Below are 57,671 nucleotides of genomic sequence, written 5' to 3' on the forward strand. Positions count from 1 at the left end.
ATGCGCGGTTCCAGAGCGTGATGTTCGACAAGGACACGCTGATCGTTTCCTACGACCCCCGCCGGGGCGAAGTGCGTGGTCCGCGCAAAAAGGGGGTCGACTACAAGGCTCAGGGCCTGGGCGATTGCATCGACTGCACGATGTGCGTGCAGGTATGCCCCACCGGCATCGACATCCGCGACGGCCTGCAGATCGAGTGCATCGGCTGCGCTGCCTGCATCGACGCCTGCGACAACATCATGGACAAGATGGAGTACCCACGCGGCCTGATCAGCTACACCACCGAGCACAATCTGTCCGGACAGAAAACCCATAAGTTGCGCCCGCGCCTGATCGGTTACGCCTTGGTGTTGCTGGCGATGATCAGCCTGCTGGTGGCCGCGTTCTTCATGCGTTCGCTGGTGGGCTTCGACGTGAGCAAGGACCGCGTGCTGTACCGCGAAAACGCCGAAGGGCGCATCGAAAACGTCTACAGCCTGAAGATCATGAACAAGGATCAGCGCGACCACACCTACGTGCTCGACGCCGCCGGCCTGCCCGACCTCAAGCTGCAAGGCCGACGCGAAATCAAAGTGGCCGCCGGCGACATCGTCAGCATGCCGGTAGAATTGTCGAGTGCGCCCGAGCAGTTGCCGTCAAGCACCAACGAGGTGACGTTCATCCTCGAGGACGCCGACGACAACAGCGTCCGCATTGAAGCCAAGAGCCGATTCATCGGCCCACAAGTCCGTTAGACAGGGAACACGAGAATGCCCGTAACCACTGCCGCAAGCCCCTGGTACAAGCACCTCTGGCCCTGGATCATCATCGCGATCCTCGCCTGCTCGGTGACTCTGACCTTGTCCATGGTGACCATCGCGGTGAACCACCCGGACAACCTGGTCAACGACAACTATTACGAGGCCGGCAAAGGCATCAACCGTTCCCTGGACCGCGAACGCCTGGCCCAGACCCTGCAACTGCGCGGCAAGCTGCACCTGGACGCGCTGACCGGTGAAGTCGTTCTGCACCTCACCGGCTACAGTAACCCCAACACCTTGGAGCTGAACCTGATCTCCCCGACCCAGCCGGCGAAGGATCGCAAGATCAACCTGACCCGCAGCGCCAGCGAACCGGGCCGCTATATCGGCCAGGTCACCGACAAGGTCGAAGGGCGCCGCTTCGTGGAACTGCTCGGCGTGGAAGGCGACAAGACCTGGCGCCTGTTCGAAGAAGAAGAGGTCAGCCACGACCAGGATTTGCTGCTCGGCGATGAGCCGTTGCAGGGCGCCGAAGACCTGAAAAAGTAACTGATCATTCCCACGCTCCGCGTGGGAATGCAGCCCGTGGCGCTCAGCGCCATAAAAGCGGACGCAGAGCGTCCAGCGAGGCGTTACCACGCAGAGCGTGGGAACGATCTGAGATCCCGAACGATGATCACCCCCTGCTACCACTGCGCCCTGCCCGTCCCCTCAGGCAGCCGGTTCACCACACAAATCCTCGGCGAGCGCCGCGAACTGTGCTGTCCGGGTTGCCAGGCGGTGGCGGAGGCGATTGTGGCGGGCGGGCTGGAAAGCTATTACCGGCACCGCAGCGAAGCCTCGGCCAACCCCGAAGCGCTGCCGGTGCAACTGGTCGATGAACTGGCGCTGTACGATCGCGCCGATGTGCAAAAGCCTTTCGTACGCCACACCGGCGAATTCGCCGAAGCCACCCTGCTCATGGAAGGCATCAGCTGCGCGGCCTGTGGCTGGTTGATCGAGAAACACCTGCGCAGCCTGCCCGCCGTGGCCGAGGCGCGGCTGAACCTGTCCAACCACCGCCTGCACGTGCGCTGGGCCGACGGGCAGTTACCGTTGAGCCAGGTGCTCAGTGAGCTGCGCCATATCGGCTATGCCGCCCATCCCTATCAAGCGGACCGTGCCGCCGAACAACTGGCCGGCGAGAATCGCCTGGCCCTGCGCCAACTGGGCGTTGCCGGGTTACTGTGGTTCCAGGCCATGATGGCGACCATGGCCACCTGGCCTGAATTCAATATCGACCTCAGCCCCGAGTTGCATGTCATCCTGCGCTGGGTCGCGATGTTTCTGACGACCCCCATCGTGTTCTACAGCTGTGCGCCGTTTTTCAAAGGGGCGCTGCGCGACCTGCGCACGCGCCACCTGACCATGGACGTGTCGGTGTCCCTGGCCATCGGCGGGGCTTATCTGGCGGGCATCTGGACCGCGATCACCGGCGTGGGCGAGTTGTACTTCGATGCGGTCGGCATGTTCGCGCTGTTCCTGCTGGCCGGCCGCTACCTGGAGCGACGTGCCCGCGAACGCACCGCTGCCGCCACCGCGCAGTTGGTCAACCTGCTGCCCGCCTCGTGCCTGCGCCTGACCGCAGATGGGCAGAGCGAACGCATCCTGCTCGGCGAACTGACCTTGGATGATCGGGTGCTGGTCCACCCTGGCGCGGTGCTGCCAGCGGATGGCGTGATTCTCGAAGGCCAATCCAGCGTCGACGAATCCCTGCTTACCGGCGAATACCTGCCGCAGCCCCGGCAGGTCGGCGATGCCGTCACCGCCGGCACGCTCAACGTCGAAGGCGCGCTGACCGTGCAGGTGCGCGCCTTGGGCCACGACACACGCCTGTCGGCCATCGTGCGCCTGCTGGAGCGTGCCCAGGCCGAAAAACCGCGCCTGGCGCAAATCGCCGACCGCGCCGCACAGTGGTTTCTGCTGGGCTCCCTGCTGGCGGCTGCGGTAATCGGCCTGGTGTGGTGGGAGCTCGATGCCTCCAGGGCGTTCTGGATTGTATTGGCCATGTTGGTAGCGACCTGCCCGTGCGCGTTGTCCCTGGCCACCCCCACCGCCCTCACCGCCGCCACCGGCACGCTGCACACCCTTGGCTTGCTGCTGACCCGTGGCCATGTGCTGGAAGGGCTCAACCAGATCGACACGGTGATTTTCGACAAGACCGGCACGCTCACCGAAGGACGCCTGGCGTTGAGAGCCATCCGGCCCCTGGGCGAGCTGGACAGCGAGCAGTGCCTGGGCCTCGCCGCCGCGCTGGAAAACCGCTCCGAACACCCGATTGCCCGCGCCTTCGGCCGTGCCCCCCTGGCTGCCGATGACGTCTTGAGCAGCCCCGGCCTGGGCCTGGAAGGTCGCGTGGGCGAACGCCTGATGCGCATCGGCCAAGCCGCTTTTGTCTGTGAACTCAGTGGCGCCCCCATCCCAACCTCACCAGACGAAGCCGGGCAATGGCTGCTGTTGGGGGATCAACGCGGCGCGCTCGCCTGGTTCGTGCTCGACGACCGCCTGCGCAGCGATGCACCCGCCCTGCTTGCCGCGTGCAAGGCGCGCGGCTGGCGCACGCTGCTGTTGTCGGGGGACAGCTCGCCGATGGTCGCCAGTGTCGCCGCCGAGTTGGGCATTGATGAAGCCCACGGCGGCCTGCGCCCCGACGACAAGCTGCAAGTGCTGCAACGCCTGCACCGGGAAGGCCGCAAGGTGCTGATGCTCGGCGACGGTGTCAACGATGTGCCGGTCCTGGCCGCTGCGGATATCAGCGTGGCGATGGGTTCGGCCACCGACCTGGCAAAAACCAGCGCCGACGCGGTGCTGTTGTCCAACCGCCTGGAGGCGTTGGTGCAGGCTTTTACCTTGGCGCGACGCACACGCCGGGTGATCATCGAAAACCTGCTGTGGGCCGGGCTGTACAATGGCCTGATGCTGCCGTTCGCGGCCCTGGGGTGGATCACTCCCATCTGGGCCGCCATCGGCATGTCCCTCAGCTCGTTGACGGTGGTGCTCAATGCCCTGCGCCTGACGCGCCTGCCCAGCGTGCCGGACACTAGTGCCCCCTTGATAAACCGCCCGCTGCCGGCTTGAGCCGCGCGGGCATGGAGTGCAGATGCCAGCTCTATACGTGATGATTCCGGCGGCGCTGCTGTTAGTGGGCGTGGCCATCTACATCTTCTTCTGGGCCGTGGACAGCGGCCAGTACGAAGACCTCGACGGCCCCGCCCACAGCGTGCTGTTCGACGACCAGGACCCGAATCACCTGGCCGCCGTCGACGAAGCCAACCGTAACGATCAGCCGCCCAAAGAGCCGCCCCATGCTTGAGCTGGCGCCTTTGCTGGTTTCTGCGCTGATCCTCGGCCTGCTCGGCGGAGGCCATTGCCTGGGCATGTGCGGCGGCTTGATGGGGGCGCTGACCCTGGCCATTCCCCCGGAGCAGCGTAGCCGCCGGTTTCGCCTGCTGCTGGCCTACAACCTGGGGCGCATCCTCAGTTATGCCTCGGCGGGGTTGCTGATCGGCCTCGCCGGCTGGGCCGTGGCCAACAGCCCGGGAGCGATGTTGCTGCGCGTGCTCGCAGGCCTGCTGCTGATCAGCATGGGCCTGTACCTGGCCGGTTGGTGGAGCGGCCTGACCCGCATCGAACGCCTCGGTCGCGGCATGTGGCGGCATATCCAGCCAGTTGCCAACCGCTTGCTGCCGGTCTCAAGCCTGCCTCGCGCATTACTGCTGGGCGCGCTGTGGGGCTGGTTGCCGTGCGGGTTGGTCTACAGCACCCTGCTGTGGGCCGCCAGCCAGGGCAATGCGCTGGACAGCGCGCTGCTGATGCTGGCCTTCGGCCTGGGCACCTGGCCGGTGTTGCTGGCGACCGGGCTGGCCGCCGAACGTGTCACTGCGCTATTGCGCAAGCGCAGCGTGCGCATGGCCGGTGGTGTGCTGGTGGTGTTGTTCGGCCTCTGGACCTTGCCTGGGCCGCACCAGCACTGGCTGATGGGGCACTGACACACGCCTGTGGCATAGCGCCGCTCCCCGTTGATGCAAATCAACATGCCCTTCCCACCCTGCCCCTAGACTCGGCCGACTAGCCAATCCGGGGGACCGCGCCCATGCTCGACGCCATTCGTTGGGACACAGATCTGATTCACCGCTACGACCTGGCGGGGCCGCGCTACACGTCCTACCCCACCGCCGTACAATTCGACAGCCAGGTCGGCTCTTTCGACCTGCTCCATGCGCTGCGCGACAGTCGCAAGGCCATACGGCCGTTATCGCTGTATGTGCACGTGCCGTTCTGCGCCAACATTTGCTACTACTGCGCCTGCAACAAGGTGATCACCAAGGACCGTGGTCGCGCCCAGGCCTATCTGCAACGCCTGATGCAAGAGATCCAGCAGGTGGCCTGCCACCTCGACCCGAAACAGCCGGTGGAGCAACTGCATCTGGGCGGCGGCACACCGACCTTTCTCAGCCATGACGAGCTGCGCCAGGTGATGACCCACCTGCGCCAGCACTTCAATCTGCTGGAGGACGATTCGGGCGACTACGGCATCGAGATCGACCCTCGCGAAGCCGATTGGGCAACCATGGGCCTGCTCCGTGAACTGGGCTTCAACCGCGTCAGCGTCGGCCTGCAAGACCTCGACCCCGAGGTGCAACGGGCGGTCAATCGCCTGCAGAGCCTGGAAGAAACCCGCGCGGTGATCGACGCGGCGCGTACCCTGCAATTTCGCTCGATCAATATCGACCTGATCTACGGCTTGCCCAAGCAGTCGCCACTCAATTTTGCGCGCACCGTGGAGGAAGTCATCGGCCTGCAACCGGACCGTCTGTCGGTGTTCAACTACGCGCATTTGCCGGAACGCTTCATGCCGCAGCGGCGGATCCATACCGAAGACCTGCCCTCGCCGGCAGAAAAATTACTGATGCTGCAAACCACCATCGAGCAGTTGACCCAGGCGGGTTATCGCTACATCGGCATGGATCACTTTGCGCTGCCGGATGACGAACTGGCCATCGCCCAGGAAGAAGGCACTCTGCAACGCAATTTCCAGGGCTACACCACGCACGGGCATTGCGATTTGATTGGGTTGGGGGTTTCAGCGATCAGCCAGATCGGCGACCTTTATTGTCAGAACAGCAGCGACCTCAACCAGTACCAGAACGCCTTGGCCGGTGCGCAACTGGCCACCAGTCGCGGCCTGATCTGTACCACCGACGACCGTCTGCGGCGGGACGTGATCCAGCAGTTGATCTGCCATTTCAGCCTGGAATTCGCGGGCATCGAGCAGAGGTTCAATATCGATTTTCGCGGCTATTTCGATGAGCTGTGGCCGCAGTTACAGATAATGGCCGCAGACGGCCTGATCGAGCTGGATGCCCGGGGCATCCGCGTGCTGCCGGCCGGGCGCCTGCTGGTGCGCTCGGTGTGCATGGTGTTCGATGCGTACCTCGAGCATCAGAACCGGCAGCGGTTCTCGCGGGTGATCTGATTACATCGACAGCGAGGCGGCTTTCATCGAGTCTTCGGCACTCATGCCCTTCATCGACTTGGCCAGCGACGTCTGAGCGGACATCAGGCCCGCCTGCAGCGAACTGATCTCGCTCTGCAGCGCGCTGGTACGGGCGCGAGCCTCTTCAGGGGACAGGTTATTGGCGGCGGCTACCGCCGCCAGCTCGGCTTGTTTTTCGGCGATCTGCTGCTTCAACTGGCGGATCATTTTCAGTACCTGCTTGACGTTGTCGTCAAGGCCGCTGTCATCGATGTCCGAATTGCTGCTCTTGGCCGCGCCTGCAGCCTGGAAGGCAGCAGCGGAAATAGTCACGGTCACACCTTCAACCACTTTGGTTTGCGTGGTTTTTTCTTCAATCGCCGGTACCTTTTCGTCGGCCTCGCTCGCCGCCTTTGCATCAGGCACAAACGGGACGCGCACAGCAGGGTTGTAGGCACTGATAACAGACATGATCCAGGTTCCGTCTAATGGATGTGCCCCTGTATCGACCTCACGCGCAGAATCTTTAGACCGCCGGCGGTTTCTCGTTGGCGCTGGCCTCGTTGCCCTCCAGTGCGTTACCCTTACGTCTTATGTGTGTTTTCCCACAAGGATTTAAGAAATGTCCGAGCCAGTCAAACAGCGCGCTCACGGCCAGGCCCACTGCAAGGATTGCAGCCTGGCCCCCCTCTGCCTGCCACTTTCATTGAATCTGGAAGACATGGATGCGCTGGACGACATCGTTAAACGCGGCCGCCCACTGAAAAAAGGCGAGTTTCTGTTTCGCCAGGGCGACAAGTTCGACTCGGTCTACGCAGTACGTTCCGGGGCGTTGAAGACGTTCAGCCTCAGCGACGGTGGCGAAGAGCAAATCACCGGTTTCCACTTGCCCAGCGAACTGGTCGGGCTGTCGGGGATGGACACTGAGATTCATCCGGTGTCGGCCCAGGCGTTGGAGACTACGTCGGTGTGTGAAATCCCCTTCGAGCGCCTGGATGAATTGGCCTTGCAACTGCCGCAATTGCGCCGTCAGTTAATGCGCGTGATGAGCCGCGAGATTCGTGACGATCAACAGATGATGCTGCTGTTGTCGAAAAAAACCGCCGACGAGCGCATCGCGACGTTCCTGGTCAACCTGTCGGCGCGTTTCCGCGCCCGCGGGTTTTCGGCCAACCAGTTCCGCTTGAGCATGTCGCGCAATGAAATCGGCAATTACCTGGGCCTCGCGGTGGAAACCGTGTCCCGCGTATTTACCCGCTTCCAGCAAAATGCGCTGATTGCCGCCGAGGGCAAGGAAGTGCATATCCTCGACCCCATCCAGCTGTGCGCGCTGGCCGGCGGTTCCCTGGAAATGTGATCCAGGGTCTGCGGCCAAGCGAACCCGCGAGGCCGCAGGTATACTTCGAGTCCGTTTTCCGCCCAGGACTCTTCGACGATGACTTTCGATTCGTTCGACATCAAATCCCTGATCCGCCCCGTCATCGACTTCCCCAAGCCTGGGGTAATCTTCCGTGACATCACGCCATTGTTCCAATCACCCCGTGCCCTGCGCCTGGTCGCCGACAGCTTTGCCCAACGCTATGTCGAAGCCGATTTCAGCCATATCGGCGCGATGGATGCGCGCGGTTTCCTGATCGGCTCGATCATCGCCTACCAGCTCAACAAGCCACTGATCCTGTTCCGCAAGCAAGGCAAGCTGCCGGCCGACGTCCTGGCTGAGGGTTACCAGACCGAATATGGCGAAGCCTTCCTTGAAGTGCACGCCGACAGCCTGTGCGAAGGTGACTCGGTGCTGATGTTCGATGACTTGATCGCCACGGGCGGCACCCTGATTGCTGCGGCGAATCTGGTGCGGCGCATGGGCGCAAAAATCTTTGAAGCGGCGGCGATCATCGATTTGCCGGAGCTGGGTGGGTCGCAGCGCTTGGAAGACATGGGCATCCCGACGTTTTGCCTGACGCAGTTTGCCCTAACCGAGCGATAAGCAGCGCCCTGACTGGCCCCATCGGGGCATGGGTATCTACACAACTTTGGCGTAGCCCTGAACCTGTGGCGGCCCAGGAGCCGAAGCCTCTCTAACTGATGCCCCGCGACCAAAATGTGGGAGGGGCGGTGCGACGATTCGACTTGCCCCCGATGGCGGCCTGACAGCCGACCAGGATGCTGGATCAGGGCGAGTACATATCCGTTGCTGCGGTAACGGCGGCTTAGGGTTCCGCCCTTACGGCGTCTCACTTTTGAAAAGCGCAAAAGTAAGCAAAACGCTCTTGCCCCACCACTCGGCACCTCGCCCAGGCTCGGTGTGCCCGTAATCCGACATTGATTTGGGGGGCCGCCGCCACGCGCCATCCATGGCGCGGGGCGGCTAAACCGGCATCCCTGCCGGTTTACCCCCCAAATCACTATCGAATTCCGGCCAGCGTGGTTTAACGGGGCGCCTAGATCAAAAGCAAGATCAAGAGCGGCTCGCTTCGCATCGTGGTTACCGTAGGCTGCTACAAAGTTGTGTAGATACCTATGGCTATCGGGGGCAAGCCCTAATGCCAGTCAGTTAAGCGTACACCACCGTCTGTAGGAGCGAGCTTGCTCGCGAAAAACGTCAACGATAACGCCCGCTTCCTGAATAAACGCGGTGCCTGTGAGTTTTTCGCGAGCAAGGGCTAGCCGCCCGCCTCGCTCCTACAAAAAGCCTTAACTGACTGGCATTAGGGCAAGCCCCCTCCCGCACTTTTGACTGTGTTCACAAATCCAAACTGTGGGAGGGGGCTTGCTCCCGATGGCTATGTGTCAGTCAACAGATTCATTGGCTGATACACCGCTATCGGGAGCAAGCCCCCTCCCACATTGGGTATTTGCAGTGGTCGTTAGAGCGCGATCGGCTTACGACCTGCGAAGGAGTGCGCCAAGGTGCCGCCGTCGACCAGTTCAAGTTCGCCACCCAGGGGCACACCATGGGCGATACGCGAGGTGATCAACCCTTTGTTGCTCAGCAATTGGGCGATGTAATGCGCCGTGGCTTCGCCCTCCACCGTCGGGTTGGTCGCCAGGATGATTTCGCTGAAGGTGCCCTGCTCTTCAATCCGCGCCACCAGTTGCGGGATGCCGATGGCTTCCGGCCCCAGGCCATCGAGCGGCGACAAATGGCCTTTGAGCACGAAATAGCGCCCGCGGTAACCGGTTTGCTCCACCGCGTACACATCCATCGGCCCTTCCACTACGCACAGCAGCGTGTCGTCGCGACGTGGGTCGGCGCATTGCGGGCAGAGTTCTTCTTCGGTCAGGGTGCGGCATTGGCGACAGTGGCCTACGCCTTCCATGGCCTGGCTCAAGGCCTGGGCCAAACGGGTGCCGCCGCTGCGATCGCGCTCCAGCAGTTGCAGCGCCATGCGCTGGGCGGTTTTCTGGCCGACGCCCGGCAAGGTACGCAGGGCGTCGATCAGTTGGCGAATCAGGGGGCTGAAGCTCATGGGCGAAGGGTCCGACAAAACAACGAGACGCGGTTTATACCCGCGCCTCGGATTAGCGTCAAATGCTCAATCCTGTGCGACGCGCACCACCAACTTGCCGAAGTTGCGTCCCTCGAGCAAACCGATAAAGGCTTCAGGTGCCTGCTCCAGGCCGTCGACCACGTCTTCGCGGAACTTGATCTTGCCATCGCGCACCCAGGGCGCCATGGCGCTCAGGAACTCGGGTTGGCGATCACCGTAGTCGTCAAACACGATAAAGCCCTGGATGCGCACACGCTTGGTCAGCAAGGTGCGCTGCAGCGCCGGCAGGCGATCCGGGCCGCTTGGTGCTTCATGGGCGTTATACCCGGCGATCAGCCCGCAGAGCGGAATCCGCGCCTTGGGGTTGAGCAGCGGCAGCACGGCATCGAACACCTTGCCACCGACATTTTCATAGTAAATGTCCACGCCGTTGGAACAGGCCTGCGCCAGCTCGTTGGCGAAATCCGCGCCCTTGTGGTCGATACAGGCATCGAAACCCAGCTCATCCACCACGTAGCGGCATTTCTCGGCACCACCCGCCACCCCCACCACGCGCAGGCCCTTGAGCTTGGCAACCTGGCCCACCACCGAGCCCACCGCACCGGAGGCGGCTGCCACGACCAGGGTTTCACCGGCCTTGGGCTGGCCAATGTCCATCAGGCCCATGTAGGCGGTCATGCCTGGCATGCCCAGCACACCCAGGGCCATCGACGGGCTCGCCAAGCCATTGGGCACCGGCATCAGGTTGCGACCATCGCTGATGCTGTGGCTTTGCCAGCCGGTGGAGCCCACGACCAGGTCGCCGACTTCAAATTTCGGATGGCGTGATTGCTCGATGCGGCTGACAGCGCCACCGGTCATCACCTCGTCGATTTCCACCGGCGCGGCGTAGGACGGCGCGTCGCTCATGCGTCCGCGCATGTAGGGGTCCAGGGACAGGTAGAGCGTCTTGAGTAGCACCTGGCCGTCCTCCAGCTCTGGCAGGGTTACCCGTTCGAGGCGGAAATTTTCCGGGGTTGGCGCGCCTTGAGGGCGTGAAACCAGGACGATGCGTTGGTTGAGCGTCGGTTCTTGAGGCATCAGGGGCTCCTTAGCGAATGCATGCGTATAGGGTGCAGACCCTGATTGTTGCGCCAGGGTTCAGATCCGATAGGCACATACAAAAATGCCAGGCACAAGGCCTGGCATTCGGGTGCAGCGCAAAGCCGGTCAATCAGAACGGCAGCTTCATACCCGGTGGCAGTTGCATGCCAGCGGTCACGCCGCCCATTTTTTCCTGGCTGTTGGCTTCGATCTTGCGCACGGCGTCGTTGACGGCAGCGGCGAACAAGTCTTCCAGCACTTCGCGGTCGTCATCGCTGACGCCCTCGAGCAGGCTGGGGTCGATGCTGACGCGCTTGATGTCGTGACGACCGGTCATCACCACGCTGACCATATCGCCACCGGCTTTACCGGTGACTTCGGCGTTGGCCAGTTCTTCCTGCATCTTGGCCATCTTTTCCTGCATCTGCTGCGCCTGCTTCATCAGGCCGGCCATGCCACCTTTCATCATGGGAATCACCTCAAAAGTACGTGGATCAAATTAGTCGCCCGGTTCATGACGCCTGGGGCGCCGGGGCTTCGACAGGTTCAATAGTATCGTGACGGACGACCGCACCGAACTGTTGCATCATTTGCTGGATAAGCGGATCAGCCTGGATCGACGCCTCGGCGTCGCGCTGGCGGTTCAGACGCCGACGCGTCGCAGCCTGGGCCGGGGTTTCCTGCTCGGGCTTGATCAGCTCGATGGCGATGGTCAGCGTGCGCCCATGGTACTGGTTGAGCGCGTCGTTGAGCCGGCGCTGCTGAGTGGCATTGAACAAGGCACTGTGGGCCGGGTCCAGGTGCAGCAGCCAGTGGTCGCCGTCGATGGTAATCAACGTGCAGTTGGCGGCGATACTGGCAGTCATGCCGGAGATCGGCAATTTTGGAAACAATTCCAGCCATTGCAGGGCCAGGCCGGTGGCCGGAGCGGCGGCAGGCTCCACCTCCGGCTCGGGGGCCGGCTCGGCGGTGTGTTCGCTGGCAAGTTCGTCCAGGTAGCTGTAGGCCGAATCCATGTCCGGCTCGATGTAGTCTTCGTCCAGCGGCGGTTCGTCGTCGAGGTCGATGCCGGGGGTGGCCGCCTCAACCTGGGCGACAGTCGGCTCGGGCACAGGCGCGGATACCCACTCCGGCGCATCCGGCACTACGCTGTCCGGGGTTGGCGTGGGCATGGGGGTCAACTCCGGCTGCTCGCCGGTGGTGTCCAGCACCGGCTCCACGGCGGGCTGTAGCTCCGGCTCGACGGGCGCTTCAACCGGGTCATTCCAGGGCAGATCGACCACCGGGGCGACTTGCGGCTCTGGCTCCGGCTCTGGCTCGACAACCGCTTCAGGCGCGGCCACCGGGGCGGCCACCACAGGCTCGGGAACCGCCGGGGGCGCAGCCACTACTGGCGCAACCACCGCCGCGCCAGCCACTGGTTTGGCGGAATCAACTGTGGCCTGGCTGATCCCCACTGGCTTTAGCGGCTGTCTCGGCGCATCCGCCGAGTCGGCGGGCCGGAAGGCCAGCATCCGCAACAGCACCATTTCGAAGCCCCCCCGCGGGTCCGGCGCCAGGGGCAGGTCACGGCGGCCGATCAGGCCCATCTGGTAATAGAACTGCACATCTTCGGCCGGCAGCGCCTGGGCCAGCGCCAACACGCGGTCGCGGTCGCCATGGCCGTTATCCACACCCTCAGGCAATGCCTGGGCGATCGCGACGCGGTGCAGCACGTTGAGGATTTCCGAGAGCACGCCGTTCCAGTCCGGGCCTTGCTCGGACAAGTGGCGCACGGCTTCGAGCAACGCCTTGGCGTCGCCCTCGATCAGCGCGTGCAGCACGTCGAACACCTGGCCGTGGTCCAGCGTGCCGAGCATGGCGCGCACATCGGCGGCCAGGACCTTGCCTTCACCAAAGGCGATGGCCTGGTCGGTGAGGCTCATGGCATCACGCATCGAGCCATCGGCAGCGCGGCCAAGCAGCCACAGCGCGTCGTCTTCGAACGGTACATTCTCGACGCCCAGCACATGGGTCAAATGCTCGACCACCCGCTCAGGAGTCATGTTCTTCAGGGAGAACTGCAGGCACCGCGACAAAATCGTCGCAGGAAGTTTCTGCGGGTCGGTGGTGGCCAGGATGAATTTGACGTAGGGCGGCGGCTCTTCCAGGGTTTTCAACAGCGCGTTGAAGGAATGGCTGGACAGCATGTGCACTTCGTCGATCAGGTAGACCTTGAAGCGGCCACGGCTCGGCGCGTACTGCACGTTGTCGAGCAGCTCGCGGGTGTCTTCGACCTTGGTGCGGCTCGCGGCGTCGATCTCGATCAGGTCGACGAAACGCCCTTCGTCGATCTCGCGGCACACCGAACAGGTGCCGCAAGGGGTCGATGTGATACCGGTTTCACAATTCAGGCATTTGGCGATGATGCGCGCAATCGTGGTCTTGCCCACCCCGCGCGTACCGGTGAACAGGTAGGCGTGGTGCAGCCGCTGGCTGTCCAAGGCATTGATCAGAGCCTTGAGCACATGGGTCTGGCCGACCATTTCGCGGAACGAGCGCGGGCGCCATTTACGTGCAAGAACCTGATAACTCATCGAAAACCGTCGCAACTGGGAAGCGGAAGCCGGTAATGCTAGCGGAGCAGGGGGGAAATTGCATCCGGCACGCTCATAAAGTCGCCTCCCGCCGGTTTAAATCTTCGGCGCCACCAAGCGTGCGTACTGCTCCTGGCTGATCCAGCCCGTGAACGAACGGTCATCGGCATTGATGAACTCGACCTGCGCCCAGCCTTCCTTGAAGGCCAGCACGCCCACCACATCATTCTTGACGATGTAGGGTCGCTTGGCGGCTTTGGCACCGGGGGCTTTCAACAGGTAAGCCTTGTCGGCCGACACCGTCACCAGGCCGATCCATTTTTTCCTGGCGGTCTGGCTCAGCTCCAGGCCCGTCGCAATCTCTGGCATCAACACATTGATGCAACCAGGGTGCTGACGGCCTTGCTCAACGGTCAGGGTCACGCCGTCGGACGCCGCTGCCACGCTGCCGGGATACGCCACATCGAGCCAGGTGGTCAGCGCCGCGGGCGTGCCCTGCAGAAAAAACCTGCAGCCCCGCGTCACGCCCTCGCCCAGGCTTTCCGAGTAAAACCCTTCGACCTGCTGCTGCGGCGTCACTGCCAGCATCAGCCCTTCGTACTTACCCGAATGCAACGCGGCCGAGCCTGCCAGGGCCGGCACCACGGCGCACAGCGACAACACACCTACCGCCAGAAAACGAATCATCTTATTTCTTCCCTTCCAGTACGTCGTAGGCCTGCTTCATCAGCACGTCGTAATTGCCATAGTCCTCACCGTTATAGTTGCGGGCCATGGCGGTGAAGTCCTTGTTTTTCATCGCACTCATCAACGCGGTATTTTTGCCGCAAAGGGCCAGGTAGGCCTTGAGCTGATTGCCGGCATTCACTTTCATTGACGCCACGAACTCAAATACCGTCTTGAACCCGCACGACGCAAAATTGAACCCCATGATCTGGAACATGCCCCACGAGGCCGACAGCAACGCTGCTTCCTGGTCCAGCGCGAACGCAGTGGCCATGGTTTCCCAGGCCTTGACCTGATCCTTGTTGTTGGCCTGCCACTGCGGGCCGGCTTTTTTCTTGTAGATGTACGACAGCAGCGGGTGCGCCTGATCGTAGATGTGCTTGGTGTATTTGCGAAATTGATGGCCTTCAAAAGCGATGATCGGCAACTTGGCCGGCCCGAAGCCCACCTTCCCGCCCGACTCCACGGTGGCGAATGCCTTGATGACATTCACCGAGATTCCATTGCCCAGCTGCTTGGCGGCATTCTGGAAGTCCGTTTCGCTCAGCGTCGTGCCGCCGTCGCAGGTGGCCAGCATCATCAGCTGCCGGTTACGCCGTTCAGCCTCGATCACCGCACGCACCTGGTTGAGGTAGACATTGACGGTGGCCTGCACCGCGTCGGCATTGTTATTGCCGAAGGCGTTGAGAAAGCTCGGAATACGCGTGGTCGAGAAGGCCTGCACCGGCACCTTCACCGCCTCTTCGATCAAGCTGTTGAACGTGCGCCCGGTGGGGTCGATGACGCCATCGGGGTGGGCATATTTGAGATGACGGAACTGGTACTGGCTGATGCACTGCACCAACTGGCCGTCGCATTTGCCGTTTTCGGGCAGGGGGAAACCCATTTTAGGGATGATCAGGTTGAATAAATACTGGATGCACTGAACATCGGCAGGCAAGTTGCGCGCTTTACCGGGCGCGCCGACCGAGGCACTGATAAGACGAGGCAACCCTTGCAGGCTTTTCATGACAGACATCCTTGTGAGTTAAAGAAGTGAGAGCACTTCAATATCGATCCGCGCCGTTGGCATACGCCGAAACAAGCAGCCGGCGCACGCTAACAAGGTGGTTTGGGGTTGTCCAGAGGGGGTTTGGAAAGTTGTGAATCAGCCAGGGTAAATCACTCAGTAGCCATGCACGTCACGGGTCTTCTGGTACTGGTGGTAGTCGATCCACTCGACCACGTCATAGGGCAGATAAAGCTGCGTTGTGGCCCGGGAAATGGCGATATACACCGCGCACAGGCGCTGATCGAACGCATAGGCGTCCTTGAATTTCACATTGGTCAACAGCTCAGGCGTGAGCAACACCCGATCGAATTCCATGCCGCCAGCGTCCTGGGCCAGCATCAATAAACAGCGCTCGCCCGGATGGCCGCTGAGCCTGTTCAAGCGGGTCACGTCGGCAACGTTGAAGCCTTTTTCCAGCTCGGCCTCGACCCACAGGAATGCCTCATCGAACCGGCACGCGTCGCGCACTTGCTGCCAGTCGGCCAGATCGCTGAAAAACGGATGGGGCCCGCGGTCACTGTGCTCGCTGCCATAAAACTCTGGCTTGAACAGCGCGATGACGGTGTCCATGAAGTGCTTGAGGTCCTGCTGCGCTTCATTGCTGGGAAAGGCACAGGCACAGCGCTCTTCGCTCAGTTGGATGAGCCATTTCATGGTGTCCCAGTGGGACGCGGTCAGCACCACGCAGCCAGGTGGCGGTACGAAGCCCTGGGGATACAGCTCGATACTGACGTCAGCGTCTCGCGCACCCTCGAAGAGCACCTTGCTTTTCTCCGAATGCTGGCTGATCAGCGGATTGACCAGGCGCTCGACATTGCGCCCGGAACGCACGGAGTAGCTCACCTGCATGTGGCGAACCTCACGGGCACGCCTGACCATCACCCCGCTGGCCTGCTGATACTCATCGCCCAGGGTGATCAGCACCTGGCGACCGCGTTCGATGATTTGCAGCAAGGGCGCCGGAATGTCCTGGCTCTCGTCAATCAGCACATGGGTATAGCGATCAGGCACCACACTGCCCGCCAGGCTTGCGCGCTTGATCATCAGCAATGCTTCGAACCCGGTGTGGCTGCTCCAGGCCGCATTCGCCTCCAGGTAGCCCCATAACCGGCTGGAATATTCGACCAACGCCTGGGCATCGACGGAGGACAGCGGTTGCTTGAAATGCGGCAGATGCTTGGCCGACAGGCTGTAATCCCAGGAGCGGCAGTAGCTTTCAAGCACCTTGAGGCACACATCCAGCACCGCCTGCCCTTCCAGACGACGAAAACCGAAGATATTCAGTTGCTGGGCCAGTGCCTGTTTGCTCGGGATGCGCACTTGCGCATTCACCGGCTGTGGCCTGGGGCCATGCAACAAGGCATGCGCGAACGCCTGGAAGGTATGCCCGGCCTTTCGCTCCCGCGTACCCACCATGCGTGCGCGCAGGGTTTCGAGCTTGGCCGGTGTACGTGCCAGCAGCAGGGTCTTTTCGGGGCGTAAGTGCTCCATCAGCGCCACCAGCAGGTGACTCTTGCCAATGCCGGCGTACCCCTGGACGTGCAGGTCTTCGTTCAGGTTGGCGCGAAAGGTCCTGACCAGCTTGTCCTGCTCGGCACTCAACCAGCGCTCGCGGTGCCTGGGCGTGACCATCTGCTGGCGGAACGGGTTGTTGGCCTTGAGGTGACGAACTTTGTATTCAACATCCCATTTTCCGTCGGGCAACAGGTAGGTTCGCGCCAGGACTTCATCGGCCAGCAGAAAACGCAACTTCAGGCTCTTGACCACATTCAGGCCGAAGTACAGCTTGCGCGGATCAAACAGCCGCTGCGCTTCCGACAGCAAGCTGACGGTGGCTGAATGCCTGGCATCCACCGCCCAGCCAATGAGCTTGGCCAGCACCCGTTCAGCGCCCACCGCACTCAATTCGTTTTCCGGCATTTGCGCAAGATTCTGGATCACCAGCACCGCTGCCAGCTCTGGCTCGCTCAGGGCTACGAGCGCATTGGCAGCGTCGGCGCCCAACAAACCCGCACAGGTTTCATCCGTGATTGGCAGGAATACAGGGCTGGATAGATCAAAATGTTCCGAATGCATACAGCCTCATAGCCAGGGGAGAAACGCTTGGGAGTATGCCACTCGCGGTGAAATAGCCGTCATGAACTGTGCAACAAGCGTCACAGATGATTGGCTGGGGATATGGATTCAGAGAAGGGTACTACAGGAAGGAGCGTTATGGAGGCAACCCCACCAGCCACACCCCGGCACACAATGTTCCCGCTGTGGCTGCTGCCTTCCGGCTCTGACCAGGTTCACGGGTAATCGTTGCGGGGGGACCGATGGGGTCACCATAACGACGCTCGCCTCTCGGCAAGCGGGGCCATTGTACCGATCTGATCGGAAGTTACAACCGTAAAAAATGAGAAGCTTCAAGTACTTGCCATGGCCGTCAACCACACTGCTATCCAATGTGGGAGGGGGCTTGCTCCCGATGGCGGTGGGTCAGCCACTGATGAGTAGACTGACACTCCGTCATCGGGAGCAAGCCCCCTCCCACACTGGCTGATCATTGTGCCTGTAGGACCTCATCGGCCCGGCCGCCCTCTTCCTGGATCACCAGGTGGATGAAGTGCAGCTTGGCGATCACCGCTGGCGGCAGCACGAAGGGGTAAAAGTCCGGCTGGCCCATGCTGCGCGACAATTCGTTGAGCATACCGGCCAGTTCGATCCAGGCGTTGACGAAGGAGAGGAACGCCGCACCGCCAGGGTGCTCAGGGTCGTACAGCGTGGTCAGGGGGAACGGCTGGTAATCCAGGTCCATCTCGCGGGCGCTCATGCCGAAGCCCAAGGCGGTGTCGACCGCGTCCATCATGTGCAGGTAATGCGCCCAGGTTTCGGCCCAATCTTCCCAAGGGTGCATGGTCGCGTAGGCGCTGACGCAGTTTTGCTGCCAGTCCTGGCGGGGCCCGTTCTGGTAGTGCTGGTCGAGCGCGTCGGCGTAACTGGCGCGCTCGTCGCCGAACAGCCTGCGAAACGGCTCAAGCCAGTGGCTGCCTGCGATCAGGCGATCCCAGTAATAGTGGCCGACCTCATGGCGAAAATGCCCGAGCAACGTTCGGTAGGGCTCGCGCATCTGCACGCGAATCTTTTCACGATGGGCGTCGTCGGCTTCCTTGATATCGAGGGTGATCAGGCCGTTGGCGTGTCCGGTAGTGGGCGCATTGCCTTGCAGGTCGACGCCGACGAAATCGAACGCCAGGCCGGTGTCTTCGTCGACGCGCTTGGGCACCACCTGCAGGCCCAGGCTGATCAGTTGCGCCACCAGTCGACGCTTGGCGGTTTCCACCTTGCGCCAGCGCTCGGGGTTTTCCGGCACGGACAAGTCGGGAATGGTGCGGTTGAGGCTGCAGGCCACGCACAAGGGAAAGGTGCTGTGCGCCGGGATCAGCCAGTTGCAGGCGGCCGGGGTCTCGAGGTTGGCGCACCGGCGAAAGGCGCCGGCGTCGAGGTTGTCGTCCATCAGCCAGGTGCCGACGGCGGGGCCGGGCTGCAGTGAGGACAGGCGGCTTTGCCAGGGGTGATAGCCCAGCAGAGCCGAGCAGGCCAGGCACTGGCTGTTGCGAAAGAACAACGACTGGCCGCAGCGGCATTGCCATACCTTGCTGTTACGCGAAGATCCGGCCATGAACGGTGCAGCGATGCGCGAGCTGAGCTGGTCGAAGTAGCGGAACATGGCGATCTTTCCCTGGGGGCTGACTGAGACTAGATCATTTCCCTGGCAGGATCGTTCCCACGCTCAGCGTGGGAATGCATACGGTGACGCTCTGCGTCATGCCTTGGAAGAGCAGACGCGGAGCGTCCGGGGTGGCATTCCCACGCGGAGCGTGGGAACGATCGTCATACGGGTATGTTGTGTTTGGCCAGGAACGCGACGAAGGCCTCCTCGTCCAGCACTTTAAGCCCCAGTTCGCTGGCTTTGGCCAACTTGGAACCAGCGCCGGGCCCGGCCACCACGCAATGGGTCTTGGCCGAAACGGAACCGGCCACCTTGGCGCCGAGGCTTTCCAGCTTGTCCTTGGCCACGTCGCGGCTCATCAACTCCAGGGAGCCGGTGAGCACCCAGGTGTGCCCGGCTTCCGGCAGGCCTTCGACGACCTTCTTCTCGCTCTGCCAGTGCATGCCGAAGTCTTTGAGCTGCTGCTCGATGGCCAGGGCATGGCGGGCGTTGTCCGGATTGTCGAAGAACTCACGCACGGCCTTGGCCTGTTTCTCGGGCAGGGCCTGGCGCATGTCCAGCCAGTCGGCCTTGATCACGCCTTCGAGGCTGCCGAACTTGTCCGCCAGCTTTTGCGCCGCGCCCGGCCCCACGGAGGGCACGTGCAGCTTGTCGAGCAGGCCGCCCAGGGTGGTGCTGGCGGCGAATTCGGCGCTCAGGTCGCCCTGCTCCTGCAATTGCAGGGCGCATTCATCGGGCGAGAGCAGCGCGCCGATCACGTCCTGGTTATGGCTGTCTTCAAAGAAGCTATGGATCTCGTGCGCCACTTCCAGGCCCACGTCCGGCAAGTATGTCAGCACCTCCGGCAAGGCCTTCTGCACACGCTCAAGGGAGGCCAGGGAGCGCGCCAGCACCTTGGCGGTCTCCTCGCCCACATCGGGAATACCCAGGGCGTAGATAAACCGCGCCAGGGTCGGGGTCTTGCTGTTTTCGATGGCGGCGATCAGCTTCTTGCTGGAAACATCGGCGAAACCCTCCAGGTCGATGATCTGCTCGTACTTGAGCTTGTAGAGGTCGGCGGGCGAGCCGATGAGTTTTTCATCCACCAGTTGCTCGATGGTCTTGTCGCCCAGGCCGTCGATGTCCATGGCGCGGCGCGAGACGAAATGAATGATCGCCTGCTTGAGCTGCGCGCCACAGGCCAGGCGCCCGACGCAGCGGTACACCGCGCCCTCGCTGACGGTTTCCTTGCCCTTGCTGCGCTTGACCAGCTGCGTGCGCTCCACATGGGAGCCGCATACCGGGCAGTGCTCGGGGATCTGCACGGCGCGGGCGTGCTCCGGGCGACGCTCGGCCACCACCGACACCACCTGCGGGATCACATCCCCGGCGCGGCGGATGATCACCGTGTCGCCGATCATCAGGCCCAGGCGCGCCACTTCGTCCATGTTGTGCAGGGTGGCGTTGGACACGGTCACGCCCGCGACCTTGACCGGCTTCAAACGCGCCACGGGCGTGACGGCGCCGGTGCGGCCGACCTGGAATTCCACGTCGAGCAACTCGGTAAGCTCTTCCATGGCCGGGAATTTATGCGCAATGGCCCAGCGCGGCTCGCGGGCGCGGAAGCCCAGTTCACGCTGGGAGGCGATGCTGTTGACCTTGAACACCACGCCGTCGATTTCATACGACAGGCTGTTACGCCGCGCGCCGATGTCGCGGTAGTAGTCCAGGCATTCCTGAATGCCCTTGGCCAGTTTCAGCTCATGACTGATCGGCATGCCCCACTTCTGCAACTGCTTGAGGTTACCGATATGGGTGTCACTGATATCCGCCGTCACCTGGCCGATGCCATAGCAGCAGAATTCCAGCGGGCGGCTGGCGGTGATCTTCGAATCCAGTTGGCGCAGGCTGCCGGCGGCCGCATTGCGCGGGTTGGCGAAGGTTTTGCCGCCAACCTCCAGTTGCGAGGCGTTCAGGCGTTCGAACCCGGCCTTGGACATGAACACTTCACCGCGCACCTCCAAGGTGGCCGGCCAGCCGCTGCCGTGCAGCTTCAACGGGATGTTACGCACGGTGCGCACGTTGACGCTGATGTCTTCGCCGGTGGTGCCATCGCCTCGGGTCGCGCCGCGTACCAGCTCGCCGTCCTGATACAGCAGGCTGACCGCCAGGCCGTCCAGCTTCGGCTCGCAGCTGTATTCGACGCTGGCGAACAGGTCACCGGCCGGCAGGTCCAGCCCCTCGGTCACCCGCCGATCGAATTCGAGCATGGTCGCTTCATCGAAGGCGTTGCCCAGGCTGAGCATGGGGATTTCATGCCTGACTTGGGTGAACGCCGACAGCGCCGCACTGCCGACCCGCTGCGTCGGCGAATCACGCGTCACCAGTTCCGGATGCTCGGCCTCCAGGGCCTTGAGCTCATGGAACAAGCGGTCGTACTCGACGTCCGGAATGCTCGGTTCGTCGAGGACGTGGTAGCGGTAGTTGTGCTGATCCAGTTCAGCGCGCAGTTCAAGGATGCGGGTATGGGCGGCGGTCATGGGTGTTCTCTCATAAAGCAAAAGAGCAGCCGAAGCTGCTCAATATGTTAGTGCGCTTATTCTACTGACAACGCCGAAGCGCAATCCTCAGCGTTTCTGTGTCAGGGCGCGACGCTCGAACTCGACGATGCGCTGACGGTAATGCTCGATAGTCTGGGCGGTGAGCACGCTGCGCTGGTCGTCCTTGAGCTCGCCGTTCAGTTCCTGGGACAGCTTGCGCGCTGCAGCCACCATCACATCGAACGCTTGTTTCGGGTGACGCGGGCCTGGCAGGCCGAGGAAGAAACTGACCGCCGGGGTGCTGAACAGGTCGATATCGTCCAGGTCGAACGTGCCCGGCTTGACCGCGTTGGCCATGGAGAACAGCACTTCGCCGTTACCCGCCATGCTTTCGTGACGGTGGAAAATATCCATCTCGCCAAAGCGCAGGCCACTTTCAAGGATATTCTGCAACAGCGCCGGGCCTTTGAAGCCACCGGCATCGCGGCAGATCACACTGATCACCAGCACTTCTTCGGCGGCCGGCTGATCGTTGACCGACTGGCGCGGGGCGTTCTTGCCGGCGTTTTCATCCGGGAAGTCATCGTCGCGGCTGCTGAAGCTCGGGCCTTCGTCGACATCGAGGTTCAAGTCGCCCTGATGCGGCTCGGCCACGCCAGCACTGCCGCGCTTGCCGCGCTTGGACGACGGCTCACGGGCCTCACGCACCGGCGCGCTCATCGACGGCAGGTCGTGCTCGTCCAGTTGCGGTTCCTTGTGGGTATCCAACACACGGGGAGGCCCCAGCAACTCGGCGTTGCCGTCGTCGTCCGGCAAGTTGGACAGGTTTCGGTCCAGGCGGAATTTAAGCTTGCCCTTGCCACCGCGCATGCGGCGCCAGCCATCAAAAAGAATACCGGCAATGACAATGATGCCGATGACGATCAGCCACTCGCGCAGACCGATTTCCATGTAATCCCGTGCCTCTATAAAAAATGCTGAAAAATAAGGGGTTTAGCACCGTGCAAACCGCTTTAAAACGTGGCGCCAACTCTATGTTCTGACTGACGTTTTGCCCACGCATACGAAAAATTGACATTAAACTAGCACGACCAAAGATAACTTTACACCGTCTGTCAAAATGCCTTGAACAAATATGTCCATTTGCCACTTTTGCCAAACCGGTAAATCGCCCTACGGCGTGCCGTAAAAATTCCTTCCTGCCTTACCTCAGGATTCCACCATCTTCATCGCTTCTTCTACATCCACCGCCACCAAACGCGAACAGCCTGGCTCGTGCATCGTCACGCCCATCAACTGATCGGCCATTTCCATGGCGATCTTGTTGTGGGTGATATAGATGAACTGCACGGTCTGGGACATCTCCTTGACCAGCCGAGCGTAGCGTCCAACGTTAGCGTCATCCAGCGGTGCGTCAACTTCGTCGAGCATGCAGAACGGTGCCGGGTTCAGCTTGAAAATGGCAAATACCAGCGCCAGCGCCGTCAGGGCCTTTTCGCCGCCGGACAACAAATGGATGGTGCTGTTCTTCTTGCCCGGAGGCCGCGCCATGATCGTTACCCCTGTATCGAGTAGATCTTCGCCCGTCAGTTCCAAGTAGGCGCTGCCACCACCGAAAACTTTTGGGAATAACGCCTGTAAACCGCCATTAATCTGATCAAAGGTATCCTTGAAGCGGTTGCGGGTCTCCTTGTCGATCTTGCGGATCACGTTTTCCAGGGTGTCGAGGGCTTCGACCAGGTCGGCGTCCTGGGCATCCAGATAACGCTTGCGCTCGGACTGCTGCTGGTACTCATCGATGGCCGCGAGGTTGATCGCACCGAGTCGCTGGATACGCGCGGCAATCCGCTCAAGTTCTTCTTCGGCGTCTTTTTCGTTGGCCTGGGCGGTCAGTGTGTTGAGCACGCCGTGCAGGTCATAACCATCTTCCAGCAGTTGATCCTGCAAGGTCTTGCGGCGCACGGTCAGGGCTTGCCATTCCATGCGCTGTTGTTCGAGCTGGCCGCGAATCAACTGGGACTGCTGCTCGGCCACGGTGCGGCGCTTTTCGGCGTCGCGCAGTTCGCGGTCGGCGTCTTCCAGGGCGATCTGCGCGGTCTTGAGTTCTTCGTCGACGCTCATGCGTTTGTCGAGCAGTTCTTCAAGCTTGAGGCGCAGCTCTTCAAGGGGCGCTTCGCCCTCCTCCAGGTTGAGGCTCAGTTGCTCGCGCTTCTCGGTGAGGCGTTCCGATTGCATCTCCAGGCGCTCGAGGGCCTGGCGCGTGGAATCATGTTGGGCACGCAACGAGCCCAGGCGCACCGCCAACTGGTGAGCGTGGTCTTTGTGCTGACGGGCTTCCTGGCGCACGCGGTCGAGGCGTTCGCGCAGGCTGTCGCGCTGGGCCAGCAGCAGTTCGCGCTGCTCGGTGTCCAGGGCCATGCTGTCGAGGGCTTCCTGCAGGTGCAGGCGCGCTTCGCCGACCTGTTCATGCTCCAGGGCGCGCTGTTCGCCCATCTCGGCGACTTCTTCGTCAAGGCGGGAGCGGCGCAGGGTCAGCTGTTCGACCTTGGCCTTGCTCGCCGACAGCTGGGCTTTGAGTTCGCCTTGCTGGCGCGCCTCGTCCTGCAACAGGCGGCGCAGGTGTTCGCGGCCGGTCTCTTGCTGGCGCTGGGTAGCGCGCAGGGTTTGCAGTTCGGTTTCCAGGCTTTCCAGGGTGGCTTCGCGCTCTTCACGCTCGGCGCTCAGGTTGACGATTTCCTGGCCACGGGCCAATACGCCACTTTCAGCTTCGCTGGCGCGGCGCACGCGCAGAAAGTGCCGGCCGACCCAGTAACCGTCGCGGCTGATCAGGCTTTCGCCGGTCGCTAACTGGCCGCGTTGGGCCAGGGCCTGCTCAAGGGTCTCCACGGGTTTGACCTGGCCCAGCCACGGCGACAGGTCAATCGCCGCCTCGACCTTGTCCAGCAGGCTGCCCGGCACGCGCGTGCCATCGGCAGCCGGGCTGAGCAGGCGCAAGTCACCCTGGGCGAAACCGGCCAGGTCGAAGCCGCCAAAATCATCCACCAGCACCGCTTGCAGGTCGGCGCCCAACACGGTTTCCACCGCCAGCTCCCAACCGGCTTCTACTTTCAAACCCTCGGCCAGGCGCGGGCGTTCGGCCAGGTGCTGGTCGCGCAGCCATTCGGCGGTGCCGGTGCCAGGGTCCAGCGCGGCTTGCTGCAAGGCTTCGAGCGATGCCAGCCGCCCGTTGAGCCGCTGCAAATCGCCCTGGGCCTGCTGCTGCGCCTGGGTTGCGGTGTGCAGTTGCTGGCGCAATTGCTCCAGGCGTTCCACTTGCTGCGCTTCGCTGGCTTCGAGCTCTTCCAGGGTCATTTCGCTTTCGGCCAGTTGCTCGCTCAACTGCAGGATCGCCGCGTCTTCCGGGTCGGCGGCGAGCAACACGCGCTCTTCCTGCAGACGGCGCTGACGCTCGGCCAAACGCTCCATGCTGGTTTCCAGTTGCTGGATACGCGACTGCTGCACCTCGGCCTGGCGCCGCGGTTCGGCGGATTTGAGGTTGAACGTGTCCCACTGCTCCTGCCAGCCGTGCATGCTGGTTTCGGCCTCTTCCAACGCCGCCGCGGCTTCTTCGGCGGCGGCGCTGGTGATTTCCTGCTCGGGGGTGAGCATGTCCAGCTCTTCGCCCAGGGTCAGCAGCAAGGTACGGTCGTGGCCCAGGTGCGATTCGGTCTCCAGGCGCGCGCGTTCGGCTTCTTTCAGATCGTCCTGCAACTGGCGCAGACGCTGCTGGCCGTGCTGGATGCTCTGTTCGACCCGGGCAATATCGCCGCCCACCGAATAGAAGCGCCCCTGCACCAGATTGAAGCGTTCGGACAGCTCATGGTGCCCGTCCCGCAGGCGTTCGATACTGGCGTCGGCGTTGCGCTGCTCGGCCACCAGCGCTTCGAAGCTGACTTCCTGGGTGCCGATGATCGCCTCGCGCTGGCCGACCTGATCGTTCAACGCCTGCCAGCGCAGGGCCGACAATTGGGCCTTGAGCTGGCGCTCTTCGGCCTTGTATTCCTGATACTTCTCGGCGGCCTGGGCCTGGCGGTGCAGGCGCTCCAGCTGGCGCTCCAGTTCTTCGCGCAGGTCGGTCAGGCGGGCGAGGTTTTCATGGGTGCGGCGGATGCGGTTTTCGGTCTCGCGGCGGCGCTCCTTGTATTTGGAGATGCCGGCCGCTTCCTCGATGAAATTGCGCAGGTCTTCGGGCTTGGCTTCGATCAGCTTGGAGATCATGCCCTGCTCGATGATCGAGTAGCTGCGCGGGCCCAGGCCTGTGCCGAGGAAGATATCGGTGATGTCGCGTCGACGGCATTTGGTGCCGTTGAGGAAGTAACTGTTCTGGCTGTCGCGCGTGACTTTACGGCGGATGGAGATTTCCGCGTAGGCCGCGTATTCGCCGACCAGGGTACCGTCGGAGTTGTCGAACACCAGTTCGATGCTGGCCTGGCTCACCGGCTTGCGGCTGGTGGAGCCGTTGAAGATGACGTCGGTCATCGACTCGCCGCGCAGGTTTTTCGCCGAGCTCTCGCCCATCACCCAACGGACGGCGTCGATGATGTTCGACTTGCCGCAGCCATTGGGCCCGACCACCGCCGCCATATTACTGGGGAAGTTCACCGTGGTCGGGTCGACGAAGGATTTGAACCCCGCCAATTTGATGCACTTGAGCCGCACGCTTAGGCGTCCGCCAACGCTGCGATCACCAGCGAGCTGCTGCGCTGGCAGTAAGCCGACAACACCAGGCGGATCTGCGCCAGGTCACGGGCCAGCACGGCAGCGAGCAGCTGTTCGAACAGCGCCAGGTACTCGCTCATTTCCGCCTTGCGCTGCTCCAGGGCCAAATAATAGGCACGGTTCATCGCCGGCTGCAGGTTCTCGACGGTTTCCTGCAGATATGGGTTGTTGGCGAAGGGGTACGCGGCGCGCATCACATTGAAGCTTTCTTCGACGAAGGCGCGGATGTCCTGGCGCTCATAGCTGGCCATCAGGCGCTGCTGGATTTGCAGGAAGGGCGCCATGTCGGCCTGGGTCTGCCAGCCTTCGGCAACCGCATTGCCGAGCAGGATGTACATCTCGCCCATCAACGTGCACAGGCTCTGCACTTTGTGTGCGCTGAGTTCGGTGACGTGGGCGCCACGGCGCGGCAGGATCGCGATCAAGTGCCGGCGCTCGAGGATCAGCAGGGCTTCGCGCACGGAACCACGGCTGACATTCAGCGCCAGCGTGACTTTCTGTTCCTGGATCCGCTCCCCAGGCTTGAGATCGCCGCGAATGATACGTTCGGCGAGGTGGTGAGCGATTTGCTCGGCGAGACTGTCCGGCGCCTTGAACGTCATGTTTTCCCTTCAAAATCTGCTATCGGTACAAGCGCGGCAGTGTAGCGCATTGGCCCGCTGATGGCGCTACGCCCACGGTGGCGAATTTGGCATGAAACACGCAAGCCTGGAAAGCCACAAGCCCCTGAAAACACCGGTTCCAGAAGACTGAACCATAATTGAATAGGTTGTGACCGCAGTTTCTTGACCCTTAGGTCAGAAAATCATTGACCGAAAAGTCAGACATGACTAGATTCGGCGCAAAGCGGTTAACAACAATAATGAATCTGCGAGGCCTTCCGTGATCCAGTTTTTACTTAACCAGGAACTCCGTAGCGAGCACGCCCTGGACCCCAACCTGACCGTGCTCAACTATTTGCGTGAGCATGTGGGCAAATCCGGCACCAAGGAAGGCTGCGCCAGCGGCGACTGTGGTGCATGCACCGTGGTGGTCGGCGAGTTGCACCGCAACGATCAAGGCGTCGAGCAGATTCGTTATCGCAGCCTCAATTCGTGCCTGACCTTTGTCTCGTCGCTGCACGGCAAGCAACTGATCAGCGTCGAGGACCTCAAGCACCAGGGCCAACTGCACAGCGTGCAACAGGCGATGGTTGAGTGCCACGGTTCACAGTGCGGCTTCTGCACCCCGGGTTTCGTGATGTCGTTGTTTGCCCTGCAAAAGAACAGCGACGCCCCCGACAGCCAGAAAGCCCATGAGGCCCTGGCCGGCAATCTGTGCCGTTGCACCGGCTATCGCCCGATTCTGGCCGCCGCCGCACAGGCCTGCTGCAACAAGCCTCAGGACCAGTTCGACAGCCGCGCCGCCCAGACCATCGCGCAGCTCAAGGCCATTGCGCCGACGCAAACCGGTGAACTCAACAGTGGTGACAAACGCTGCCTGGTGCCGCTGACCGTCGCCGACCTGGCCGACCTCTACGACGCCTATCCACAAGCCCGCCTGCTGGCCGGCGGCACCGACCTGGCGCTGGAAGTCACCCAGTTCCATCGCACCCTGCCGGTGATGATCTACGTCGGCAATATTGAAGAAATGAAGCGCATCGAATCCTTCGACGACCGCCTGGAAATCGGCGCCGCCACCGCCCTCTCCGACTGCTACGCCGCGCTGCACCACGAATACCCCGACTTCGGCGAATTACTGCATCGCTTCGCCTCGCTGCAGATCCGCAACCAGGGCACCCTCGGCGGCAATATCGGCAACGCCTCGCCGATTGGTGATTCGCCGCCGTTGCTGATCGCTCTTGGAGCACAGATTGTGCTGTGCAAGGGCAATACCCGGCGCACCCTGGCGCTGGAAGACTACTTCATCGACTACCGCGTGACCGCTCGCCAGGACAGCGAATTCATCGAGAAAATCATCGTACCCAAGGGCCACTCACTGTTTCGCGCGTACAAGGTCTCCAAGCGCCTGGAGGATGATATTTCTGCCGTGTGCGCCGCCTTCAACCTCAAGCTCGACAACGGTGTGGTCAGCGAGGCCCGCGTCGCCTTCGGCGGCATGGCCGCCATCCCCAAGCGCGCCAGGCACTGCGAGACGCAGCTGACGGGTGCCACCTGGAACGCCGCCACCGTGGAGAAAGCCTGCGCCGCCCTGGCCGAGGATTTCACCCCGCTCTCGGACTTCCGCGCCAGCAAGGAATACCGCCTGCTCAGTGCGCAGAACCTGCTGCGCAAATACTTCATCGAACTGCAAACGCCGCACATCGAGACTCGGGTGACCGCTTATGTCTAACCATCACGCCGTGGAAAAAACCCAGGCCGAACTGGCCGAACTGTTCGCCCGCGACCTGACCTCCGGGGTCGGCCGCAGCGTCAAGCATGACAGCGCCGCCAAGCATGTCAGCGGTGAGGCGCAATACATCGACGACCGCCTCGAGTTTCCCAACCAGTTGCACCTGTATGCGCGCATGTCCGACCGCGCCCACGCGAAAATCCTCAGCATCGACACCGCGCCCTGCTACGCCTTCGACGGCGTGCGCATCGTGATCACTCACGAAGACGTACCGGGCCTGAAAGACATCGGCCCGCTGATGCCCGGCGATCCGCTGCTGGCCATCGACACCGTGCAGTTCGTCGGCCAGGTGGTACTGGCCGTGGCCGCCCGTGATCTTGAGACCGCCCGCAAAGCGGCCATGGCGGCGGTGATCGAATACCAAGACCTGGAGCCGGTACTGGACGTGGTCGAGGCGTTTCGCAACAAACACTTCGTGCTCGACAGCCACACCCATCAACGCGGTGATTCAGCCGGCGCTTTGGCAGCGGCGAAACACCGCATCCAGGGCACGCTGCACATCGGCGGCCAGGAACATTTCTACCTGGAGACCCAGATTTCCTCGGTGATGCCCACCGAAGACGGCGGGATGATCGTCTACTGCTCCACGCAGAACCCCACCGAAGTGCAGAAGCTTGTCGCCGAAGTGCTCGACGTGTCGATGAACAAGATCGTCGTTGACATGCGCCGCATGGGCGGTGGCTTCGGCGGCAAGGAAACCCAGGCCGCCAGCCCCGCCTGCCTGTGCGCGGTGGTGGCGCGCCTCACCGGCCAGCCGACCAAGATGCGCCTGCCGCGGGTCGAAGACATGCTGATGACCGGCAAGCGCCACCCCTTCTATATCGAATACGACGTGGGCTTCGACGCCGCCGGCCGTTTGCACGGCATCAACCTGGACCTGGCCGGCAACTGCGGCTGTTCGCCAGACTTGTCCAACTCGATTGTCGACCGCGCGATGTTCCATGCCGATAACGCTTATTACCTGGGCGACGCGACGGTGAACGGCCATCGCTGCAAGACCAACACCGCCTCCAACACCGCCTATCGCGGCTTCGGTGGCCCGCAAGGCATGGTCGCCATTGAGGAAGTAATGGACGCCATCGCCCGCCACCTGGCGCTGGACCCGCTGGCGGTGCGCAAGGCCAATTACTATGGCAAGACCGAACGCAACGTCACCCACTACTACCAGACCGTCGAGCACAACATGCTCGAAGAGATGACCGCCGAGCTTGAGGCCAGCAGCCAATATGCCGAGCGCCGCGAAGCGGTCCGCCTGTACAACGCCCACAGCCCGATCCTGAAAAAAGGCCTGGCGCTGACGCCGGTCAAATTCGGCATCTCGTTTACCGCCAGCTTTCTCAACCAGGCCGGTGCGCTGATCCACATCTACACCGACGGCAGCATTCACCTGAACCATGGCGGTACCGAAATGGGCCAAGGCCTGAATACCAAGGTCGCCCAGGTGGTGGCCGAAGTGTTCCAGGTCGACATCGACCGCGTGCAGATCACCGCCACCAATACCGACAAGGTGCCCAACACCTCGCCGACGGCGGCCTCCAGCGGCGCCGACCTGAACGGCAAGGCCGCGCAGAATGCCGCCGAAACCATCAAGCAGCGCCTGGTGGAATTTGCCGCGCGCAAGTACGACGTCAGCGAGGCGGACGTGGAATTTCGCAACGGTCATGTGCGCGTGCGTGAACAGATCCTGAGCTTCGAGGCGCTGATCCAGCAGGCGTATTTCGCTCAGGTCTCGCTGTCGAGCACCGGCTTCTACAAAACCCCGAAGATCTTCTACGACCGCAGCCAGTCACGCGGGCGGCCGTTCTACTACTTCGCCTTTGGCGCGGCGTGCTGTGAAGTGATCGTCGACACCCTGACCGGCGAATACAAGATGCTGCGCACCGACATCCTCCACGACGTCGGCGCCTCGCTGAACCCGGCCATCGACATCGGCCAGGTGGAAGGCGGGTTTATCCAGGGCATGGGCTGGCTGACCATGGAAGAGCTGGTGTGGAACAACAAGGGCAAGCTGCTCACCAACGGCCCGGTCAGCTACAAGATCCCGGCCGTGGCGGACATGCCGCTGGACCTGCGGGTCAAGCTGGTGGAAAACCGCAAGAACCCGGAGGACACGGTGTTCCATTCCAAAGCCGTGGGTGAACCGCCGTTCATGCTCGGGATTGCCTCGTGGTGCGCGATCAAGGATGCGGTGGCGAGCCTGGGTGACTATCGGCATCAACCCAGGATCGATGCGCCGGCTACGCCGGAGCGGGTGTTGTGGGGGTGTGAGCAGATGCGGCAGTTGCAAACAAACGCCACTCAAGCTGCAACCGAGCTGGCTTGATCGTTCCCACGCTCTGCGTGGGAATGTCGGCCTGGACGCTCTGCGTCCGCTCTTGTGACGCAGAGCGTCACGGTATGCATGCCCACGCGGAGCGTGGGAACGATCTAACTGAGGTGACCATGAACAACTGGATCAGCGCCCTCGCCGACCTGCAGAACCAAGGCGAACCCTGCGTGCTCGTCACCATCATCGAAGAGCTTGGCTCCACGCCGCGCAACGCCGGCTCGAAGATGGTGATCAGCGCCGCCCACACCTTCGACACCATCGGCGGCGGGCACCTGGAATACAAGGCGACGCACATCGCCCGCGACATGCTTGCCCGTGGCCAGCAGAACACCCATCTGGAGCGTTTCAGCCTCGGCGCGAGCCTGGGACAGTGCTGCGGCGGCGTGACGGTGCTGCTGTTCGAACCCATGGGCCAGGTGCAGGCGCAAATTGCGGTGTTCGGCGCCGGCCATGTGGGACGTGCGCTGGTGCCGTTGCTGGCGAGCCTGCCGTGCCGGGTGCGCTGGATCGACTCGCGCGAGCAGGAGTTTCCGTCACACATCCCCCAGGGCGTGCGTAAAATCGTCAGCGAAGAGCCGGTCGACGAAATCGCCGACTTGCCGGCGGGCAGCTACTGCATCGTCATGACCCACAACCATGCACTGGACCTGGAGCTGACCGCCGCTCTGCTCAAGCGCAATGACTTTGCCTACTTCGGCCTGATCGGCTCCAAAACCAAACGGGTCAAGTTCGAACATCGCCTGCGCGATCGCGGCTTCGACACCGCGCACCTGCAACGCCTGCGCTGCCCGATGGGCCTCAGCGAAGTGAAAGGCAAATTGCCAGTAGAGATCGCCATTTCCATCGCCGGCGAAATCATCGCCACCTACAACGCCCATTTCGGCCAGCACACCGCCAGCGCCGAACCCATTGCCAAACTGCTGCCGGTATCTCGCCGCAGCCAAGCCAAGAATTGAGATCAGCATGCCTTTGACCCGCAAAGCCTACCGTGCCGCCATCCTGCACAGCATCGCCGACCCCGCCGAGGTTGGCATCGACGCGTCCTATGAGTATTTCGAAGACGGCCTGCTGGTGATCGACAACGGCCGGATCAGCGCGCTTGGCCACGCCAGCGACCTGCTGCCGACCCTGCCCGCCGATATCGACGTCACGCACTATCAGGATGCGCTGATCACCCCCGGCCTGATCGACACCCATATCCACCTGCCGCAGACCGGCATGGTCGGCGCCTATGGCGAGCAGTTGCTGGACTGGCTCAACACCTACACCTTCCCGTGTGAAAGCCAGTTCGCCGACAAGGCGCACGCTGACGAAGTGGCGGATATTTTCATCAGGGAACTGCTGCGCAACGGCACCACCACCGCGCTGGTGTTCGGCAGCGTGCACCCGCAATCGGTGAACGCGTTCTTTGAAGCCGCCGAAAAACTCGACCTGCGCATGATCGCCGGCAAGGTGATGATGGATCGCAATGCGCCGGATTATCTGACCGACACGCCGGAATCCGGCTACCAGGAAAGCAAGGCACTGATCGAGCGCTGGCACGGCAAGGGCCGCCTGCATTATGCGGTGACGCCACGTTTCGCCCCCACCAGCACGCCGGAGCAACTGGCATTGGCCGGGCAACTGCTGGGGGAGTATCCGGACCTGTATATGCAGACCCACATCAGTGAGAACAAGCAGGAAGTCGAATGGGTGAAGGCGTTGTTTCCAGAGCGCAACGGCTATCTGGACGTGTACGACCACTACAAACTGCTCGGCGAACGCTCGGTGTTTGCCCATGGCGTGCACCTGTGCGACGACGAATGCGCACGGCTGGCAGAAACCGGCTCGGCCGTGGCGTTCTGCCCGACCTCGAACCTGTTCCTCGGCAGTGGCCTGTTCAACCTGCCGATGGCCGAGAAGCACAAACTGAATGTAGGCCTGGGCACCGACGTGGGCGGCGGCACCAGTTTCTCGCTCCTGCAAACCTTGAACGAAGCCTACAAGGTCATGCAGTTGCAGGGCGCGCGGTTGAGCCCATTCAAGTCGCTGTACCTGGCGACCCTGGGCGGTGCGCGCGCGCTGCGCCTGGAAGACAAGATCGGCACCTTGCAACAGGGGACGGATGCGGACTTTTTAGTGTTGGACTACAACGCTACGCCGTTGCTGAGCTATCGCTTGAAGCAGGCGAATAACATTGCCGAGACGTTGTTTGTGTTGATGACCCTGGGGGATGACCGGACGGTGTTGCGGACGTATGCAGCGGGGCAGTTGGTGCACCAACGCTAATTTCAGCCGCAACACAAAACAAATGTGGGAGGGGGCTTGCTCCCGATAGCGGTCGGTCAGTAACAAATATGTTGTCTGATACACCGCAATCGGGAGCAAGCCCCCTCCCACATTTTTATCCCAGGTGAGTCAGGGAAGTTACAGTTTTACCGACGAGCGCCCTGGCTTCTTGGTCTGCAACAAATGCGAGAACACCGCATGCAGATCATCCGACGCGCTCTCCTCATCGAGGTTGAGCTTGCTGTCGATGTGGTCCATGTGATGCATCATCAAATCCACCGCCAGTACCGCATCCCGGGCTTCGATCGCGTCGATCAGTTGGGTGTGTTCATCGTAGGAACAGTGCGAGCGGTTGCCGCTTTCGTACTGGGCGATGATCAAGGAGGTCTGGGACACCAGGCTGCGCTGGAAGCTGATCAGCGGCGCATTCTTCGCCGCTTCAGCCAGCTTCAAGTGGAATTCGCCGGAGAGGCGGATGCCGGCGCCACGGTCGCCACGGGAGAAACTGTCGCGTTCGTCGTTGACCATCTGGCGCAACTGGGCCAGTTGCTCAGCGGTAGCGTGCTGCACCGCCAGCTCGGTGATCGCCCGCTCCACCAGGCGCCGCGCCATGAACACTTGGCGGGCCTCGTCGACGCTCGGGCTGGCGACGACCGCGCCACGGTTGGGCCGCAGCAGTACCACGCCTTCATGGGCCAGGCGCGACAACGCGCGGCGAATGATGGTGCGGCTCACGCCGAAGATTTCGCCCAGTGCCTCTTCACTCAATTTGGTGCCGGGTGCCAGGCGTTGTTCGAGGATCGCCTCGAAGATATGCGCATAGACGATATCGTCCTGGGTTCCGCTGCGACCGGCCTTGCCGGCTCGCGGTTGTTTCTTGAGAGGTTGCAACTGTTCGTTCATGGGCACTCGGGTTTGGAGAACGGCGGCGAATTAACGGTAATACGGCAACAGCGGGTCGCTGGCAAGTATCACCTGAAAACAGGGCACATTGTACACAACCCACTGCGCCAACACACTGTACGGCTGTTTGCGGCGTCGGCTGTATTGCAATGAGTCGTTGCGTTTGAGTTTAGGCTTGATTCCACGATTTCCCACGCGCTCTTTGTAGGAGCGAGCTTGCTCGCGAAAAACCTGAGAACGCCACGGTTATTCAGGAAGCTCGCGTTATCGTTGACGTTTTTCGCGAGCAAGCTCGCTCCCACAAAATAAAGCCTGACACAAGGATCATCTTTCCATGACCGACGCCACCCAAGCGCCCTTGCGCCCGCTGGCCGACACTTCACCTTCGGCCATCGTCGCCGGTTTCATCGCCATGATGACCGGTTACACCAGCTCGCTGGTGCTGATGTTCCAGGCCGGCCAGGCCGCCGGTTTGACCACGGCGCAGATTTCGTCATGGATCTGGGCGCTTTCCATCGGCATGGCGGTGTGCAGCATCGGCCTGTCCCTGCGCTATCGCACGCCGATCACCATTGCCTGGTCCACACCCGGCGCGGCACTGTTGATCACCAGCCTGGGCGGGGTCACCTACGGCGAGGCCATCGGCGCCTACATCACCTGCGCGGTGCTGGTGACCCTCTGCGGGCTGACCGGCAGCTTTGAACAGCTGGTCAAGCGCATCCCCGCCTCGCTGGCGGCGGCGTTGCTGGCGGGGATTCTGTTCAAGATCGGCAGCGAAATTTTTGTCGCCGCGCAGCATCGCACCGGCCTGGTGCTGGGGATGTTTTTCACTTACCTGGTCATCAAGCGCCTGTCGCCGCGTTATGCCGTGCTCGCTGCACTGGTGATCGGCACCCTGCTGTCGGGCTTGATGGGGCTGCTGGACTTCAGCGGCTTTCACCTGGAAGTCGCGGCACCGGTGTGGACCACGCCGCACTTCTCACTGGCGGCGACCATCAGTATCGGCATCCCGCTGTTCGTGGTGGCGATGACCTCGCAGAACATGCCGGGTATCGCCGTGTTGCGCGCCGACGGCTACAGCGTGCCGGCCTCGCCATTGATCACCACCACCGGCCTCGCCTCACTGGTGTTGGCGCCCTTTGGCTCCCACGGCATCAACCTGGCGGCGATCAGCGCGGCGATCTGCACCGGGCCGCACGCCCATGAAGACCGCAACAAGCGCTACACCGCCGCCGTGTGGTGCGGGGTGTTCTACGGGATTGCCGGGGTGTTCGGCGCCACCTTGGCGGCACTGTTCGCAGCGTTGCCCAAGGAACTGGTGCTGTCGATCGCGGCCCTGGCATTGTTTGGCTCGATCATCAATGGCCTGAGCATCGCCATGAATGAGCCGAAGGAACGGGAAGCGGCGCTGATTACCTTCATGGTCACCGCGTCAGGCTTGACGTTGTTTTCCATCGGTTCGGCGTTCTGGGGGATTGTGGCGGGGGTGTTGACGCTGCTGATCCTGAACGGACGCAAGGCATAAAAAACGGCGACCCTCAGGTCGCCGTTTTTTTTCAGTATCACTTAGCCGCGTTGATCGGCTTTTCCGGATACCACACGTCCAGCAACGGGCTGACTTCAGCCTTGGTCAGCTCGGAACGGGTTTTCAGCCAGGCTTCAACAGCAGCACGCTGCTCTTCGGAGACCGAGCCGCGCTTCTGCAGGCAAACCAGACCGTAGTCGTCGCCGCCCACATAGCCCAGGCCATTAGCCTCCATCGCTTCTTTAAGGAAGGCATCAAGGAAAGCGTCAATAGCCTTGTCGTCCAAACCTTCTTTGAAAGACAGGTTCAGTTCGAAACCCAGCTCTTGAAATTCATCAACGCACAGTTTTTTGCGCAGACGCTGGGAACGGTTAGTCGCCATTGGAACAATCCTCATAAGTAATAACGGGCGGCACTTTAGCAGTTTAAGGCGGCAATTGCCCGACTCTCTGGGACGGGCGGCGCTTAAGCGATAAAAAAACCCCGATTCCCCGCTATCGTTCAGCTACACGTAAGCTCCGCTTGGGGCATAATGCCGACACTTTCATGACCAATGAGGGATTTTCTTCCATACCCCTCGCCTTTTTCCACCCTTCTCAGCAGTAGGGTTTTATTTCTTATGATCAAATCTTTACGTTCTGTTTTCCTCGCCGGTGTTCTCCTGCCACTGGCCGTTTGCGCCACCGCCGCCCCCGTCAACAACACCCTGCCCCCCAGCGTTGCCCAGGCCCTCCAGAAGGCAAAATTGCAAAACACCGCACTGTCCCTGGTGATGTTGCCGTTGAACGGCCCCGGTACGCCGACCGTGTTCAATGCCGACGTGTCGGTGAACCCGGCCTCCACCATGAAACTGGTGACGACCTACGCGGCCCTGGAGATGCTCGGCCCCAACCACCAGTGGAAAACCGAGTTCTACACCGACGGCGTCCTCAGCGGCGGCGTGTTGCGCGGCAACCTGTACCTCAAGGGCGGCGGCGATCCCAAGCTGAATATGGAAAAACTCTGGCTGTTGATGCGCGACCTGCGCGCCAACGGCGTACAGCAGGTCACCGGCGACCTGGTGCTGGACCGCAACTTCTTCCAACAGCCGCAATTGCCGGAGTTCAATGACGACGGCAACGACGAGAACAAGCCGTTCCTGGTCAAGCCCGATGCGCTGCTGGTCAACCTCAAAGCCTTGCGCTTCGTGACACGCAACGATGCCGGGCGGGTGATCGTGTCGGTCGAGCCGCCGATTGCGAGCATTCGCATCGACAACCAGGTGAAAGTCTCCAACGCCAAACAGTGCACCGGCGACGTGCGCTACAGCCCGATGACCGCCGCCGATGGCAGTATGACCGTGACCGTCAGTGGCCAGTTGGCGGACGGCTGCAGTTCGCAGACCTATCTGTCGCTGCTCGACCATGCCACCTACACCGCCGGCGCCGTGCGTGCGATCTGGAAGGAATTGGGCGGCACCATCCAGGGCCGCGATATCCAGGCGCCAGTACCCAAGGATGCCAAGGTCCTGGCCCGGGCATTCTCGCCGGACCTGGCGGAAATCATCCGCGACATCAACAAATACAGTAACAACACCATGGCCCAGCAACTGTTCCTGAGCCTGGGCGCGCAGTTTCGCAACGATGCCGATGGCGACGATGCCAAGGCCGCGCAACGCGTAGTACGTCAATGGCTGGCGAAAAAAGGCATTACCGCGCCACACCTGGTGATGGAGAACGGTTCCGGCCTGTCCCGCGCCGAACGGATCAGCGCCCGCGAAATGGCGGCCATGCTGCAAGCGGCCTGGAAAAGCCCCTACGCCGCCGAGTACATCAGCTCGCTGCCGATCGCCGGCACCGACGGCACCATGCGTAAACGCCTGAAGACCACCGCTATGCGCGGCGAAGCCCATGTGAAGACCGGAACCTTGAACACCGTGCGCGCCATCGCCGGGTTCAGCCGTGACAACAACGGCAACACCTGGGCGGTGGTGGCGATTCTTAACGACTCCAAGCCGTGGGGCGCGTCGTCGGTGCTGGACCAGGTGCTGCTGGACCTGTATCGCCAGCCGAAGGCGGTTGCAGCCGCGCCAGTGCTCTAGCGTTATTCAACGCCGCTGCCACAGAGCTCCACCCGGTCCCTGCCCGTCTGCTTGGCGGTATACACCGCCGAGTCCGCGCGCAGCAGCAACCCGTCAATGCCTTCATCGACACGCCAGCTGGCCACCCCAAAGCTGGCGGTGACGATGCCCGCCGGCGCCATCGGCGTGCTGCGCAACGACTGCCACAACTGCGTCGCCAAGTGGTAAGCCTGGGCGCCATCGGTGTGCGGGCATAGCACCACGAATTCTTCCCCACCCAACCGACAGAACACGTCGGTGCGGCGCAAGCGTTGGCTGATTCGCCTGCACAGCTCCTGCAACACACCGTCCCCGGCGCCGTGCCCGTACTGGTCGTTGACCCGCTTGAAGTGGTCGACATCCAGCATGATCACCGACAGCGCCCCAGACGTACGGGTGTGGCGCAGCAGTTCGGCTTTCATGCGGTCCTGGAAATAGCGGCGATTGTGGATGCCCGTCAGGGAGTCAGTGATGGACAGCGTGCGCAACTCTTCTTCCACGCGCTTGAGGTCAGAAATATCCGACACATAACCGTGCCACAACGTACCGCCGCCGGGTAATTCCTCCGGCGTGGCCTCGCCACGAATCCAGCGCAGGCCGCGCTGGGGCAGCTGCACGCGATACTCTTCGCGCCAATGGCTCAGTTGCAGCGCCGACAAGCGTATCGACGCGCGTACCCGCTCAAGGTCCAAGGGGTGAATGCGTTCCAGGACCTTGCCCGCATCCTGCTGCAACACGCCAAGCTCGATCTCATAGATATCGCGCATGCCTTCGCTGGCGTAAATGAAGCGCCAGCTGTTGTGGGGCTCCAGGGTGAACTGGAAGATGCCGCCAGGCACATGGGCACTGAGCTTTTTCAGCAAGCGATCGCGCGCGGCCAACGCTTCATAGGCGCGCTTCTGCTCAGTGACATCCAGGTAAATCGCCAAGTGCCCGACCCACAGGCCATGGTCATCCAGCAACACCGTGACCAGCATATTTACGGTCAACGGGCTGCCGTCCTCGCGCACCAGCGTCCATTCGCGGGCATCCTGTTGACCGTCGGGACTTTCCACCAGCATCGCCTGGCTCGGCGCGATACGCTTGCCCAGCGCCACACTCAAACGCATGGCGCGGGTCTCGAGCTCGGCGGCCAGGTGCAGGCGCTCCAACGTCAGGCGGCCCACCACGTGCTCGCCCTTGAACCCCAGCATCCGCTCGGCCCCGGCATTGAACATGTTGATGACACCGCGCAAGTCCGTGGCAATGATTGCGACGTGCGTCGCCGCATTCAGCACGCTGCGCAATTGACCATGCGCGCCCCGTAGCTCCTGTTCACGCATGCGCAACTGAGCGGTACGCTGCTCCACCAGGGTCAACGCCCGCTGGCGTTGGCTGACCAGCACATAAAGCAAGGCACTGAGCAGCACACTCAACAGCACGCCCATGATCAGTATGGTGTTGGTCGAGGAATGGTTGGCCTTGTCGAATACCTCACTGGCACGCAGGCTCAGCGCGTAGACGTGGTCACCGAGGGTAAGACGTCGGGCGGCGACAAGGTCGCTGCCGCCCGGCGCATTGCTGGACGCATACAGCACACGCTGCTCAGTGTCGGAGGTGTCGACGATCTGCATCGCCAGGTTATCCCGGTTTGCCTTGGGCAACCCATCGGCCACCAATTGGCGCAGGCTGATCACCGCCATGACGTAACCGTACGGCTGGGCATCGACGGTCTTGCTGACCGGCGCCACCAACAGTACCCCTGCGGCATAGGCCGGTTCCACGCCCACCAATTGCATGGGCTGGGACACCGCCACCTTGCCGCTTTTTTGCGCACGCTCCAGCACAGCGCGCCGCAGGGGTTGGGCCAGCAGATCAAAACCCAGCGGCGAGCCCAACAGACTTTGGGTCTGGCTGTATAACACCGGTACATATTCATCGCGCTCGGCAGCGGGCGCCAGCTCACCTGCCGAATTCAGTTCACGGATGTTGAAAGGTACGCCGCGCTGGCGCGAGATGTCCTGTTCAAACCGGCTGCGCTGATCCCGAGGCACACGCGGCGCCCAGGCATAGGCACGCGCATGCAACAACAAAGGCTGGGCGAAGCCGTCAAATTCGCTGCGAGACACCTCGCCGGAATTGATGAAGAAGCGGCGCAGGCTATCCAGGCGCAGCTCCTGGTCTTCGAAGCGCTCCTGAATCCGGCTGTAGCGCTCATTGACCAGCAACTGGAAGCGCTGGCGCACCTGCTGCTGATTGAGGTCGGCAGCGGCCCACGCGATGACCAGGGTCAGCGCGCTACCGATTGCCAGCACCACCAATGCCACCAGCCAAGCCGATGCCTGTTCACTGATAAAACCAAGGATCTTCGGGCGTACGGCTTGCATTGGCATAGGCGATACTCACAACGCCAGCGTGCGGGGGGTGTCACTTTGGCTGGACGTTAAGTTATAGCCATCGGTGGGGGGTTTGACCAGCGTAAATACCTGCCGTGGCGAGGGAGCTTGCCCCCTCGCCACACGTATCAGCGTGCGGTGATTTTCCAGGCGCGGTGGATCTTGGCGTTACGCGCGAAATCCGGGTCGATGGTCTTGTCGCTGATCTCCTCGACCGCATAGCGTTCGCTGAGGTTGTCTTCCAGCTGGAACTTGCGGAAGTTGTTCGAGAAGTACAGCACGCCGCCCGGCGCCAGGCGCGCCATGGCCAGGTCGAGCAATTGCACGTGGTCACGCTGCACGTCGAAAATACCTTCCATGCGCTTGGAGTTGGAGAAGGTCGGCGGGTCGATGAAAATCATATCGAACTCGTCGCGACTGGCTTCCAGCCACGCCATTACATCACCTTGTTCCAGGCGGTTCTTGTCGGAAAAGCCGTTGAGGGAGAAGTTGCGACGTGCCCAGTCCAGGTAGGTCTTGGACAAATCGACACTGGTGGTGCTGCGCGCGCCACCCTTGGCCGCGTGCACGCTGGCGGTGGCGGTGTAGCAATACAGGTTGAGGAAACGCTTGCCCGCCGCTTCCTTCTGAATGCGCAGGCGCATCGGGCGGTGGTCGAGGAACAGGCCGGTGTCCAGGTAGTCGGTGAGGTTGACCAGCAGCTTCACGCCACCTTCGCTGACCTCGGTGAACTTGCCCTGGGCGCTCTGACGCTCGTATTGCTTGGTGCCGCTCTGACGCTCGCGACGCTTGACCACCACGCGACTTTTGTCGACGTTCAGTGCCTGGGGAATTGCCGCGAGCGCGTCAAACATGCGCGCCGAGGCTTTTTCCGGGTCGATGGACTTCGGCGCGGCGTATTCCTGCACATGCACCCAATCGTGATACAGGTCGATAGCCATGGAGTACTCCGGCATATCGGCGTCGTACACGCGGTAGCAATCCACGCCTTCACGCTTGGCCCACTTGCCCAGCAGCTTGAGGTTCTTCTGCAGGCGGTTGGCGAACATCTGCCCGCCCTCGCTCAAGCGCGCCTGTTCGACCACCGGGGCCGGGGCTGGCTTGATCGGGTTGCCGTTCTTGTTGTACTGACGCTCGACCGGTTCGGTCGGGGCCTGGTCGTAAGCCGCTTGCTCACGTTCAGCCTGGCGCTGCTCCGGGGTACGACGCTCGCCGGTGACGAACTGATCCGGATTGACCTTGATCAGCAACAATTTGCACGGTAACGCGCCGTTCCAGAACGAATACTGTTTGTGGCTGCGGATGCCCATGCGCTTGCCCAGGTCCGGCGCGCCGGTGAACACTGCAGCTTCCCAGCCCATGCAAGCCTGGCGCAGACGCTCGCCAAGGTTCTGGTAAAGGTACAACAGGCTGGCCTCGTCACCCAAACGCTCGCCGTACGGCGGGTTGCAGATCACCAGGCCTTTCTGGTTCTGGTCCGGGCGCGGCTCGAACGTGCCGACTTCGCCCTGGTACACCTTGATCCAGTGGCTCAGGCCGGCGCGCTCGATGTTGTTGCGGGCCGGCTGGATCAGACGCGGATCGGCTTCATAGCCACGCACCCACAGCGGGGTTTTGTTCATGCCGATAGCGGCACGTTCGGTGGCCTCGGCGTGCAGCTTCTTCCACAACGCCGGGACGTGTCCGAGCCACGTGGTGAAGCCCCACAGTTCGCGATTGAGGTTGGGCGCCATGTCGGCAGCGATCATTGCGCCTTCGACCAGGAAGGTGCCGACGCCGCACATCGGGTCGGTCAATGCGCCGCCTTCGGCAGCGATGCGCGGCCAGCCGGCGCGGATCAGGATCGCGGCCGCCAGGTTTTCCTTCAACGGCGCGGCACCCTGCTGCAGACGGTAGCCGCGCTGGTGCAGGCTGTGGCCGGACAGGTCCAGGGACAGGATGGCTTCGCCACGGTCCAGGCGCAGGTGGATGCGCAGGTCCGGGTTGATCTTGTCGATGGACGGACGTTCGCCAGTCGGGGTGCGCAGCTTGTCGACGATTGCATCCTTGACCTTCAGCGCGCCGAAGTGGGTGTTGTCGATGCCCGAGCCGTGACCGCTGAACTCCACCGCCAGCGTACCGTCGCTGACCATGTGGTCGGCCCATTCGATATCCAGCACGCCGTGGTAGAGGTCCTCGGCATCCTTCATCGGGAAGCGCTTGAGCACCAGCAACACCCGGTTGGCCAGACGCGACCACAGGCACAGGCGGTAGGCGGTTTCCATGTCGGCCATGCCGCGCACGGCCGAGGTGTGCTCGCGGGCGTCCTCAAGGCCAAGCCCGACGGCTTCCTCGATCAGCAGGCCTTCGAGGCCCTTGGGGCAGGTGAGGAAGAGTTCAAAACGGTCCGACATGGGGCATTCCAGGCTTTTCAGCAATCAATGAACGGGCGACGCATCGTCGGTTCGGTTTTCAATCAAGCACTTTTCTTGAAGAGTGCTCGCGTGGCACGAATGTGCCGCTCCACCTCATCTGACGGGCCTTTGGGCCTTTATTGACGGGGCAGAAGAAGAATTTGAAGCAACAAAAAGAAATATTCCGACCCTTCGTCGAATAATAACCGACTGCAACAGGTGGGCATTCTCACCCAAGGATTAAACACATTCTCTTCGCAGGGCACATCATAGCTGGCTTTGCCTAGGAAAAGGGGCGAAAAGCCATCCCAGCTTATGGCTATAGCATCGTTATCGTTACGTGCTTATGACAAAACGATCATTGAATCCATGTGACCTATTGGTTAGAACTCAACACAGGTTGGCGCCGTAACGACGCCGACACATCGGCTCGCCACGCCGGCAGCGAGCCCACCAACGGCAGAAAAACTCTGCCCGGCCTCACACGAGGCCGAAGGATATCTAGACAGTCAACAAGTGAGGGAAACACCCTATGAGAAGACTTAAGCGTGATCCGTTGGAAAGAGCATTTTTACGCGGATATCAATATGGCGTTCATGGAAAATCCCGTGAGCTTTGCCCATTTACTCTACCGTCGGTGCGCCAAGCCTGGATCAATGGCTGGCGAGAAGGACGAGGCGACAACTGGGACGGTATGACTGGCACTGCGGGTATCCACAGACTCAACGAACTTCACGCCGTCGGCTAATCAGGGCACTTAATTCCGACACAACAACTTGAATATGTAGCGATTTAACCACGCACGTCCTATCCGGGCGGCGGGCTTCGGCCCAGGGGCTCCTCTATGGAGCCCTTTTTATTGCCCGTGTCAGACAAGCGCCCTCAGCGCAGGGCCGCGATCGCGTCCACCGATTCGCGAATCAGCGCGGGGCCTTTGTAGATGAAACCGGAGTACAACTGCACCAGGCTTGCGCCCGCCGCGATCTTTTCAGCCGCGTGCTTGCCTTCGGTGATCCCCCCCACGGCGATGATCGGCAAGCGCCCCGCCAGTTCGGCCGCCAGCACCTTGACGATATGGGTGCTTTTGTCCCGTACCGGCGCGCCGGACAGACCGCCCGCCTCGTCACCGTGAGCGAGGCCTTCGACGCCCACACGGCTGAGGGTGGTGTTGGTCGCGATCACCGCATCCATGCCCGCGTTCATCAGGGCCTGGGCCACCAGCACGGTTTCTTCATCGCTCATATCGGGAGCGATCTTGATCGCCAATGGCACTCGCTTGCCGTGGCGCACGGCCAGGTCTTCCTGGCGCTGGCGCAATGCTTCGAGCAATTGCTTGAGGGAGTCGCCGAACTGCAGGCTGCGCAAGCCCGGGGTGTTGGGCGAGCTGACGTTGACGGTGACGTAGCTGGCGTGGGCGTAGACCTTGTCCAGGCAGATCAGGTAATCGTCCACCGCACGCTCTACCGGCGTGTCGAAATTCTTGCCGATGTTGATACCGAGGATGCCCTTGTACTTTGCCGCCTGAACCCGTGACAACAAATGGTCCACACCCAGATTGTTGAAGCCCATGCGGTTGATGATCGCCTCGGCTTCCGGCAGGCGGAAGATCCGGGGCTTGGGGTTGCCCGGTTGCGGCCGAGGCGTCACGGTGCCGATTTCGACGAAACCGAAGCCCAACTGCGCAAACCCGTCGATCGCCGCACCGTTCTTGTCCAGGCCGGCCGCCAGCCCGACCGGATTGGGAAATTCAAGGCCCATCACCGACACCGGTACTTTCGCCGCAGCCTTGCAAACCAGGCCATTGAGCCCCAGGCGGCCACCGGCACCGATCAGGTCCAGGGACAGATCGTGGGAGGTTTCCGGGGAGAGTTTGAACAACAGCTGGCGGGCCAGGGTATACATGGGCGGGCTAGACTCGGATGGCGGCGAAAGGTGGCGCGATTATAGCCGGGGACACACGCTGCATGCGAGGCGTGCCGCCCAATCGTCAATTACGATGGGCCATCAGTGCCTCATAACGGGCCCAGACTTTTTCGGCGTAGCGCATGCGCAACGCGTCACGCTCCGCCCCGGCGCCCGCTCCCACATTGTAGGAACCCACCGCTGTCCAGTTATAGCCGAAACGCTGAACGAACCCGGCAAGAATCGAGGCACCGACCTCCACCGACAAACACGGCTCGCTCAACAGCCGCTCTTCGGTAATGCCCAGCTTGAGCAGGCGAGGCAGGTGACTGCTGTTGATTTGCATCAAGCCGATATCATGCGTGCCATTAGCGTTGGCATAGTTGATCGCTTCTGCGCGGTACCCCGACTCTACCGCTGCGATGGCCTGCAGCAACTCTGGCTCGAAGTCGTAACGACGCGCCACTTCATCCCAGCAGTAGGCCAGGGCCTGGTTGCTGCCCATCAACAAGCCCAGCATCAGGCCCCTGCCCCACACTTTAAACACTGCTGATCTGCCCGCACGCCGAACACACGTGCATGACGTGCTTGGGCTCGGCGTTCCGGACCTGCACAGGGCAGGTAAAACGGTAGCCCTTGCCATACACGGTCTTGATAAACCCTTTGTCGGCCTTCAAGTGTCTACGCAAGGCGTAGATGCAACGTGTCAATGACTCATCAGCCACCTCGCCCCGGGGCCAGGCAAGCGCCAACAAGCGGTCCTTGGTCATCAACGAACCGCCGGAAACCAGCAACAGTCGGAGCACGTTCCCCTCTTTGGGCGGCAGTTGAATATCGGTTTCCCTACCCGTGAGCCGACCATCTTCATGCAAGGTCCAGTGAGCGAAAACCAGGGAATTTGTCGATTCTTCAATCCCGATGTCCATAAGGCGTCCTGCACATTCGACTGCTGACATTCAAATCCTTCTTGCTGTGACGGCTCACTCGCCCGATGCCATGACTATAAAAACCTGTCTCGCGTATCACGCTAGGAAAAACCCTATTCAGTCAGGGTTTTTCAGCGTCTCGTTGTAAGACAGTTCACCACTCAACCCGAACGAGGTATCCATTCCTGATACACCTCATGCAATTCAACGCCTAACCGGTCCTCCAGCTGCACCAACTCACCCACAGCCATCAACTGCCCGTTGACCCGCACCTCCACGCAGTGGATGACCTCAGGCGCCAAAGGCAACACTTTCCCCGGCGCAAACGCAGCCAGACGCTTACGGCTGATCAATTGCTCCTGCAGCAGTATTTCCAGGTACATGGACAAACGCCTTTTATTCAGGGGGAACGCTCGCGGCCCGGCCTTACGAACGCACGTTGCACACGCTCATATTGCGCAGCCGTCAACGGCGGCGGCCCGGCCGGAGGCTTCGATTCGTCACGGCCCACATCCACCCGCCATGACGAGATTTCATTCAGTTGCCTGGGAACATCCAATTCATCTACCAGCTTCTCGATCAGGCTTACCTGGGCCGGCTTGCCTTTGATCAAGAGGCTGTTGGTGTCCGCATAGGCGATCAGCGTCAGGTTCTTGTCCGCCAGCGGGCCCTTCTGCTCGCTGGCCAGCAGGCCTTGAATGATGGAGGCCATCCCCGGCACGCTGACCTTGCTCGCGCCGCTGCCATACTGCCTGTCCTCGACGTGGGTATTGAACACCTGCACCACACCGAAGGCGTGCGTGCCCACGCGCAGTTCACTGCGTTGGCGGTCTGTCAATTGCGCCAGCCGCAGCACCTGGTTGACATAGCTGGGTGGCCCGGACACGTAGAAGGTACGCACCCCGCTGTCGCGCAAGGGATAGCGCGATTCATCCAGCCCCGTTCGGCGCAGGATGCCGCGCAGTCGGTTGACTGAGATGTACCGCAACGCCACCACGGAGGTTCGCGCTTCAGTCGCGTTGTAGACGTGCACCGATTGCCCGTCGCTGTGCCAGATCAGGCCTTCACGCCGGGCCAGCGCTTCAAGGACCTGTTGGGGCGCCTCGAAATCGAAGGTCCCGCTGACACGCCTGGGCGCCGCCTCCCGACTGACCACCACAGGCAGACCCAGGGGCACCGACAATGCAGCGAAAAAACTGTCCAGGCTTTCATCGCTGGCCTGATACGGCTCGCCCCAGGCAACCCGGCTGAGCAGCAACAGCACCACCCACAGCAGCGTGCTACCGAGGCAGTGGCGGTTCGTCGGAATGGGAGATTCAGCATGCACCTTGGTTTTCCTGGGGCGGTAGAACGCGAAAGAGCGGCCATACTGAGAGGCAGGCGAGGTTCAATCATGATGAAAAGCTGACGGCTGCCCCGTGGCATGTGCCTTGCTATGCACTCTCTATCAGGGCGCGCGCCAACGACGGAGCGGGCCTACGGACAAAGGCGTCGTTTCCCTGTAATGGCTGGTATCGCCATCCGAGGAAGCGACGCTTTTTTTTGAGAGAAAAGGTAGGTGTGGATGAACGATTCGGTCGGCAACAGCCCGGTGACCCCGGCGCTGGCCTGGGTAAACGGCAGTGACGCGCCGGAAAAGAGCAGTCTCGACCTGGGGTTCATGGCCTTGACTGATTGCGCCTCGCTGGTGGTCGCCGCTACCCAGGGGTTTGCGCAGCCCTACGGCCTCACGCTGAACCTCAAGCGTCAAACGTCCTGGGCCAACCTGCGCGACAAACTGGTCAGCGGTGAGCTGGACGCCGCCCATAGCCTGTACGGGCTGATCTATGCCGTGCACCTGGGCATCGGCGGCGTTGCTCCGAGCCCGATGGCGGTGCTGATGGGGCTGAACCAGAACGGGCAGAGCATCAACCTGTCCCGTGGGCTGCAGCAGCAAGGCGTGGTCACTCCTGAGGCATTGGAGCGTCACGCGCACCAAAGCCGTACAAAACTCACCTTCGCCCAGACTTTTCCCACCGGCACCCACGCCATGTGGCTGTATTACTGGCTGGCGAGCCAGGGCATCCACCCGCTGCGGGACGTGGACAGCGTGGTGGTCCCCCCGCCGCAAATGGTTGCGCACCTGCAAGCCGGTCGTATCGACGGCCTGTGCGTCGGTGAACCCTGGTGCGCCAGCGCCGTCAAGCAGAACCAGGGTTTCACCCTGGCGACCAGCCAGTCGATCTGGCCGAATCATCCGGAAAAAGTCCTGGGCTGTACCCAGGCCTTCGTCGACCAATACCCCAATACCGCCCGTGTGCTGGTGATGGCGATTCTTGAAGCCAGCCGCTTTATCGAAGCGAGCACGCAAAACCGTCGCTCCACCGCCCAGCTGCTCAGCGCCCGCGAGTACCTCGACGCACCGCTGGACTGTATCGAACCGCGCCTGCTGGGCAATTACGAAGATGGCCTGGGCAACCAGTGGCAGGACCCGTATGCGCTGCGTTTTTTCGCCGATGGCGCGGTCAACCTGCCCTACCTTTGCGACGGCATGTGGTTCATGACCCAGTTCCGCCGCTGGGGGCTGTTGCGCGAAGACCCGGATTACCTTGACGTTGCCCGCCAGGTGCAACAACTGGATGTGTATCGTCAAGCCGCCAGCGCCGTCGGCGTCCCGCTCCATGACGAAGATATGCGCAGCAGCCAGTTGATCGACGGCAAGGTCTGGGACGGCTCCGACCCCGCCGGCTATGCCCGCAGCTTCCGTCTGCACGCCATGGCGGACGACACCAGCCGCCAAGCGCTGCGCTGACAGGAGCACGACCATGCTGCGAATCCTGTTGATCAACGACACCCCGCGCAAAGTCGGCCGGCTCAAGGCCGCGTTGACCGAGGCCGGTTTTGAGGTGATCGATGAATCCGGCCTGACCATCGACTTGCCCGCGCGCGTCGAAACGGTGCGCCCCGACGTGATCCTGATCGATACCGAGTCACCCGGCCGCGATGTGATGGAGCAGGTGGTGCTGGTCAGCCGCGATCAACCCCGCCCTATTGTGATGTTTACCGACGAGCACGACCCGAATGTCATGCGCCAGGCGATCAAGTCCGGGGTCAGTGCCTACATCGTCGAAGGTATCCAGGCCCAGCGCCTGCAACCGATCCTCGATGTGGCCATGGCACGCTTCGAAAGCGACCAGGCCCTGCGCGCCCAGCTACACGCCCGCGATCAACAGTTGGCGGAGCGCAAGCGCATCGAGCTGGCCAAAGGTCTGCTGATGAAAATGAAGGACTGCAATGAGGAAGAGGCCTACACCCTCATGCGCCGCCAGGCCATGAGCCGCCAGCAGAAACTGATCCAGGTCGCCGAACAGATTATTGCCATGAGCGAATTGCTCGGGTGATCTGGCGCGGCTCTTGCTAAAGAACCTCTACAGGTAGCCAACGGCGGTTGCCCAATCCACGACAAAGACGTCGCACACCCGGTTTGCCCTCGCGAACCCGGTGGCGGCGTTTTTTCGTTTTAGACCCAACCGTTGAGGTGCGTGATGAAATCAAGTTTCTGGAAATCCGGGCACACCCCGACCCTGTTTGCCGCGTTCCTGTATTTCGACCTGAGCTTCATGGTCTGGTACCTGCTGGGCCCGCTGGCGGTACAGATTGCCGCCGACCTGCACCTGACCACTCAACAGCGCGGCCTGGTGGTCGCCACGCCGATCCTGGCGGGCGCGGTGTTGCGCTTTCTCATGGGCATGCTGGCCGACAAGCTGTCGCCCAAGACCGCCGGGCTGATCGGCCAGGTGATTGTCATTGTCGCGTTGTTCTGCGCCTGGAAACTGGGCATTCACAGCTACGAGCAAGCCCTGCTGCTGGGCCTGTTCCTCGGCATGGCCGGTGCCTCGTTTGCCGTCGCCCTGCCGCTGGCCTCGCAATGGTACCCGGCCGAGCACCAAGGCAAAGCCATGGGCATCGCCGGCGCCGGCAACTCCGGCACTGTGTTTGCCGCGTTGCTGGCACCGGTACTGGCGGCGGCCTTTGGCTGGAGCAATGTGTTCGGCTTCGCGTTGATTCCGCTGATTCTTACCCTGATCGTGTTCGCCTGGCTCGCCCGCAATGCCCCGCAACGCCCGAAAGCCAAGTCGATGGCCGACTACTTCAAAGCCCTGGGTGATCGCGACAGTTGGTGGTTCATGTTCTTCTACAGCGTGACCTTTGGCGGCTTCATCGGCCTGGCCAGCGCCCTGCCCGGCTACTTCAACGACCAGTACGGCCTGAGCCCGGTGACCGCTGGCTACTACACCGCGGCCTGTGTCTTCGGTGGCAGCCTGATGCGCCCCTTGGGCGGTGCCCTGGCGGACCGTTTCGGCGGGATCAAGACCCTGCTCGGCATGTACAGCGTGGCGGTGATCTGCATTGCGGCGGTGGGTTTCAATCTGCCCAGTTCCTACGCCGCGTTGGCGCTTTTCGTCTGCACCATGCTCGGCCTTGGCGCCGGTAATGGCGCAGTGTTCCAACTGGTGCCACAGCGTTTTCGCAGTGAGATCGGCGTGATGACCGGTTTGATCGGCATGGCCGGCGGCATTGGCGGCTTTGTGCTGGCGGCCGGCATGGGTGCGATCAAGCAGAGTACCGGCAGTTATCAGGTGGCCCTGTGGCTGTTCGCCAGCCTCGGCGTGCTGGCCTGGTTTGGCCTGCACGGCGTCAAGCGTCGCTGGAGAACCACCTGGGGCTCGGCTGCCGTGACCGCCGCGCGCGTCTGATGAGCCTGCAACTGAGCGTCGCCCAGGCCAGTGCGATCGGCCCACGGGCGGAAAACCAGGACGCGCTGCGGGTGGTCACGCCCATGGCGGAACTGGCCGCGAGCAAAGGCTACCTGTGCGCGTTGGCCGACGGTGTCAGCCAATGCGCCGATGGCGGCCTGGCCGCACGCTCGACCTTGCAGGCGCTGGCCCTGGACTACTACGCCACGCCGCAGACCTGGGGCGTGGCCCAGGCGCTGGAACGTTTACTGGTCGCGCAGAATCGCTGGCTGCAGGCCAATGGCGGCGGCCAGCCGCTGCTGACCACCCTCAGTGCCCTGGTGTTTCGCGGCCAGCGTTTCACCCTGGCCCACGTCGGCGATTGCCGCGCCTATCGCTGGCTGGACGGCGAGCTGCAGCGCATCAGCGAAGACCATGTGTGGGAGCAGCCGGGCATGCAGCATGTGCTCAAGCGTGCCCTCGGCCTGGACCAACATTTGGTGCTGGATTTTCTCGACGGAGAACTGCGCGCCGGCGAGTGCTTCCTGCTGCTCAGTGACGGGGTCTGGGCCACGTTGGGCGACCACAGCATCCGCGCGATTCTGCGCGAGCAAAGCGACTTGGACCTGGCGGTCAACACCCTGGTGAATGCCGCGCACTTGGCAGGAAGCCAGGACAATGCCAGCGCCTTGCTGGTACGCATCGATGCCCTTGGCGCCGCCACGCTGGGCGACGCACTGGTGCAGTTGCAGCAGTGGCCGCTGCCGCCGCTGCTCAAGGCCGGGCAACGTTTCGAAGGTTGGCAGGTGCACAGCCTGTTGGCGCAGAGCCGACAGTCATTGCTGTATCGGGTAGAGGATGATCAGCAGCGCCCCTGGTTGCTGAAAACCTTGCCGCTCAATCGAGAAACCGATACGGACGCCGCCCAGGCCCTGCTCTCGGAAGAATGGTTTCTGCGCCGGGTCGCCGGCCGCGCATTCCCTGAAGTGCATGCCGCCAGCGGGCGTCAGCATTTGTACTACGTGATGCGTGAATATCCGGGGCAAACTCTGGCCGAACTGTTCAAGCGCCAGGGCCCCTTGCCCCTGGCTCAATGGCAGTCCATCGCCGAGCGTTTGCTGCGCGCGATCGGCCTGCTGCATCGGCGGCAGATCCTGCACCGCGATATCAAGCCGGAAAACCTGTTGCTGGGGGACGACGGCGAACTGCGCGTGCTGGATTTCGGCCTGGCCTACTGCCCAGGGCTGTCCGAAGACCGCGCGCATGTGCTGCCCGGTACTCCGAGTTTTATCGCGCCGGAGTCGTTCAACGGCGAGCGGCCTACGCCGCAACAGGATTTGTACAGTGTCGGCGTCACGCTCTATTACCTGCTGACCGGTCACTATCCCTACGGCGAAATCGAAGCTTTCCAACGCCCGCGCTTCACTCAGGCGGTCAGCGCCAGCCGCTTCCGTCCTGACTTGCCCGACTGGTTGCCCGCGAGCCTCGAACGGGCCGTGGCCGTGCAACCGCAGCAACGTTATGAAACCGCCGAAGAGTGGCTGCTGGTGCTGGAACAGGCCGACCGCCGTGAGCTGAGCGTGCGCGCCCGCCCCTTGCTGGAGCGTGAACCGCTGAAGGTCTGGCAAACCCTGGCGATGGCTTCGCTGCTGATCAATCTGGTGCTGCTCTACTGGCTGTTGCACCACTAACGGGCAAAACCCTGCGGCATTCGGGTTAAACGCTCAATAAAACCAGGGACATTGGCACTTGGCACAGCTGCTGCATTAGCTATCCCAACAACCCACATATAGCCGCTCCTTCAACGTCGAAGGGCCGAGCTTCCCGAGAGAACGGGACCAGGACAAAGGCGTCCTCGCTAGGTAACTAGCGGGGACGCCTTTTTTTGTTTGCGCGTGATTGGTCGGAGAGCGACATGAAAAAACTCAAACTGGTGATGATCGGCAACGGCATGGCCGGGGTTCGCACCTTGGAAGAACTGCTCAAGCTCAGCAGCGACATCTATGACATCACCGTGTTCGGCGCCGAGCCCCACACCAACTACAACCGCATCCTGCTGTCGCCGGTACTGGCCGGCGAGCAGACCTTCGAAGAGATCGTGCTCAACGACCTGGACTGGTACCTCGATAACAACGTCAAGCTGCTGCTCAACCGCAAGGTGGTGCAGATCGATCGAGTGAAACGCCGGGTCATCGCCGAAGACGGTACCGAAGCCGAATACGATCGCCTGCTGATCGCCACCGGTTCCACCCCGTTTATCCTGCCCATTCCCGGTAATACCTTGCAGGGCGTGATCGGCTACCGCGATATTGCCGACACCCAGGCCATGATCGACACCGCCAAGACCCACAAGCACGCCGTGGTCATCGGTGGTGGGCTGCTGGGCCTTGAGGCCGCCAACGGCTTGATGCTGCGCGGCATGCAGGTGACCGTGGTGCACATCGGTGAATGGCTGCTGGAACGGCAGCTGGACAAAACCAGCGGCCAACTGCTGCAAACCGAGCTGGAAAGCCGCGGCCTGGTGTTCCGCCTGTGCGAACAGACCCAGGCCTTGCACGATGCCGGCAACGGCCGGGTCGGCTCGGTGCAGTTCAAAAATGGCGACATCATTCCCGCCGACCTGGTGGTGATGGCCGCTGGTATCCGCCCCAACACCGAACTTGCGGAAAAGTCCGGCATCCCCTGCAACCGTGGGATTCTGGTCAACGATACGATGCAAACCTACGACCCGCGCATCTACGCCATCGGCGAATGCGCCAGCCACCGTGGGATTGCCTACGGCCTGGTGGCGCCGCTGTTCGAACAGGCCAAGGTCTGCGCCAACCATCTCGCCCAGCTGGGTTTCGCCACCTACAAAGGTTCGGTCACCTCCACCAAGCTGAAAGTCACCGGCATCGACCTGTTCTCCGCCGGAGACTTCATGGGCGGCGAAGGCACTGAAACCATCACCCTCTCCGACCCCATCGGCGGCGTGTACAAAAAACTGGTGATCAAGGACGACATCCTGGTCGGCGCCTGCCTGTACGGCGATACCGCCGATGGCGGTTGGTATTTCCGCCAGATCCGTGAGAACCACGCGATTGGCGAGATCCGTGACCATTTGATGTTTGGCGAAAATGCACTGGGCGATGTAGGCCATCAGGGCCAGGACAAAGCCATGAGCATGGCCGACAATGCCGAGGTCTGCGGCTGCAATGGCGTGTGCAAGGGCACCATCGTCAAGGCGATCCAGGAACAAGGGCTGTTCAGCGTCGATGAGGTGAAAAAGCACACCAAGGCTGCCAGCTCGTGCGGGTCTTGCGCGGGGCTGGTGGAGCAGATCCTGATCAACACCGTGGGCGGCGCCGCCGACGTCAAACCCAAGAGCGAAAAAGCCATCTGCGGTTGCAGCGACCTCAACCACGGGCAAATCCGCCAGGCCATTCGCGACCAGCACCTGCTGACCATCGCCGGCACCATGAGCTACCTGAACTGGCGCACGCCCAACGGTTGCGCCACCTGCCGCCCGGCGCTGAACTACTACCTGATTTCCACCTGGCCGGGCGAAGCCAAGGACGACCCGCAGTCGCGCCTGATCAACGAGCGCGCCCACGCCAACATCCAGAAAGACGGCACCTATTCCGTCGTCCCACGCATGTGGGGCGGCGTGACCAATCCGTCGGAGCTGCGCCGTATCGCCGATGTGGCCGACAAGTACAACGTGCCGATGGTCAAGGTGACCGGCGGCCAGCGCATCGATTTGCTCGGCATCAAGAAGCAGGACTTGCCCGGCGTCTGGAAAGACCTCGACATGCCGTCCGGGCATGCCTACGGCAAATCCATCCGTACCGTGAAGACCTGCGTGGGCAGCGAGTTCTGCCGCTTTGGTACGCAAAACTCCACGCAACTGGGCATCGAACTGGAGCATGACCTGTTCAATATGTGGTCGCCGCATAAGGTCAAGCTGGCGGTGTCCGGTTGCCCACGCAATTGTTCGGAAGCGGGCATCAAGGACGTGGGAATCATCGGCGTGGACTCGGGCTGGGAGATGTATATCGGCGGCAACGGCGGGATCAAAACCGAAGTCGCGGAGTTTTTCGTCAAGCTCAAGACCGCCGAAGAAGTGCGCGAATACAACGGCGCATTCCTGCAGTTGTACCGCGAAGAAGCCTTCTACCTGGAGCGCACCGTGCATTACCTGCAACGGGTGGGCATGGAGCACATCAAGAAAGCCGTGCTCGAAGACCCGGCCCGGCGTCAGACCCTCAACGAGCGCCTGCAGTTTTCGCTGTCATTCGAGCAAGACCCCTGGAAAGAACGCCTGGAACAGCCGCTGCTGAAAAAGGAATTCGACGTCATCCCGGTCAAGCAATTGGAGGTGCCAGCATGAACTGGCTGGATATCTGCGCTCTGGAAGAAATCAACGCATTGGGCTCGCGCATCATCAACGGGCCCAAGGGCGACATTGCGATTTTTCGCACCAGCGACGATGAAGTCTTCGCACTCGATGACCGTTGTCCGCACAAAGGCGGGCCACTGTCCCAAGGTTTGATCTATGGCAAGCGCGTGGCCTGCCCGCTACACAATTGGCAGATCGACCTGGCGTCCGGCGAAGCCCAGGCGCCGGATATCGGTTGCGCCCATCATCACCTCGCCCGCGTGGAAAACGGCCGAGTGATGCTGGCCCTGCGGGACGCAGGGTGATGGACCGCCAGGTTACCGCATCCACCTGCTGTTATTGCGGCGTGGGCTGCGGCGTGCTGATTGAGCATGACGGCACCCGGATCCTCGGCGTGCAAGGCGATCCGGACCACCCGGCCAACTTCGGCAAGCTGTGCAGCAAGGGCGCCAGCCTGCATCTGACCGGTGACCTCGACGCCCGCGCCTTGTACCCGGAGTTGCGCTTGGGCAAAGACCTGGCCCGCGCCCGTACCGATTGGGATACCGCCCTGGAACATGCGGCCACGGTATTTGCCGAGACCATCGCCGCGCACGGTCCGGACAGCGTGGCCTTCTACATCTCCGGGCAATTGCTGACCGAGGACTACTACAGCTTCAACAAACTGGCGCGTGCCCTGGTCGGCACCAACAATATCGACAGCAACTCGCGGCTGTGCATGTCCTCGGCCGTCGTTGGATACAAGCGCAGCCTGGGCGCCGATGCCCCGCCCTGCAGCTATGAAGACCTGGACACCAGCGACTGCGTGATGATCGTCGGCAGTAACATGGCCTACGCTCATCCAGTGTTGTTCCGACGTTTGGAAGAAGCCAAGGCGCGCCGCCCACAGATGAAAGTCGTGGTGATCGACCCACGGCGCACAGACACGTGCGAACTGGCTGACCTGCACCTGGCGATCCTGCCGGGGACCGACGTCGCGCTGTTCCATGGGATTTTGCATCTGCTGCTGTGGGAAGACTGGATCGACCGCGATTTTATCCAGGCGCATACCGACGGCCTGGTCGAGCTGAAACGCCTGGTGCATGACTACACGCCGCAGATGGTCACGCAACTGTGCGGAATCAGCGTCGAACAGTTGCGCCTGTGCGCACAGTGGGTGGGCACCTCCAGTAGCTTTTTGTCGCTGTGGTGCATGGGGTTGAACCAATCTACTGCGGGCAGTGCAAAAAACAGCGCGCTGATCAACCTGCACCTGGCCACCGGTACGATTGGCCGGCCAGGCTGCGGGCCGTTTTCCCTGACCGGCCAACCCAATGCCATGGGCGGGCGCGAGACCGGCAGCTTGTCGAATTTGCTGCCTGGGCATCGCGACGCCGCCAACCCCGAACATCGCGCAGAAGTCGCCGCTTATTGGGGCGTCGATCAACTGCCCGCTAGCACCGGCCTCACGGCCATCGAACTGTTCGAGCAGGTGCAGGCGGGCAAGATCAAAGCGTTGTGGATCGCCTGCACCAACCCCGCCCAATCATTGCCGGACCAGAATGCCGTGCGTGCAGCCTTGGCGACATGTCCGTTTGTGGTATTGCAGGAAGCGTTTCGAACCACCGAGACCGCCGCCTACGCCGACCTGCTGTTGCCCGCCGCCAGCTGGGGTGAAAAAGAAGGCACGGTGACCAACTCCGAACGGCGTATTTCCCACGTGCGACGCGCCATCAGCGCACCGGGAGAAGCGTGGCCGGATTGGGCGATTACGGTGGATTTCGCCCGACGCCTGGAGCGTCGTCTGCGGCCGGGCCTGAGCAGCCTGTTTGCCTTTGAGCAACCGGCGCAGATTTTTGACGAGTTCAAGCTGCTGACGCAGGACCGCGACCTGGATTTGTCAGGCATCAGCCATGCCCTGCTGGACCGGCTCGGTCCGCAACAGTGGCCGTTTCCCAGGGGTGCACAAGCCGGAACGCCGCGCCTCTACGTGGATGGCATTTTCCCCACCGCTAATGGCCGTGCGCAGTTTGTCGCCGACTCTTACCGCGCCGCCAAGGAGCAGCGTGACGCACGCTTCCCCTTGACCCTGATCACCGGCCGCCTGCGCGACCAATGGCACGGCATGAGCCGTACCGGCACGGCAGCGCAGTTGTTCGGGCATGTCAGCGAAGCGCTGTTGAGCCTGCACCCGGACGAGTTGCGCCGTCACCGCTTCAAAGAAGGCGACCTGGTCAGCCTGAAAAGCCGTCGAGGCAATGTCATCGTCGCGGTCACCAGCGATGACAGCGTGCGCCCCGGCCAGGCGTTCCTGCCCATGCATTGGGGCGACCGTTTTCTCAAAGGCGGCGTCAACGTGCTGACCCAGCCGGCGTGCGACCCGTTGTCGAAACAGCCGGAACTCAAACACAGCGGTGTGCGCCTGGAAGCGGTGCAACTGCCGTGGCAGCTGTTTGCGCTGATTGAGGGCGATGTGCAGCGACATTTCGAAGCCCTGCGCCCGCTCTGTGAGGGTTTTGCCTACGTCAGCCTGAGCCTGTCCGGACGTGAGCGTCCCGCGTTGCTGGTGCGTGCAGCCCATACCGAGGCGCCAGACCTGCAGTTGCTGAACCGCATTGATCAGTTACTGGGGCTCAATGACGGCCCGGTGATGGCGTATGACGACCCGCGCCGTTCCATCGGTAAACGGGTGAAAATCGAAAAAGGCCGCATTACCGCGTTGCGCCTGGCCGGCGAAACCCTCGCCCGCCATTGGCTGCAGAGCCTCTGGCTGGAAGGCCGCACCGACGATCAATTACGCCGCTGGCTATTGGCGCCGTTAAGCGCGCCACCGGGGGGTGCCGCAGCCAGCAGCAAGGTCCTGTGCAACTGCATAAATGTCAGCGAAAACACAGTTTGCGCCGGGATCGCCCGTGGCCTGGACCTGAATGGGCTCAAACAAGAACTGGGGTGCGGCACGCAGTGCGGCTCCTGCGTGCCGGAAATCAAACGTCTTTTGGCCGCCAGCCCGCAGCCAATCGCAATCAGTCTGTGAGGTAACAACATGAGCGCAAAAGTTTGGCTGGTAGGCGCCGGGCCCGGTGATCCGGAATTGCTCACCCTCAAAGCGGTAAGGGCCCTGCATGAAGCCGACGTGGTGTTGATCGACGATCTGGTCAACGCGGCCGTGCTGGAGCACTGCGCCGATGCGCGCGTGATCACCGTCGGCAAGCGTGGCGGCTGTCGTTCCACGCCGCAGGATTTTATTCACCGCCTGATGCTGCGTTACGCGCGCCAGGGTAAGTGCGTGGTGCGGCTTAAAGGTGGCGACCCGTGCAT

General features: G+C 62.0%; 44 protein-coding genes, 1 other RNA gene and 1 pseudogene (2 of these 46 only partly in view). 23 read left to right on the top strand and 23 right to left on the bottom strand.

All coding sequences use genetic code 11. The features are described 5' to 3' along the window. The 6 genes from ccoG to hemN form a co-directional block, all read left to right on the top strand. Nucleotides 1–734, top strand: the 3' portion of a protein-coding gene (gene ccoG, locus C4J84_RS18275; protein WP_124435887.1) for a cytochrome c oxidase accessory protein CcoG. Its footprint begins 670 nt before the window's first position; only the last 734 of its 1,404 coding nucleotides appear in the window; its start codon lies beyond the left edge, outside the window; its stop codon occupies nt 732–734. A gap of 15 nt (nt 735–749) precedes the next feature. After that, nucleotides 750–1,289, top strand: coding sequence for a FixH family protein (locus C4J84_RS18280; protein ID WP_124435888.1), 540 nt, complete (start codon nt 750–752; stop codon nt 1,287–1,289). 123 nt (nt 1,290–1,412) lie between these two features. Next, complete coding sequence (locus C4J84_RS18285; protein ID WP_124435889.1) at nt 1,413–3,857, top strand: heavy metal translocating P-type ATPase; 2,445 nt, start codon at nt 1,413–1,415, stop codon at nt 3,855–3,857. Nucleotides 3,858–3,879: 22 nt separating this feature from the next. Beyond that, entirely contained in the window at nt 3,880–4,092 is a 213-nt protein-coding gene (gene ccoS, locus C4J84_RS18290; RefSeq protein ID WP_124435890.1) for a cbb3-type cytochrome oxidase assembly protein CcoS, read from the top strand. Further along, nucleotides 4,085–4,768 (top strand): sulfite exporter TauE/SafE family protein, encoded by a 684-nt coding sequence (locus C4J84_RS18295; protein ID WP_124435891.1) that lies wholly within the window; start codon nt 4,085–4,087, stop codon nt 4,766–4,768. The genes ccoS and C4J84_RS18295 overlap by 8 nt, the downstream gene beginning before the upstream one ends. Nucleotides 4,769–4,872: 104 nt before the next feature. Next, a complete protein-coding gene (gene hemN, locus C4J84_RS18300; protein WP_124435892.1) occupies nt 4,873–6,255 on the top strand; it encodes an oxygen-independent coproporphyrinogen III oxidase in 1,383 nt (460 codons plus the stop codon). On the opposite strand, the gene C4J84_RS18305 is transcribed toward hemN, so the two are convergent. Beyond that, on the bottom strand, nt 6,256–6,726 hold the full coding sequence (locus C4J84_RS18305) for a hypothetical protein (RefSeq protein ID WP_124435893.1): 471 nt from the start codon (nt 6,724–6,726) through the stop codon (nt 6,256–6,258). A 151-nt stretch (nt 6,727–6,877) separates the two neighbouring features. On the opposite strand from C4J84_RS18305, the gene fnr reads away from it, so the two are divergent. Together fnr and C4J84_RS18315 are read left to right on the top strand one after the other, a co-directional pair. Then, nucleotides 6,878–7,612: a fumarate/nitrate reduction transcriptional regulator Fnr gene (gene fnr / locus C4J84_RS18310; protein WP_124363895.1), complete on the top strand. Its 735-nt coding sequence runs from the start codon at nt 6,878–6,880 to the stop codon at nt 7,610–7,612. A gap of 78 nt (nt 7,613–7,690) precedes the next feature. Further along, on the top strand, nt 7,691–8,239 hold the full coding sequence (locus C4J84_RS18315; RefSeq protein ID WP_124363896.1) for an adenine phosphoribosyltransferase: 549 nt from the start codon (nt 7,691–7,693) through the stop codon (nt 8,237–8,239). A gap of 880 nt (nt 8,240–9,119) precedes the next feature. On the opposite strand, the gene recR is transcribed toward C4J84_RS18315, so the two are convergent. The 13 genes from recR to C4J84_RS18380 form a co-directional block, all read right to left on the bottom strand. Further along, nucleotides 9,120–9,722: a recombination mediator RecR gene (gene recR, locus C4J84_RS18320; protein ID WP_124363897.1), complete on the bottom strand. Its 603-nt coding sequence runs from the start codon at nt 9,720–9,722 to the stop codon at nt 9,120–9,122. Between the two features lie 66 nt (nt 9,723–9,788). Continuing rightward, nucleotides 9,789–10,823 (bottom strand): NADP-dependent oxidoreductase, encoded by a 1,035-nt coding sequence (locus C4J84_RS18325; protein ID WP_124371495.1) that lies wholly within the window; start codon nt 10,821–10,823, stop codon nt 9,789–9,791. Between the two features lie 133 nt (nt 10,824–10,956). Next, the gene (locus tag C4J84_RS18330) at nt 10,957–11,295 is read right to left on the bottom strand and encodes a YbaB/EbfC family nucleoid-associated protein (RefSeq protein WP_124363899.1); all 339 of its coding nucleotides are present in this window, start codon (nt 11,293–11,295) and stop codon (nt 10,957–10,959) included. A 43-nt stretch (nt 11,296–11,338) separates the two neighbouring features. Continuing rightward, complete coding sequence (gene dnaX / locus C4J84_RS18335) at nt 11,339–13,402, bottom strand: DNA polymerase III subunit gamma/tau (RefSeq protein WP_124435894.1); 2,064 nt, start codon at nt 13,400–13,402, stop codon at nt 11,339–11,341. A gap of 96 nt (nt 13,403–13,498) precedes the next feature. After that, nucleotides 13,499–14,089 (bottom strand): hypothetical protein, encoded by a 591-nt coding sequence (locus C4J84_RS18340; protein ID WP_124435895.1) that lies wholly within the window; start codon nt 14,087–14,089, stop codon nt 13,499–13,501. 1 nt (nt 14,090) lies between these two features. Further along, nucleotides 14,091–15,137 carry an N-acetylmuramidase family protein gene (locus C4J84_RS18345; protein ID WP_124435896.1) on the bottom strand — a complete coding sequence of 349 codons (1,047 nt, stop codon included), beginning with the start codon at nt 15,135–15,137 and terminating at the stop codon, nt 14,091–14,093. A 156-nt stretch (nt 15,138–15,293) separates the two neighbouring features. Then, nucleotides 15,294–17,255 (bottom strand): hypothetical protein, encoded by a 1,962-nt coding sequence (locus tag C4J84_RS18350; RefSeq protein WP_124435897.1) that lies wholly within the window; start codon nt 17,253–17,255, stop codon nt 15,294–15,296. A gap of 148 nt (nt 17,256–17,403) precedes the next feature. After that, nucleotides 17,404–17,500: signal recognition particle sRNA small type (gene ffs, locus C4J84_RS18355), an RNA gene on the bottom strand. Nucleotides 17,501–17,724: 224 nt separating this feature from the next. Continuing rightward, complete coding sequence (locus tag C4J84_RS18360) at nt 17,725–18,891, bottom strand: putative zinc-binding metallopeptidase (protein ID WP_124371501.1); 1,167 nt, start codon at nt 18,889–18,891, stop codon at nt 17,725–17,727. Between the two features lie 164 nt (nt 18,892–19,055). Further along, on the bottom strand, nt 19,056–21,413 hold the full coding sequence (gene ligA, locus C4J84_RS18365) for an NAD-dependent DNA ligase LigA (protein WP_124371502.1): 2,358 nt from the start codon (nt 21,411–21,413) through the stop codon (nt 19,056–19,058). A gap of 87 nt (nt 21,414–21,500) precedes the next feature. Beyond that, nucleotides 21,501–22,364, bottom strand: coding sequence for a cell division protein ZipA (gene zipA, locus C4J84_RS18370; protein WP_124371503.1), 864 nt, complete (start codon nt 22,362–22,364; stop codon nt 21,501–21,503). Nucleotides 22,365–22,622: 258 nt separating this feature from the next. Then, complete coding sequence (smc, locus tag C4J84_RS18375) at nt 22,623–26,111, bottom strand: chromosome segregation protein SMC (RefSeq protein WP_124435898.1); 3,489 nt, start codon at nt 26,109–26,111, stop codon at nt 22,623–22,625. Between the two features lie 2 nt (nt 26,112–26,113). Beyond that, the gene (locus tag C4J84_RS18380; protein ID WP_124435899.1) at nt 26,114–26,773 is read right to left on the bottom strand and encodes a GntR family transcriptional regulator; all 660 of its coding nucleotides are present in this window, start codon (nt 26,771–26,773) and stop codon (nt 26,114–26,116) included. 280 nt (nt 26,774–27,053) lie between these two features. Between C4J84_RS18380 and xdhA the strand changes: the two genes are divergently transcribed. The 4 genes from xdhA to guaD all read left to right on the top strand — a co-directional run bounded on the left by xdhA (nt 27,054) and on the right by guaD (nt 33,159). Then, entirely contained in the window at nt 27,054–28,502 is a 1,449-nt protein-coding gene (xdhA, locus tag C4J84_RS18385) for a xanthine dehydrogenase small subunit (RefSeq protein ID WP_124435900.1), read from the top strand. After that, complete coding sequence (gene xdhB, locus C4J84_RS18390; protein ID WP_124371507.1) at nt 28,495–30,885, top strand: xanthine dehydrogenase molybdopterin binding subunit; 2,391 nt, start codon at nt 28,495–28,497, stop codon at nt 30,883–30,885. The genes xdhA and xdhB overlap by 8 nt, the downstream gene beginning before the upstream one ends. A gap of 119 nt (nt 30,886–31,004) precedes the next feature. Further along, nucleotides 31,005–31,847 carry a xanthine dehydrogenase accessory protein XdhC gene (gene xdhC / locus C4J84_RS18395; protein WP_124367944.1) on the top strand — a complete coding sequence of 281 codons (843 nt, stop codon included), beginning with the start codon at nt 31,005–31,007 and terminating at the stop codon, nt 31,845–31,847. Between the two features lie 7 nt (nt 31,848–31,854). After that, a complete protein-coding gene (gene guaD / locus C4J84_RS18400; protein WP_124371508.1) occupies nt 31,855–33,159 on the top strand; it encodes a guanine deaminase in 1,305 nt (434 codons plus the stop codon). Between the two features lie 138 nt (nt 33,160–33,297). Here the strand turns inward: guaD and C4J84_RS18405 are convergent, their stop codons facing one another. Beyond that, nucleotides 33,298–34,062 (bottom strand): GntR family transcriptional regulator, encoded by a 765-nt coding sequence (locus tag C4J84_RS18405; RefSeq protein WP_124363916.1) that lies wholly within the window; start codon nt 34,060–34,062, stop codon nt 33,298–33,300. A gap of 334 nt (nt 34,063–34,396) precedes the next feature. Between C4J84_RS18405 and C4J84_RS18415 the strand changes: the two genes are divergently transcribed. Next, a complete protein-coding gene (locus C4J84_RS18415) occupies nt 34,397–35,587 on the top strand; it encodes a benzoate/H(+) symporter BenE family transporter (protein ID WP_124435902.1) in 1,191 nt (396 codons plus the stop codon). Nucleotides 35,588–35,624: 37 nt separating this feature from the next. On the opposite strand, the gene C4J84_RS18420 is transcribed toward C4J84_RS18415, so the two are convergent. Continuing rightward, entirely contained in the window at nt 35,625–35,969 is a 345-nt protein-coding gene (locus tag C4J84_RS18420) for a YggL family protein (RefSeq protein ID WP_124435903.1), read from the bottom strand. Nucleotides 35,970–36,206: 237 nt separating this feature from the next. Between C4J84_RS18420 and dacB the strand changes: the two genes are divergently transcribed. Then, nucleotides 36,207–37,667: a D-alanyl-D-alanine carboxypeptidase/D-alanyl-D-alanine-endopeptidase gene (gene dacB, locus C4J84_RS18425; protein WP_124410541.1), complete on the top strand. Its 1,461-nt coding sequence runs from the start codon at nt 36,207–36,209 to the stop codon at nt 37,665–37,667. Nucleotides 37,668–37,669: 2 nt separating this feature from the next. Here the strand turns inward: dacB and C4J84_RS18430 are convergent, their stop codons facing one another. Both C4J84_RS18430 and rlmKL read right to left on the bottom strand, forming a co-directional pair. After that, nucleotides 37,670–40,057, bottom strand: a complete 2,388-nt coding sequence (locus C4J84_RS18430) for a GGDEF domain-containing protein (protein ID WP_124435904.1) — start codon at nt 40,055–40,057, stop codon at nt 37,670–37,672. A gap of 131 nt (nt 40,058–40,188) precedes the next feature. Next, nucleotides 40,189–42,453, bottom strand: a complete 2,265-nt coding sequence (gene rlmKL / locus C4J84_RS18435; protein ID WP_124430236.1) for a bifunctional 23S rRNA (guanine(2069)-N(7))-methyltransferase RlmK/23S rRNA (guanine(2445)-N(2))-methyltransferase RlmL — start codon at nt 42,451–42,453, stop codon at nt 40,189–40,191. Nucleotides 42,454–42,985: 532 nt separating this feature from the next. Here rlmKL and rmf point away from each other — a divergent pair. Further along, entirely contained in the window at nt 42,986–43,201 is a 216-nt protein-coding gene (rmf, locus tag C4J84_RS18440; RefSeq protein ID WP_002553055.1) for a ribosome modulation factor, read from the top strand. Between the two features lie 134 nt (nt 43,202–43,335). Here rmf and C4J84_RS18445 read toward each other — a convergent pair whose 3' ends face one another. The 5 genes and pseudogenes from C4J84_RS18445 to C4J84_RS18465 all read right to left on the bottom strand — a co-directional run. After that, nucleotides 43,336–44,355, bottom strand: a complete 1,020-nt coding sequence (locus C4J84_RS18445; protein ID WP_124407900.1) for a quinone-dependent dihydroorotate dehydrogenase — start codon at nt 44,353–44,355, stop codon at nt 43,336–43,338. Between the two features lie 85 nt (nt 44,356–44,440). After that, entirely contained in the window at nt 44,441–44,875 is a 435-nt protein-coding gene (locus tag C4J84_RS18450; protein WP_256657796.1) for a transglycosylase SLT domain-containing protein, read from the bottom strand. A gap of 19 nt (nt 44,876–44,894) precedes the next feature. Next, nucleotides 44,895–45,281 (bottom strand): winged helix-turn-helix domain-containing protein, encoded by a 387-nt coding sequence (locus C4J84_RS18455; protein WP_124435905.1) that lies wholly within the window; start codon nt 45,279–45,281, stop codon nt 44,895–44,897. A gap of 161 nt (nt 45,282–45,442) precedes the next feature. Continuing rightward, nucleotides 45,443–45,664, bottom strand: coding sequence for a FliM/FliN family flagellar motor switch protein (locus tag C4J84_RS18460; protein ID WP_124363925.1), 222 nt, complete (start codon nt 45,662–45,664; stop codon nt 45,443–45,445). A gap of 107 nt (nt 45,665–45,771) precedes the next feature. After that, nucleotides 45,772–46,608: pseudogene (locus tag C4J84_RS18465) on the bottom strand (secretin N-terminal domain-containing protein); the annotation flags it as partial. 237 nt (nt 46,609–46,845) lie between these two features. Between C4J84_RS18465 and C4J84_RS18470 the strand changes: the two are divergent. The 8 genes from C4J84_RS18470 to cobA all read left to right on the top strand — a co-directional run. Further along, nucleotides 46,846–48,072 (top strand): CmpA/NrtA family ABC transporter substrate-binding protein, encoded by a 1,227-nt coding sequence (locus tag C4J84_RS18470; protein ID WP_124435906.1) that lies wholly within the window; start codon nt 46,846–46,848, stop codon nt 48,070–48,072. Nucleotides 48,073–48,085: 13 nt separating this feature from the next. Next, the gene (locus tag C4J84_RS18475; protein ID WP_057721200.1) at nt 48,086–48,661 is read left to right on the top strand and encodes an ANTAR domain-containing response regulator; all 576 of its coding nucleotides are present in this window, start codon (nt 48,086–48,088) and stop codon (nt 48,659–48,661) included. 144 nt (nt 48,662–48,805) lie between these two features. Continuing rightward, nucleotides 48,806–50,017, top strand: a complete 1,212-nt coding sequence (locus C4J84_RS18480; protein ID WP_124367953.1) for a NarK/NasA family nitrate transporter — start codon at nt 48,806–48,808, stop codon at nt 50,015–50,017. Next, nucleotides 50,017–51,687, top strand: a complete 1,671-nt coding sequence (locus C4J84_RS18485) for a bifunctional protein-serine/threonine kinase/phosphatase (RefSeq protein WP_124435907.1) — start codon at nt 50,017–50,019, stop codon at nt 51,685–51,687. Before C4J84_RS18480 ends, C4J84_RS18485 begins: the two co-directional genes overlap by 1 nt. 224 nt (nt 51,688–51,911) lie before the next feature. Continuing rightward, the gene (gene nirB, locus C4J84_RS18490; protein ID WP_124435908.1) at nt 51,912–54,365 is read left to right on the top strand and encodes a nitrite reductase large subunit NirB; all 2,454 of its coding nucleotides are present in this window, start codon (nt 51,912–51,914) and stop codon (nt 54,363–54,365) included. Further along, nucleotides 54,362–54,679, top strand: coding sequence for a nitrite reductase small subunit NirD (gene nirD, locus C4J84_RS18495; RefSeq protein ID WP_057721197.1), 318 nt, complete (start codon nt 54,362–54,364; stop codon nt 54,677–54,679). Before nirB ends, nirD begins: the two co-directional genes overlap by 4 nt. Further along, on the top strand, nt 54,679–57,387 hold the full coding sequence (locus C4J84_RS18500; RefSeq protein WP_124435909.1) for a nitrate reductase: 2,709 nt from the start codon (nt 54,679–54,681) through the stop codon (nt 57,385–57,387). The genes nirD and C4J84_RS18500 overlap by 1 nt, the downstream gene beginning before the upstream one ends. Before the next feature lie 9 nt (nt 57,388–57,396). Continuing rightward, on the top strand, nt 57,397–57,671 hold the 5' portion of the coding sequence (gene cobA / locus C4J84_RS18505) for a uroporphyrinogen-III C-methyltransferase (protein WP_124371518.1). 469 nt of this gene lie beyond the right edge of the window; only the first 275 of its 744 coding nucleotides appear in the window; the start codon lies at nt 57,397–57,399; its stop codon lies off the right edge, out of view.

The organism is Pseudomonas sp. R11-23-07 (genome assembly GCF_003852295.1).
In the GTDB taxonomy this organism is placed as follows: Bacteria; Pseudomonadota; Gammaproteobacteria; order Pseudomonadales; family Pseudomonadaceae; genus Aquipseudomonas.

What these genes read in the sequence shown, in the direction of transcription:
- C4J84_RS18280 (WP_124435888.1), top strand. Translation starts at nt 750, where the DNA reads ATGCCCGTAACCACTGCCGCAAGCCCCTGGTACAAGCACCTCTGGCCC.
- C4J84_RS18285 (WP_124435889.1), top strand. Translation starts at nt 1,413, where the DNA reads ATGATCACCCCCTGCTACCACTGCGCCCTGCCCGTCCCCTCAGGCAGC.
- ccoS (WP_124435890.1), top strand. Translation starts at nt 3,880, where the DNA reads ATGCCAGCTCTATACGTGATGATTCCGGCGGCGCTGCTGTTAGTGGGC.
- C4J84_RS18295 (WP_124435891.1), top strand. Translation starts at nt 4,085, where the DNA reads ATGCTTGAGCTGGCGCCTTTGCTGGTTTCTGCGCTGATCCTCGGCCTG.
- hemN (WP_124435892.1), top strand. Translation starts at nt 4,873, where the DNA reads ATGCTCGACGCCATTCGTTGGGACACAGATCTGATTCACCGCTACGAC.
- C4J84_RS18305 (WP_124435893.1), bottom strand. Translation starts at nt 6,726, where the DNA reads ATGTCTGTTATCAGTGCCTACAACCCTGCTGTGCGCGTCCCGTTTGTG.
- fnr (WP_124363895.1), top strand. Translation starts at nt 6,878, where the DNA reads ATGTCCGAGCCAGTCAAACAGCGCGCTCACGGCCAGGCCCACTGCAAG.
- C4J84_RS18315 (WP_124363896.1), top strand. Translation starts at nt 7,691, where the DNA reads ATGACTTTCGATTCGTTCGACATCAAATCCCTGATCCGCCCCGTCATC.
- recR (WP_124363897.1), bottom strand. Translation starts at nt 9,722, where the DNA reads ATGAGCTTCAGCCCCCTGATTCGCCAACTGATCGACGCCCTGCGTACC.
- C4J84_RS18325 (WP_124371495.1), bottom strand. Translation starts at nt 10,823, where the DNA reads ATGCCTCAAGAACCGACGCTCAACCAACGCATCGTCCTGGTTTCACGC.
- C4J84_RS18330 (WP_124363899.1), bottom strand. Translation starts at nt 11,295, where the DNA reads ATGATGAAAGGTGGCATGGCCGGCCTGATGAAGCAGGCGCAGCAGATG.
- dnaX (WP_124435894.1), bottom strand. Translation starts at nt 13,402, where the DNA reads ATGAGTTATCAGGTTCTTGCACGTAAATGGCGCCCGCGCTCGTTCCGC.
- C4J84_RS18340 (WP_124435895.1), bottom strand. Translation starts at nt 14,089, where the DNA reads ATGATTCGTTTTCTGGCGGTAGGTGTGTTGTCGCTGTGCGCCGTGGTG.
- C4J84_RS18345 (WP_124435896.1), bottom strand. Translation starts at nt 15,137, where the DNA reads ATGAAAAGCCTGCAAGGGTTGCCTCGTCTTATCAGTGCCTCGGTCGGC.
- C4J84_RS18350 (WP_124435897.1), bottom strand. Translation starts at nt 17,255, where the DNA reads ATGCATTCGGAACATTTTGATCTATCCAGCCCTGTATTCCTGCCAATC.
- C4J84_RS18360 (WP_124371501.1), bottom strand. Translation starts at nt 18,891, where the DNA reads ATGTTCCGCTACTTCGACCAGCTCAGCTCGCGCATCGCTGCACCGTTC.
- ligA (WP_124371502.1), bottom strand. Translation starts at nt 21,413, where the DNA reads ATGACCGCCGCCCATACCCGCATCCTTGAACTGCGCGCTGAACTGGAT.
- zipA (WP_124371503.1), bottom strand. Translation starts at nt 22,364, where the DNA reads ATGGAAATCGGTCTGCGCGAGTGGCTGATCGTCATCGGCATCATTGTC.
- C4J84_RS18380 (WP_124435899.1), bottom strand. Translation starts at nt 26,773, where the DNA reads ATGACGTTCAAGGCGCCGGACAGTCTCGCCGAGCAAATCGCTCACCAC.
- xdhB (WP_124371507.1), top strand. Translation starts at nt 28,495, where the DNA reads ATGTCTAACCATCACGCCGTGGAAAAAACCCAGGCCGAACTGGCCGAA.
- xdhC (WP_124367944.1), top strand. Translation starts at nt 31,005, where the DNA reads ATGAACAACTGGATCAGCGCCCTCGCCGACCTGCAGAACCAAGGCGAA.
- guaD (WP_124371508.1), top strand. Translation starts at nt 31,855, where the DNA reads ATGCCTTTGACCCGCAAAGCCTACCGTGCCGCCATCCTGCACAGCATC.
- C4J84_RS18405 (WP_124363916.1), bottom strand. Translation starts at nt 34,062, where the DNA reads ATGAACGAACAGTTGCAACCTCTCAAGAAACAACCGCGAGCCGGCAAG.
- C4J84_RS18415 (WP_124435902.1), top strand. Translation starts at nt 34,397, where the DNA reads ATGACCGACGCCACCCAAGCGCCCTTGCGCCCGCTGGCCGACACTTCA.
- C4J84_RS18420 (WP_124435903.1), bottom strand. Translation starts at nt 35,969, where the DNA reads ATGGCGACTAACCGTTCCCAGCGTCTGCGCAAAAAACTGTGCGTTGAT.
- dacB (WP_124410541.1), top strand. Translation starts at nt 36,207, where the DNA reads ATGATCAAATCTTTACGTTCTGTTTTCCTCGCCGGTGTTCTCCTGCCA.
- C4J84_RS18430 (WP_124435904.1), bottom strand. Translation starts at nt 40,057, where the DNA reads ATGCCAATGCAAGCCGTACGCCCGAAGATCCTTGGTTTTATCAGTGAA.
- rlmKL (WP_124430236.1), bottom strand. Translation starts at nt 42,453, where the DNA reads ATGTCGGACCGTTTTGAACTCTTCCTCACCTGCCCCAAGGGCCTCGAA.
- rmf (WP_002553055.1), top strand. Translation starts at nt 42,986, where the DNA reads ATGAGAAGACTTAAGCGTGATCCGTTGGAAAGAGCATTTTTACGCGGA.
- C4J84_RS18445 (WP_124407900.1), bottom strand. Translation starts at nt 44,355, where the DNA reads ATGTATACCCTGGCCCGCCAGCTGTTGTTCAAACTCTCCCCGGAAACC.
- C4J84_RS18450 (WP_256657796.1), bottom strand. Translation starts at nt 44,875, where the DNA reads ATGCTGGGCTTGTTGATGGGCAGCAACCAGGCCCTGGCCTACTGCTGG.
- C4J84_RS18455 (WP_124435905.1), bottom strand. Translation starts at nt 45,281, where the DNA reads ATGGACATCGGGATTGAAGAATCGACAAATTCCCTGGTTTTCGCTCAC.
- C4J84_RS18460 (WP_124363925.1), bottom strand. Translation starts at nt 45,664, where the DNA reads ATGTACCTGGAAATACTGCTGCAGGAGCAATTGATCAGCCGTAAGCGT.
- C4J84_RS18470 (WP_124435906.1), top strand. Translation starts at nt 46,846, where the DNA reads ATGAACGATTCGGTCGGCAACAGCCCGGTGACCCCGGCGCTGGCCTGG.
- C4J84_RS18475 (WP_057721200.1), top strand. Translation starts at nt 48,086, where the DNA reads ATGCTGCGAATCCTGTTGATCAACGACACCCCGCGCAAAGTCGGCCGG.
- C4J84_RS18480 (WP_124367953.1), top strand. Translation starts at nt 48,806, where the DNA reads ATGAAATCAAGTTTCTGGAAATCCGGGCACACCCCGACCCTGTTTGCC.
- C4J84_RS18485 (WP_124435907.1), top strand. Translation starts at nt 50,017, where the DNA reads ATGAGCCTGCAACTGAGCGTCGCCCAGGCCAGTGCGATCGGCCCACGG.
- nirB (WP_124435908.1), top strand. Translation starts at nt 51,912, where the DNA reads ATGAAAAAACTCAAACTGGTGATGATCGGCAACGGCATGGCCGGGGTT.
- nirD (WP_057721197.1), top strand. Translation starts at nt 54,362, where the DNA reads ATGAACTGGCTGGATATCTGCGCTCTGGAAGAAATCAACGCATTGGGC.
- C4J84_RS18500 (WP_124435909.1), top strand. Translation starts at nt 54,679, where the DNA reads ATGGACCGCCAGGTTACCGCATCCACCTGCTGTTATTGCGGCGTGGGC.